Source organism: Priestia sp. YIM B13486, from assembly GCF_042787865.1.
Lineage (GTDB): Bacteria > Bacillota > Bacilli > Bacillales > Bacillaceae_H > Priestia > Priestia megaterium.
This window is the reverse complement of record NZ_JBHZOZ010000002.1, coordinates 677,853-735,523: the sequence shown is the minus strand read 5'-3', so window position 1 is coordinate 735,523 and position 57,671 is coordinate 677,853. Positions and strand designations below refer to the sequence as shown.

Genomic DNA, 57,671 nt, shown 5'->3' with positions numbered 1-57,671 from the left:
AAAAGAAAATCCTGTAACCCAATATAATTACAATGAATAACTTTTTCTATTCATTATAATCTGTTATGTAAATATTAAAATAATCTGTTATGTAAATATTAAAGTATTTCATATATTATTAAAGTTTTATTATTTACACTAACTGACGACAAATATGGGCCTTTTCTACAAATTTCCTTAACTTTATATTACTAAATATCACTGAATTTAACACTAATTCCGTTTATCTAGATGAAGTAAGAAGATACCTTTTCCTCAGAGTCCATTAGAAGAAATATTTTTTATCCACTCTTTTTTTAATAATGCATACTGAAGAGTATTTTCATACCTAGGTGTTCCATCTTCGTATTTAGTAAACGAAATAAACTCAACAAAACACCCTTCTTTACGCATCTCTAATTTTTCACAGAGTTTTTGCGATTTATAGTTATCCTCCTCAGTGTATGCATAGATTCTTCTTGCATCCCTTTGAGTAAATAGATAATTAAGGAATGCTTTCACACTTTCGCTTGCGTACCCTTTCCCTTCATATTCAGCATTAAAATGCCAACCAATGGAATAAGTATTTGGAGCTTCCTTTAAGTAGAATATTTCTCCTATTAGATAATTATTGCCTTTTAAGCAGACTGCAACAAAAGAGTCGTCTTTTTTTCTTTTTTGAACTTTTAAGACAGCTTCTTCTATTGTGTGAACTTTGTCTTCAAGAAAGCAGTTTACCCTTGGATTAGCCAAGTATTCCAAAAGACCTTGAGAGTCTGATTTAGAAAATCTTCTCAATATTAGTCGATCAGTTTCAATTTTCTTCATTAGAAATCCTCCTAATTTCTCTCAAAAGATAATAATAAGAATATATGGTATAACGTAACAATAATGGTTGACTACGTTTTTTGATTTCAGCTGTTAACGTCTTCAGCAACGCGTTCACCAATATCAAGTACACGCGAAATATTTTGCACAATTTCAGGAAGGCCTACTACTGCCTCTTGGAACATCCAAATATAAGCCAGGACTGCATAAATAGCACCAGCCGTAATACCCTCAACCCCTGTAAGTCTGAGGAGTGCAGTTAGGGTTAAGAGAATAACAACGACTTCCATCATCCCCCACGTTTTAGCCTCAGCATTAGAAATGGCAATACGCCATAAGCGTAATCGTGCAAAATGTTTTTGAACAATGGTAAGTGGCCGATGAACAACTATGTCTGCCTCTTCTTCAATCCGATTGTTAAGTGCATGATTAAGACGATAAGATCGTCGACCGAACCAATGGTTTATGATCAGTATTGGAATTATTGCCAATAAACTTAAGACCCCAATGAACCGGTCATAGAGAAATAACATGATAATAGCTCCTAAAAATCGAATAACCGTTGTTACAACTGCCGGTAGCTCCATTTGAAAGAAATCTACTACCTCCCGAGACAGTGAGACGCGTCCTACAATTCGAGTTCCTTTTACTCCATCATCACGCTGACGCTCCACCATATCTCCAGCAACATTAGAATAAATCCCAACAAATACTTTTGTATCGTAAACGTGTCTGAACAACCCAACTCCTAGATGAAGGACCCATAGTAAAGCAAGTGGTATAAGACTAGAAGGATTCCCTTTAAGCAAGCCATCGATTGCAAAACCAGTTGTTGCAGCGTAAAGGAGATCACAAACATTCTCAACAAGAGTGAGCATATACGTAAGGCTAATTCCTTTACGATTTTTTGACCATATACCTTGAAGGAGTTGACTCACAGGGGATTTTGTCTTTTTTATCATTTGCATCTTTTCAACTCTTCCTTTTCTTTAGTTAAACAAATTTTAATTCTATTTATCACTTTATCTTCACATTCATCATCAATTACTCTTTTTACCTACATAAAAAGAGTAAAGAACTTATCATTGCTGTTTATATCTCCTTTCCAGTACAATGAACATCATAAAGTATATGGTTACCGTATAGTCAAGGGGGATTTTATGAGTGAAGAGTTAGGAAAGTACTTTACTACTGGTGAATTCGCGAATCTCTGTCGTGTAAAAAAACAAACTCTGTTTCACTATGATGAGATAGGGTTACTTTCACCTAAAATAAAAAAAGAGAATGGATATAGGTACTATTCGTATGAACAATTTGAAGTCTTTCAAGTAATTGCCTTATTTAAAGAATTTGGTGTCCCATTAAAAGAGATAAAAACTCTCTTAACAGATAAAAAACCAAAAAATATGATTACACTTTTAAAGGAAAAGTCTTTTGAAATTGAAGAAAAAATTAGAAGTCTTGATCACTTACAAGCAATTATTCAAACGCGTTTACAGTTAGCAGAATATACCTTAAAAACTGACTTCTCCTCTATTTCATTGCAGTCTTTAGATGAGGAAACATTTATGATAAGTGAAAATATACTAGAAGAGGCAGAACAAAAATATACTACAATTATCCCGGAGCTCATTCATTACATTCAACTCCATAAATTAGATCGAGGATATCCAATTGGAGCGCTGCTTGCAAGAGAACAAATCCAAAAAAAAGAGTTTTATAATTACAGACACTTATATGTCAAAATTCCAGAAGGGATAGAAAACGTACATTATCACGTACGTCCCCAAGGACTATATGTTGTTGGATATCAAAAAGGTGATGAAACTGAACATGCTTACAATCGAATTATTCAATTTGTTGAAGAAAAAGGGCTAAAAATAGGCGAGTATGCATATGAAGAATATGTGATTGATGAGGTAATGGCGAATGGAATTGAGAATTCAATTACAAGAATTCAACTTCAAATTCAGAGCTACTAACAGGTTTTAGTTTATATAGGCAATGAACACCATGGTCACTAAAGGTTTAAAAAGCAAAAAACCTCCTATTTCCGTAGGGGGTTTTTCTATAGGTTAATGAGGTTCTAGACTGGAGATACTTCTCAGTATCTTGACTAGTTTTTCTACAATATATTTAATAGTTAAAACTATTTTTAATAAAGTATGTTAGCTATTACTTATAAAAATTATAGTTTTCGTCTTCCCAAATCATCGATTTTTAATAGTAATCCAAATTGTGAAAATTTGAGTGTTGAAAAATACGTTATAAAAAGTTAGTGTGAAATTTAACAATATTTAACATGGGAATTTATTAGGTGATGATGGGGATGGGAAATAAACATGTAACACAGGAAGTCCTATTAGAAGAAATAGAGCGTATTAGGGAAATTATGATATATACTGCTTTAAAGGAAGGACTTGTAAGTGATAACACGGTAAAGGTAAGTCAAGAATTGGATATGAAGTTAAATGAATTAGAAGAAATTCATTTAAAAAAAGTCCTTACTTCATAAATAAGGGCTTTTTTGCATGTGTTTTCCGATAATCTGAATTATGGTGCGACAAGAAGTCGCTTTTATATAGTGTGGCTTACGCCACTGGTTTAGACGCAAAAACTATCCCCGTCCAAAACTGCGGGCCTGGTAACGGGCTCGTGGGTTGCATGCGGAAATGTGGAAACAGAGGACAAATGCATGGTCCAGAACACTGCTAGGAGAAGATAGGTACGGTAAACGAACGTGAAGGTTTGTAAGCTTCGTAAGCGTTAGCTCAAGATAGTGCATAGTTTTGCTTGGGTATTGGCAAGAGGAAAAGCAGAATCATAATGCTGCTCTGATGCGTCCCGCATCTTGCCCGGAGTAAAGAACCTACCTACCCCTATCGCATCTGTAAAAAGTGGAACTTGGTAAGCCCTATGTCATCTGCCTAAGCAGTAGGATGACTGCAAAGTCAAACGATGTGGCAGAGGGTATGGGATATGAGAAAAAGCCAAAGCCGTTACCCTGAAAAGGGACAGGAAAGCAGAAACACTGTATAACTGGACGGATACTGTCGTCTTAACAGGCAGTGACAGGCTCGAAAGAGCGCCCACTTCTCATGGGTCTTCAACACGAAAATAAATTTGTGGCTATCTTCTAACGAAAAGGAGCGTGCTGTTATGAATACCTCTCTACGAGCGTCGGCGCACGTCTCGCATAAAGGTTGGTACTCTATTGATTGGAGTATTATACAAAAATATGTAACGAAGTTACGACAAAGAATTTATCGTGCCAAACAACAAAATCAACAAAGAAAAGTAAGGAAACACACCTTTAGTAAGGAGATTTAATGAGAAAATACATAATATTAGATATGCCTATAAATGACATTAAGAAAGTTATGATAGTGGACATCAAAGATGAAGTAAATATGTTTCTTTATAATACGTCAGATGATGTACCTTCAATTGGAGACTATAGTTTTGAAACATTACAAGAAGCTGAAGACTTTTTTAGCAAGGAATTTTCAAAAGAAAAAGATAGTATAGCTTCTTGGATTTATGTACCAAATCCAACTAAGGATTATCAGGAAGATATTATTAAACCAGTAAGAATTAAGGATATAAATACTTGTACTCCTCAATGGGGAACTTATGAGGAATTCGTAAACGGAAAGTGGATAGACATTAAGTTTTAGCCTACCTACTACCGATAACACGCTTAGGATAACTAAGGGAGTGGTTTTTTCATGAGTTCTTATGAATATCAATTAGTAATGAATAACACTAAATGGCAAGAAATTAGAAATGCAATGAACGATTGTTCTATAAATACAATTTGGAGAATACAGGATTTCAAAACTAAATATATAAGTAATTGGGATGGAGATTGGTTTTATCATTTCAAAGGTAATTATAAAAACATTGAGTGGTTAGAAATAAAGATTGAAAATTTAGAAGAGAAGGGTCAGGTAATAAATATACTTAGAACAATTAACATACCAGGAGAAACAAAAGATGATGTTATAAAAGTTTATGGCTACGTTAAAAACAATAATTCTATAGATTATTTATAATAGCTAATGGTTCTTATAATCCCAGTTATGATAACTAGAATCTCATCTCATACTAACTATTTTTTGACCTCCAAATAAGACAAAAAATATGAGGAAAGGTATTGTATGATGAAAAAACAAGACCGACAAAAAAGATTAGAGTTTCTATTGGCAAAGAGAAAGAGGTTAGAGAAAAAAGAGAATAAAGATCCTCTTTTTTCAGAATGTGTAAATGCTTTAGGTAAAGGCGTTATTATATATTCTCCTGAAAAAAGTGAAGAAAGGTATTGCTCGTTTCAAAAAGAGGTTCCATTCACATTTTACGGAAGGATAGAATGGGATAAATTTGATAAATACTGTGTAATTACTTATTTAGAAGATGTAAAAAGCTTAATAAATAACGATGATCTTGAGATATATTGGAGTACAGACAATTTCCCTGTGCTAAAGACGAAGTTTGAGAACATCTTAAGCGTATATGATGATGTTGTAGCTGTAAGTAGCGATACTTTTCTTTATGTAGAAAATAAATACGTAATAGAAATTTATCATGACGGAGAAATTAGAATAGGTTCCTTAGACAATTTCCGATAACGTATTTTATGTTAACAGTTATAAAATCAAAAAAGGGGTACCGTTGCCAAACGAATTGTCGAACTTCATCAAGGAGAAATATGGGCAGAAAGTGAGAAAGAAAAGATAACGATGTATGTTGCGTTGCCTTTTCCTCATGATAAAGAAGAGAAAGAGATTATTTATGAAGATTTATGAACTAATTAGATTAGCAGTAGAAATTATGTTTACACTAATTTCTGATGATGTTCTCATGCTAATTTTTTATGAAAAAACACCTTCAAGTGATTACCAGGTAATCACTTGAAGGTGTTTTCTATTATTTTATTAAAACCGTTGTATTAGCCGGAATTACAAGCTGATTTTTGCCTTTTTTAGCACCTTTTTCACTAGCAAAAATCAATTTACCTTTCGCTGCTACAGATACTTTTACAGGTTGATTTGAAATATTATGATACACGCTAATCGAGTTGCCTTTATACGTACGGCTATAGGCAACAACTTCTTTACTGTCTACTGAAATAGATTGAAGCGTTCCTTTTACTAACTCTTCATGCTGCTGACGCACGCGAATCATTTCACGGTAATGATTTAACAAAGAATCCTTTTGTTTGGTTTGTGCTTCTACAGACACGCCGTTGCCGCCTTTGTTATATACAGGTGTTTCCCAGCTGGTTTGTCCAAGTCCGTTTCCTTCGTACCAGCGGAACGGTTCACGGATTAACTCATCAGGCTTTTCACCGGTCATGCCAATTTCTTCACCGTAATAAATATACGGGTTGCCAGGAAGCGTAAGTAAGATAGAAGCAGCTGATTTTGCTTTGTTCACATCGCCGCTCAGTTCACTCATGACACGATTTTGGTCATGGTTGGTTAAGAAAATACCGTCAATTTTGTTTGGATTGTATGATTTGAACAGCTCATCCGTTGCCGCTGCTGCAGTGGCGATTCCTTGATCATTTCCCGCTTTTACAGAGTTGACAATTTTCCCTGCTAAATCAAAGTTAAATAGGGAATCAAGCGATTGATAGTAAGGAGCTACCACTTCAGGCTGATCCCATACTTCACCCGTTAGATATACGTTAGGGTTTTCTTTTTTCATCGCATCTCTAAACTCATTCCACCACAGGATATTTTTCTTAGCGCCTTCAGGCGTTTGACCTTTAAAAATATGAAGCGCAGCATCTAAGCGGAAGCCATCAACGCCTTGCTTTAGCCAAAACTTTCCGACGTTAATCATTTCTTTTCTTACTTCAGGGTTATCGTAATTTAAGTCAGGCATTCCTTCCCAAAACGTTCCGTAAAAATACTCTCCGTTTGGAGCTTTATGCCATACTTGCTGTCCCCAAGATCCTTTTTCATTCAAGTCGGTATTTTTATCAGCCCAAATATAGTAATCTCTGTACTTGCTGTTTTTATCTTTTAACGCAGCTTGAAACCAAGGGTGTTCGCTGCTCGTATGATTCACAACAAGGTCCATAATGACTTTTACGTCTCGTTTGTCTGCTTCTTTCATCAGCTTGCGAAAATCTTGCAGATTTCCGTACTGCGGATCAATGTTATAATAGTCCGTTACATCATATTTATGATAGCTAGGAGAAGGGTTGACTGGCATCATCCAAATCCCGTTTACTTGAAGATCATTCTTTGTATGAGAATTTCCGTCATTTAAATAGTCCAGCTTTTGTGTAAGACCTTTTAAATCACCATGTCCATCTTTATTTGCATCGTAAAAAGAGTTTACATACACCTCATAAAAGACACCGTTTTTATCTGCTGTTGGAGCTTTACCTTTATGTACAGTTTCGGCGTGAACACCTGTTGATAAGCTAGCAGCCAGCGGCAGTGTTAGAGCTAAAGCTGTCCATTTTTTCCCTTTCATCGTTTCATCCCCTTTTTTGCAATCGTTTGCATAAATTGACTACAATTGAAATATAGCACCTATTTGAAAACGATTACAACGAAAATTTCATTTTGATTATTTTGAACTAGTAATTATTCTGACAACCTAGTTATTTACTGTGTCTAATGACATTAAGCGGCTGCGTTATATTAAGGCTATAGATAGAAGATAGCAATAAAATAAGGGATTATTATCCAAGTGAAAATAATGACTATGTCAAATATTCTGACAATGTTGTTGTTCAATTCATCATCTCGTGCTAAAATCCAAATATAACTGAAAAACGGTACTATGGTTCCGAAAAACGGAACTTAAAGTATCGATGCAGATAATAAAGCTTGAATTTCATTTACTATCTGCAAATGATTACGCTTACATTAAAGGAGTTAAGGGGGAAGAATGCATTGAGTAAAGTAGATTTAAACTGTGATTTAGGGGAAAGCTTTGGTGCTTATCGTATTGGCAATGATGAAGCCATTTTAGAGCACGTGACGTCTGTGAACGTTGCCTGTGGATTTCACGCAGGGGATCCGAGCGTTATGAGAAAAACGGTAAAATTGGCGGCTGAAAAAAAAGTGCAAATTGGGGCTCATCCTGGTCTTCAGGACCTTATTGGTTTTGGACGCAGAAACATGAATATTTCACCTCAGGAAGCCTACGATATCGTGATCTATCAAATTGGGGCATTAAACGGTTTTTTGCAAGCAGAAGGGTTATCAATGCAGCATGTAAAACCTCACGGTGCACTGTATAACATGGCTGCTAAAAACGAAGCGTTGTCTGAAGCAATAGCAAAAGCTGTTTACAACGTAAATCCTGAGCTGATTTTATTTGGGTTATCTGGAAGTGAACTGATTCAAGCAGGTAACAGAATTGGTTTAAAGACGGCTAACGAAGTATTTGCAGACCGTACCTATCAGTTAGACGGTTCTCTCACTTCTCGTACAGAACCGAATGCTTTAATTGAAAATGACGACGAAGCTGTTTCTCAAGTTATTACAATGGTGAAAGAAGGGAAGGTAAAATCTCAGCAAGGTAAGGATGTAGAATTGCAGGCAGATACGATTTGCATCCATGGAGACGGAGCTCACGCACTTGAATTTGCCCGTCATGTCAACCGTTCTTTACGAGCATCAGAAGTGGTAGTTAAGGCTATTTCAAAATAAAAACTACATACAATCAGGAGGAAGATGATATTGGAGCCAATTAAAAAATCAACACCTCAGCAAAAGCTTTCGGCTGCGCCTAAAGTAAACTGGACGTTAATGCTTGGAGCCGCTTTTTTAATGGCCACATCGGCTATTGGACCAGGCTTTTTAACTCAAACTACCGTATTTACACAAAATTTAGCTGCAAGCTTCGGATTCGTTATTTTAATTTCAATTATTCTTGATATTTTTGCTCAAACCAACGTATGGAGAATTATTGCCGTTTCTGAAAAACGAGGACAAGAAATCGCCAATATGGTATTTCCTGGATTAGGATACGTGCTCGCTATTTTAATTGTTATTGGAGGACTTGCTTTCAATATTGGAAATATTGCCGGTGCGGGGCTTGGATTAAATGCGATTACGGGTATTTCTCCAACAGCTGGCGCTGCAATTAGTGCAGTTATTGCTGTATTAATCTTCGTTGTAAAAGAAGCTGGAAAAGCAATGGATCGCTTCACGCAAATTGCAGGTTTTGTCATGATTGGGCTGATGCTATATGTAGCCGCTACCACTTCACCTCCCGTTGGAGAAGCTGTAGTGAAATCTTTTACACCTGACAAAATCGACATCATTGCGATCGTTACGCTTGTTGGAGGAACAGTCGGTGGTTATATCACCTTTGCTGGTGGACATCGTCTTTTAGATGCCGGCGTAAAAGGCATCGATTCTTTACCTCAAGTAACAAAAAGTTCTGTAACAGGAATTCTTATCACTTCCGTTATGCGAATCGCTTTGTTTTTAGCTGTACTTGGCGTTGTGTCTAAAGGTTTACAAATTGACCCAGCCAATCCTCCAGCATCCGTGTTTCAGCTCGCAGCAGGAAACGTCGGGTATAAAATCTTTGGTATTGTTATGTGGTCTGCCGCTATTACGTCTGTGGTAGGAGCTGCTTATACCTCTGTTTCGTTTATTCAAACGTTTAGTGAAAAACTTAATAAAAACTCAAACTGGATTATTATTGGATTTATTATTATTTCAACTCTGTCATTTGTCTTAATTGGAAAACCTGTAAAAGTTCTTCTTTTAGTTGGAGCAATCAATGGATTAATTCTGCCGATCGCTCTTGGGACTTTACTGGTTGCTGCATACAAAAAAAGCATCGTTGGCGAGTATAAACATCCTTTATGGCTTACCATTTCTGGTGTACTTGTCGTTATTGTAATGGCTTTAATGGGCGGCTATACGTTGATGGATCAACTTCCTCAATTATTTAAATAAAACAATGTGCCCGCACGTAAGTTGAGTGTGGGCAATGATGGGAGAGAGAAATATGACAACCCTTTCACAACTAACTCCAGCTGAACTTCGTCAGCAAATCCGTAACAACCAGCTTATTCAACCAACAGCAGGCATGGCAAACGGCTATGCTCAAGCTAATTTAGCTATTTTACCAAAGCAACAAGCCTTTGACTTTCTATTGTTCTGTCAGCGTAACCCTAAATCGTGTCCTCTTTTAGATGTCACGGACGTTGGATCACCGGTGCCAAAGTTTGCTGCTCCGTCGGGAGATATTCGTACAGACATTCCCAAGTATCGAATCTATGAAAATGGGGAACTAGTAAAAGAAGTAACCGATATCACAGATTACTGGACAGAAGACATGGTAGCTTTCCTTATCGGCTGCAGCTTTACATTTGAACACGCGCTTTTAAACAATGACATACCTGTTCGTCACATTGAAGAAAATTGTAATGTTCCTATGTATAAAACAAATATTTCATGCGCTGAAGCGGGAATATTCCACGGCTCGACGGTAGTTAGTATGCGTCCAATTCCTCAACAAGATGTAGTACGGGCAGCCCAAGTAACTTCACGTTTTCCAGCTGTGCACGGAGGACCTGTTCACATTGGAGATCCCGCTGCGATAGGAATTGAAGACCTTCACTCTCCGGATTTTGGCGATGCTGTTCCGATTAAGGAAGGGGAAGTGCCCGTATTTTGGGCTTGTGGTGTAACCCCTCAAGCAGTAGCAATGGAAACAAAACCTTCTATTATGATTACACATGCTCCGGGGCATATGTTTATCACAGATATTCGAGATGAAAAACTAGGTGTTTTATAAAAGAAAGAGGTGTAGATATGAATCAAACCGTAACAAAAGCGTTAGCTGTTATTTCTCCGCTTGGCGACTCAGCGCTTGTTATAACGTTTGGAGATAGCATTCAATACGACATTCATAAACAAATTAAAACGTGTAAAGATTCGATAGAATTAAATCCTTTTCCTGGATTTATCGAATGCGTGCCGGCATTTACGAACCTGACAATCTTTTATAACCCCCTTGAAGTTGTAGCAGCTGTGAAAAAGAAGGAGAAAAAAGAATTTGTTTCTCCTTTTGAAGTAGTGTCTTCTATCATTCAAAGTAAACTAGAGAATGAACAGACAGAAAAAGAGTTAAACCATCGTACGGTTTCCATTCCAGTTTGCTACGGCGGAGAGTATGGACCTGACCTTGAATATGTCGCTCGTCACCATAACTTAACAACTGAAGAGGTAATTAGTATTCATTCTGAAGGCGAATACTTAGCATACATGATTGGATTTGCTCCTGGATTTCCATTTCTCGGAGGGTTATCTGAAAGAATTGCTACGCCTCGCCGGCCGTCTCCTCGCACCTCTATTCCTGCTGGATCGGTTGGTATTGCGGGAATGCAAACAGGGGTGTATCCTATTTCCACTCCCGGAGGATGGCAATTAATTGGGCAAACGCCTATTAAACTGTTTTTACCGGAACAAAACCCACCAAGTTTGCTGCAGGCTGGAGATATTGTAAAATTCGAGCCTATCTCTAAAGAAGAGTATCAAGAACTACAGGCAAAGGAGGGGGGAAAATGAGTATGCGAGTCAGTAAAGCCGGGTTATTAACGAGCATTCAAGATTTAGGAAGAAGGGGGTTTCAGCAGCACGGTGTAATTGTAAGCGGTGCAATGGATTCTTATTCCCTCCGAATTGCTAATTTACTAGTTGGTAACGATGAAAATGAAGCGGGACTTGAAGTTACGCTAATGGGGCCTACCCTTGAAATAGAAAGCGATTGTTTAGTAGCGATTACAGGGGGAGATTTAACTCCTTCGATCAACGCAAAGCCAGTACCTATGTGGAAACCTTTATTTATTCCAAAAGGAAGCACTTTATCATTTGGTCCTTGCAAAACAGGGTGTCGTTCCTATTTATCTGTAGCAGGAGGATTTGCTATTAGTGAAGTGTTAAATAGTAAAAGTACGTATTTAAGAGGTGAAATTGGCGGCTACAAAGGAAGAGCATTACAAACAGACGATGTTTTATCTCTATCAGTTCCTGCTACTTCAAAGCCTGCTTTTGTTTCAAATGAACTGATAAACGGGGTATATACTTCTTCATGGTCCGTAAATTATAAGGAACTTGTTCACTTTACAAAGAAACCAGGTGTCCGTGTTATTAATGGCAGTCAATACGACTTATTTACACCTGAAAGCAAAAGTTATTTTACGAAAGGGCCTTTTAAAGTATCGAATCAATCAGACCGAATGGGCTATCGAATGGATGGACCTTCTCTTCAGCTTCAAGAAAAAAAAGAGTTATTGTCTGAAGCCGTTTCACAAGGTTCTGTTCAAGTCCCGCCGGATGGAAATCCCATCATCCTGTTAGCAGACCGTCAAACCACGGGGGGATACCCTAAAATTGCTCAAGTCATCACAGCGGATTTACCGCTTTTAGCTCAAGTAAAGCCCGGAGAATCCATTTATTTTTCTCACATTTCGCTTCATGAAGCGGAAAAAATCTATTTAGAAAAAGAACAGATGCTTCAAGAGTTGAAGATTGCTATTAACCTTGCGTCAACTAAATAACACAAAACGGGAGTGACAAGAAATGATAAACGTACGTGAATTGCAAGAAGTTGTTTCATTAATGAATGAATCTGGTATTCAAAAGCTTCATATTGAACATGAAGGAACAAAAGTTGTCATTGATAAAGCGGGAATTCCTTTAGAAGACACAGCTGTTACAGAAGTGAAAACAGATGAAGTAAAAGCCGCTGCCACTGAGCAAGCGCCTCAAGATTCTATGTCTGTAAACCCAGCAGACAATAATGAAAAGCAAATCTTATCACCAATGGTTGGAACGTTTTACGCCAAGCCAGAAGCAGACGCCGATCCCTTCGTTCAAGTAGGACAAACAGTTGAACGTAAAGATGTTGTATGTGTGATTGAAGCGATGAAGCTGTTTAACGAAGTCGATGCGGGAATAGAAGGAAAAGTGCTTGAAATTCTTGTGAAAGACGGGGACGTTGTTGAGTTTGGACAGCCATTATTTACCGTAAAATCACACTAAAGTATACATACTGTCAGGAGGAGTCATTATGTTTAAAAAGATCTTAATCGCAAACCGAGGCGAGATTGCAGTTCGTATCATTCGGGCTTGTAAAGAGATGGGTATTGCAACCGTGGCGGTGTATTCAGAAGCAGACAAAGATGCACTTCACGTGAAGCTAGCAGATGAGTCATTTTGTATTGGCAAAACGTCTTCTAAAGAAAGTTACTTAAACATTCGTAATTTGCTTACCGTAGCGCAAGTAACCAAGGCAGACGCTATTCATCCCGGCTATGGATTTTTAGCTGAAAATGCTGATTTTGCTGAGATGTGTGAATCCTATGATATTACCTTTATTGGTCCAAAAGCGGAAGCCATCCGTAAAATGGGAGCAAAGGCTGTAGCGCGAGATACAATGAAACAAGCCGGTGTGCCTATTGTACCTGGAACAGAAGGGCTGATTAAAGATAGCAGCTCAGCTATTCCAGTAGCACGAGAAATAGGTTATCCCATCATCGTAAAAGCCACAGCGGGCGGTGGCGGAAAAGGAATGCGACTGGCTCATAGCGAAGAAGAGCTAGAAAAAGCAATTCGTCAAGCTCAGCATGAAGCAGAAACTGCCTTTGGAAACGGAGGCGTATATCTTGAAAAATATTTAGAAGAGCCGAAACACATCGAAATTCAAATCATTGCTGATGAAGAAGGGAATGTGGTTCATTTAGGGGAACGAGATTGTTCAATTCAACGCCGTCATCAAAAGTTGGTAGAAGAAGCTCCGTCTCCTGCGGTAGATGAAAACCTTCGTGCGAAAATGGGCAAGGCGGCAGTCTCGGCAGCTAAAGCAGTCGATTATACAGGTGTCGGAACAGTTGAGTTTCTATTAGATAAGCACAGGCATTTTTATTTTATGGAAATGAACACGCGGATTCAAGTTGAACATCCTGTTACAGAACTTGTAACAAACATTGACTTAATTAAAGAACAAATTTCAGTAGCAGCAGGCTACTCGCTATCATTTGCTCAGCAGGACATTCAGTTGAAGGGATGGGCAATTGAATGTCGGATCAATGCAGAAAATCCGGCTAAAAACTTTATGCCTTCTCCTGGGAAAGTCGAGATGTATTTACCTCCTGGCGGCTACGGAGTGCGTGTAGACAGCGCCGTTTACCCAGGCTATGAAATTTCCCCATTTTATGATTCCATGGTCGCGAAATTAATTGTAACGGGGAAAGATCGAAATGAAGCGATTCAACGAATGAAACGCGCGCTCGAAGAATTTATCATTATAGGTATTCATACAACCATTCCTTTTCATTTAGAATTACTGAACCATCCTTCTTTTAAGGAAGGGGATTTTACAACCAAATTTCTAGAAAGTAATCCTATTTCAATTAAAGAACTAGAAATGGTGTAAGAAAGGAAAGTGCTCTTATAAGGGAGTGCTTTCCTTTTTTTCTTCATGTATAATAAAAAGAACATATGATTAGCTAGTAAGCTATACGTCTATCAAATACATGTATTCGCACAAATAAGGGAGAAGGTTTTATGCAAGCTAACAATAAAACGGTTGTTAAATCCATGCAGATTCTCACGCTTTTTATCAAGCACCCTAAGCTGACCTTCACAGAAATGATGGAATATTCAGGCGTTCCGAAAACTTCTTTGCACCGGATGGTTGGTTCGCTTGAAGAGATGGGATTTTTAACAAAAGATGCGCAAGGATACTATTCGCTAGGACTTTTATTCTTGCAATTTGGTCAGCTGGTGGCTAATCGCTTAGATATTAGAAATATCGCAAAGCCTGTAATGGAAACGCTCCGAGACGAAGTAGAAGAAGCGGTTAATTTAATTGTACGAGATGGGAATGAAGCTATGTATATTGAAAAAGTAGATACGCTTCATCCAGTGCGTCTCTATACATCAATTGGAAGGCGTTCACCTCTTTATGCAGGAGCTTGTTCACGCATTATCTTGGCGCATTTACCCGAAAAAGAACAAGAGGAATATATTACTCAAACGGAGCTAGCTCCAATAGGTATTGGAACTATTACAGATCAAAAGAAGCTAAGAAATGTATTAAAAGAAGCAAAAGAAAAAGGGTATACCATTAGCACCTCTGAATTAGAAAACTTTACAACATCCGTGAGCGCGCCGATTGTAAATCATCAAAATGAAGTGGTTGCAGGAATTAGCGTAGCGGGAATTGAAGCGAGATTTCAAGGAGACAGACTGCCGTTCATTATTCAAAAAGTAACAGAAGCGGCGAGCTTAATTTCTGAAAAACTCGGTTATCAAGGATCATTAAAGTAGCATACATAGAAAAATGGAGGTAGACCATTGAAACGATTAGAAGGTAAAACAGTCGCACTCGTAGGTCAGCGTAAAGTAGAAGAAATCAGCAAAATTGTTGAAAACCTTGGCGGGACCCCGCTTGTACGACCTGCACAAGGAACCATCTTTTTAGATGACACACATTTAGAAGCAGATATTAAAGAACTGGTAAAAGGAAATTATGATTGGTTTATTTTTACGACAGGCGTCGGGACGGAAATTTTGTATAAAGCAGCAGAAAAGCTAGGGCTGGCGGACGAATTCCTGTCTTCTTTACAAGCAGCTCATATTGCTGCACGCGGGTATAAAACCGTAAATATGTTAAAAAAACTCGGTGTTACTCCAACCGTTCGAGATGATGATGGAAGTACCGCAGGCCTAGTCAGGGCGCTTCATTCGTTTTCTTTTGAAGGAAAGCATGTAGCACTTCAGCTTCACGGAGATCCTGCACCAAAATTGATTGACTTTCTTTCGAATCAAAAAGCCCAATTTAAAGAGATTTTACCGTATCAGCATATTCCGCCAAAAGCAGAAGTCATGGAACAGCTTATAAACGAATTAATAAGCGGAAAAATCGACGCTGTTAATTTCACAAGCGCTCCGCAGGCCCGCTTTTTATTTTCGTTTGCAAGAGAACACGGACAAGCTGATCACATTCGAGAACTCTTTAAAAGCTCTGTAGTAGCTGTATCCGTAGGAAAAGTAACCGCTGCTGCTTTAAAAGAAGAAGGAGTAGATCGTATTGTTATTCCTGATCAAGAAAGAATGGGAAGTGCAATTGTAGCTTTAGAACATTATTATCAGCAGCGTGATTAACAAAAGACCTTCTCGCCTCACCGTGAGAAGGTCTTTTGTATGACTTCATCCGAGCGTTGTCGAATATTGTTTGATAATTACCTATCACTCTCTTTTTAAACACGTACAAACAACAGATAAACATAGATTTGTTACTATTTCAGAAAATCATTTTCAAATATTGCAAAAATAGTAGAAAAAGGTAAAAAAACAGAGGTGGATGTTAAAAAAATGTTACGTTCGCTTTAGCAATAACTTATATCCAACCAGCTTAAAAAATCTTGATCACCTATTTTATCATGTTAAAAACAGGGCTGTATAAAGCCCGGTAGATTATTTATTTTAACACGGATATAAAGGTATATTTTTGCAGGTAAAAGATGAATGTATACACAAGCGTTAAATGTTACATTACTGAAATACAATTGTAATATTGTTATTCTTTTTTTCAACGTTTATCGTGGTATAATTTTCGTAGATTTCCATTAGCATATTTAGCTATTTATCGACAAATACAGTGAACTTTACATAAATTGTCAGACTTTTATACATATTGATACATAATTAGAAATTACTAGTTTAACAGAGCGAGAAAGCGGAGGAATTCATATTGAAAAAGAAAATGCTTTTACTTAACACAACGGTTTTATTAGGCCTGGGAGGAGTTTTATCAACTCCAGCGTATGCCTCTACCATTCAGGATATGGAATCACAAAAATCGCAAATTCAAAATCAGCGTCAAGATGTGCAATCTAACATCAAAGCAGCTTCTGATGAATTAACACGCCTTCAAGCAGAACAAGATCAAATGAAAGCACAGCTTGAGCGATTAACAATAGCAGAAGAAGAAAACAATAAAAAAGCCCAAAAAACAGAAGCCGATATTAAAGAAACGTCTAAACAAGTAGAGCAGCTTGAAAAAGAAATTAAGCTGCTTCAAGAAAAACTTGAAAAGCGAAACGATATTTTAAAAGATCGTGCACGTTCCCTCCAGGAAAGCGGTGGTAACGTAGAGTATTTACAAGTTTTACTTGGTTCTTCAAGTTTTGGTGATTTTGTAGACCGCGCGCTAGCTGTTTCAACTATTGTAGATGCAGACCGTGGTATTTTAAAAGAAACTAAAAATATGCAAGACGAATTAAAAACAAAACAAGCGGATGTTAAGTCTAAGCTTGCTAGCTTAGAAGACATGAAGGCAGAACTGGATGAAATGACTGTCCAGCTAGCAGCTCAAAAGAAACAAAAAGATACATTGGCAAAAGAACTAAAAGATAAAGAAGCAAAAAATGAAGAACTAAAAGCTTCTCTACAATCAAAAGACAGCTCTCTTGCAAATGAACAGTCTACGCTTGAACAAAATATTAAAGATCAAAAAGCTGCAGAAGAAGCAGCAAGAAAAGCAGCTGAACAAGCGGCTAAAGAGGCAGCCAAGAAAGCAGCTGAGCAAGCTCAAAAAGCAGCGGCTGCACCAGCTGAAAAAGCCGATTCATCTTCTGTTAAGGCAGAAGCACCAAAAGCAAGCAGCAATGATGTGGCACCTACAAGCGCTCCAAAAGCTAGCAATGTTGTAACAGTAGGAAACCGCTGGATTGGAAACTCTGCTTACGTATTTGGCGGTGGACGCAGCCAGTCTGATATTAGCCACGGCTTATTTGACTGCTCGTCATTCGTACACTGGGCATATTCTCAAGTTGGCGTTAACCTTGGACCTCTTGGATCTGTAAGTACAGAAACGTTAAAGCATGCTGGAACACAAGTGTCTTCTAGTCAAATGCAGCCTGGCGATCTTGTTTTCTTCGATACATATAAAAAAGACGGCCACGTTGGCATTTATGTAGGAGGCGGCAAGTTCATCGGTGCTCAAAGCTCAACAGGTGTTGCAATTGCAAACATGAGCAGCGGCTACTGGAAACAAAAATTCAACGGACGCGTAGTTCGTATTTAATAGGGTATAGTAAAAAGAAAACATCCAGATGGGATGTTTTCTTTTTATATTGTAAGGAGCGTATGACTATGAATTCTATTTTTGATCATATACAACCCAACTTAGATATTTTATTTGTCGGTTTTAATCCAAGCATCCGTTCAGGTGAAACGGGTCATCATTTTGCGAATCCAACCAATCGCTTCTGGACGATTCTTCACAAAGCGGGTTTGACAGATCGTAAATATCATCCGGAGGAAGATCACTCGCTGCTCCAGCTAGGGTACGGTTTAACAAATATTGTAGAGCGTCCTACAAAGGCAGCTGATGAGATTACAAAAGAAGAATATGCAGAAGGCAGAGAAATCTTAAAGGAAAAAATAGCTACATATACGCCTAAAATCGTTTGTTTTGTTGGAAAAGGTGTCTATCAGCAGTACAGCGGACGCAAGCAAGTAAAGTGGGGTAAACAAGAGAAATCGATGGTATCAGGAATAATGGACTTTGTTGCCCCGTCTTCAAGCGGGCTCGTTCGAATGAAAGTAGATGAAGTAGTCGCCATTTATGCAGAGCTTCCGACGTTGCTGCGTACATTAAAATAGAGAAAGCCCTAGGGCTTTCTCTATTTTGTAAACGAAATATCAATTTGAATAATTTCTGATCGGCTCCCGATTCGAAGCGGAGGACCCCAAAAGCCAAATCCTGAAGAGACAATGGTATGCAGTTGGTTATTTTGCTTGTAGCCCCAATCAATTTCAAATAACCGCTTTGTGATCAAATGATTAGGTGCCATTTGTCCTCTGTGAGTGTGGCCGCATAGCAGCAAATCCACGCCTGCTTGTTCCGCTTCTTTTAAGGAAAGCGGCTGATGATCCATTGCAATGACAGGAAGAGAACGATCCGTTTCACTCGCTAAATCGAAAAAGCTGTCTCGGTTTTTGTCCGTCTTGTCTTTTCTGCCTATTAAATACAAGCTATCACCTATGTTTAACACTTCATCCATTAAAATAGGGATGTTCATTTCTTTCATTCTTTCCACAAACTGAGGGATCTTCCCGCCGTAATACTCATGGTTTCCCAAAATTCCATACGTGCCTAAAGGCGCTTTGAGCTGCTTCATCATAGAATCCATTTCTTTCTTAAAGAATACGTGGGGATCATCGTCAATAATATCTCCAGGAAGTAAAATAAGATCCGGCTGTATCTTTTGTACATGAGTGATTAACCGCTGCAAATGTTTTTTGCCGGACAATGTGCCAAAGTGCATATCAGATGCTACAGCAATGCGAAGGTTTTTCCGATTCGTCTTTTTAGCAAGCGAAATCGTGTATTTTATTACCACAGGACTGTAAGCATTATACGTACCGTAAGCAAAAATGAATAAAAAAGTGGCAATTATGAAAAATCCAATTGAATCGATAGCTGTAGAAAGCGAAGCGCCTAGAAGAGTAAGAATATAGACGGCTAAATTACTTATAGGAAGCAAAAGAACCGAATATTGAATAAATCCTAACCAGTACGATCCCACAATTTTAAATATGCTCACTTGTTGAAACGCAGGACTGATGATAAAGGAATAAGCAAAAAAGACAACGATTACTGTAAGAATCCATTTGTTTTCCACTTCAAACATTGTGTGAAACCACATCCAAGCGTTCCATCCGATGTACAGAACGAATAAATTATATAAAATAACAACTAAAATAGACCTTACTAACACACTTACTTTCATACGCTAACCTCTTTTCTTTCATCCGTAATTCCACTATAGCTCATTTTTATTGCTTCAACAAAATTTTATCTCTTCTTCTTATCAATAAAATTTTTGCTTGTCACACAAACGAAAAAACACACCTATAAAACAAGGTGTGTTTTTTGTATTAATGATGGTGATGCGCGTGGTGAAGGCTGCTAATCACAAATTCAGGCTCTGGAACGTGGAAATATTGAATCCATACGCCTTCTAAAAATTTCTCGCGTTTATCTAAAACGATATCGATATCTTTATCTGTTTTTACGATTTCATCATGTTCAGTCGGCGTATCGAATTTCCAATCATAATGCGCGTGATCACCGTGGTCGATAGTTACATATACACGAATCATTTTTCCTTGACCTTCTGGGCTAGCCAATGCATTTTTTAACACTTTTGCTGCGTTTCGATTAATTTTTACTTCCATTTCGAAAACTCCATTCTGTAACTTAGTATGTAACGTATTTTCGCAAACTTAAACGAAAAAGAGAAATTTTTTGCCTGACGCTCCGTATAGAGTTGCTTCATTCCAACGCAATACGCTACACTACACCATATTGAATGAAAAAGGAGCGTATCATAAATGAAGATTGTTATTTTAGGTGACACTCATATTCCAAAAAGAGCGAAACATTTTCCGAAAAGACTCTTAGCCGAACTGAAAACAGCTGATGCTATTATTCATACGGGAGATTTTCAAACGATAGATGTCTACAATGACCTGCGTGTGTTTGCTCCTGTACATGGGGTGGTTGGAAATGTAGACAGTGAAGAGCTTCAGCAAGTACTACCATCTTCATTACTTCTTCCGTTTAACGACGTTACGATTGGCGTAACCCACGGTCATGGCAAAGGAAAAACGACTGAAAAACGTGCACTTTTGGCATTTGAACATGAACAAGTCGACGCAGTAATTTTTGGCCATTCTCACATTCCTACTCATAAACAAATTGGTGATATTACGTTGTTTAATCCAGGTTCCGCTACTGACAAGCGGCGTGAAAAGCAATTTTCGTTTGGACTTCTGTACATACAAAAAAACACGCTGCGTTTTGAACATATTTTTTATGATTCTAAAGACTAAAACAAGAGAGGACTCTTGTTTTAGCATTTTTACGTTGTATGGTCTAAATGAGCAATATATTCGTGAAGCTTATTTTCTTCGTAATCATTTAAGTCATGCATGGGAATAACCTGCTGAGTTTGAGGATCCGTTCCTCTTACTTCCGCAATTTTTACTCCTTCTTTATAGATATTAAAAATATCTTTTTCTTCCCCGCGCTGAACCTTTTCTGTTTCAAACATTGAAAAAGACTTGCTGTTTTTACTTTCTTCCATTAAAATCACCTACTTTTTTTATCGTACTCTTATCTTTTCACACCCATTGTTAATTATGTATACACTCGATGACTAAAGGAATATGAAGTCTTGCCGATAGAAAGAAAGTGCACGATCACTTTTAACTACGGAGAGAGAGGCTACATAGCATGGAGAGAGTAAGAAAAAAAAGGTCCCTTAATAACTTTAAGACAAAGCTGGTGCTAGCATTTGCAGCGATCTTATTGGTGCCATCTGTTACGATAGGTGTATCAGCTTACATAACGGCGAAACATGAAATTGAAAACCAAATTATTACCACAGCACAGCAAAATGTACAGTCCATTAATTCAGTGATTGACGATACCGTTGGACCAAAAATTCATGATGTAGAGTTTTTTGCATCAGTGGTAAACAACGAGCGCTACAATGAAAAAGATATGGCTACTTTAAGGAAAAATTTTAACTTATATGCTTCGCTTCATCCAGAAGCCGTCAGCATTTTTACAGGAAATCAGCAGGGAAAGTTTATTCAATCGCCTAAAAAAGTGCTACAAGCAGGCTATGATCCCAGAAAACGAGATTGGTACAAGCTAGCCATGCAAAACAAAGGAAAAACAGTTGTCACTGAACCTTATCCATCAGCTTCTACAGGTCAGACCGTTATTACTGTAGCGAAAACAACGGCGGATGGCACAGGGGTTATTGCTTTGAATCTAGATATTAGCCGCATTAATAAAGCTGTCAGCAAAGTAAAAATCGGAGAAAAAGGATATCCATTTCTTTTAGATGGAGAAAGAAAATATATTGTTCACCCTACGGAAAAAGCGGGTACAAAAGCGACAGATTCTCTTTTTGACAAGCTTTATGCAAAGAGCTCTGGGTCTTTTGAATATACCTTTAACGGGAATGAAAAAAAGATGGTCTTTACGACAAATAAAACAACAAGCTGGAAAGTTGCAGGCACTATGTATTCATCAGAAGTTAGTGAAGCTGCACAGCCTATCTTTTACAAAACACTATTTATCATTGTAGCTTGTCTGATAATTGGGAGTCTTACCATTTTTGTGGTGTTGCAATCGATTATTAAACCGCTCAAACAGCTTAAGAATCAGGCTCTGAGCGTTAGTGAAGGAGATCTGACAACAGCGATTACCGTCAATTCAAAGGATGAAATTGGCGAGTTAGGGTATGCTTTTAGTCAGATGCAAAACAATCTTCGCACATTAATTCAAAATGTTGAAATGAGTGCAGAGCAAGTGGCTGCTTCTTCAGAAGAGCTAACGGCCAGCTCACAGCAAACGAGCGCTGCGACTGAACAAGTATCAGTTGCGATACAAGAAGTGGCTTCTAGTGCGGAAAAACAAACGGCTGTTATTGACCAAAATGCAGCTTCTTTAGATGAGATTGTACAAGGAGTTTCTACTATTGCTCAGCGTACAGAAGCTGTTTCTCAGCTATCAAATCACACAACGTCTGAAGCTGTAGAAGGCGAAAAAGCCGTGAGAGAAACGGTCGAACAAATGGAATCCATTTCTCAATCCGTTGAGCTATCTAATACAACGATTCGTACTTTGTTTCAACGTTCAAAAGAAGTTGGAACCATTTTAGAAGTAATCAGCGGTATTGCTGCTCAAACAAATTTACTAGCCTTAAATGCTGCAATCGAAGCGGCACGAGCTGGAGAACATGGAAAAGGATTTTCCGTTGTAGCAGCGGAAGTGAGAAAGCTGGCAGAACAATCACAAGTGTCCGCGTCTCAAATTTCTGAGCTTATTCAAGCTATTCAACAAGATACTCAGGAATCTGTAAATACAATGGAGCAAGTTACAAACAAAGTTGAAGAAGGACGAACAATTTCACAAACGGCTATTCAAAAATTCGAACGAATTCTAAGCAGCATGAATGAAACGACTCCGCAAGTAGAAGAAGTGGCTGCGACTGCTCAGCAAATTTCAGCAGCGGTTGAAGAAGTGGCTCGTACAGCAGGTGAAATGGCGATCCTTGCTAAAGGAAATGCAGCTACATCTGAAGAAGTGGCCGCATCAACTGAAGAACAGCTGGCTTCAATGGAGGAAATTGCTGTTTCCGCACAATCTCTGTCTCAAATGGCAGAACAATTAACAGCGCTCATTAGCAAATTTAATTTGTAAACTTTCGTCAAATCGTCATAGACCTCTTTTATATTGGAAAAAGTAGAACATACACACATGAAAGAGGTGACAGTATGATGGAGCAAACAAAAATGACCTTTGAGCCAGCTTCAATTAACGATGATATGCATGCGAAGCTGAAACAGCTAGAAGAGCAGTTTCAACAAACGTTAGGAAAAAGAGTAGCTTTAGTTGCATACGAAGCTGAAAAATAAAGAAACAAAAAAGAAAAGACACTAGGTCTTTTCTTTTTTTGTTTCAATAAGGTTAACATACGTTAAATTACAAGTTTTTTTCATATACTTTCTCAAAACGAATTATAATATAGTGTAAAATTACACTTTTGTAGTGTTATTTCACTTTTGATATGGTATAATTTCACAGAAATAAAGAAAGGAGCTTACAGTTTGTGATGAAGAAAAACGTGTTGTTAGGAACTTTTTTATCTTTTTATCTAGTAGGTTCATATGCCTCCTATCATATTTATAAACAGCAGCAAAGCCGTCCTGTAACGAAAGATGTTGCTCGGCTTCTTCCTACAAAAGTCAAAGAAATAAAGCACGAAACAACTGAAAAACAGCTGAAAAATTGGGTGAAAACCGCTTCACAGCATCATGAAAAAATAGCGATTTCAGGCATGCAGCACAGTCAAGGAGGGCAGACGTATTATCCGAATGCTATTTTACTTGATATGAAGCAGTACAATAAAATTGTAGATTACAAGCCACGTCAAAAAGAAATTACGGTTCAAAGCGGGACAACGTGGAATGATATTCAGCAATATATACATAAAGACGGCCTTGCTCTTCAGGTTATGCAATCACAAAATATTTTTACCGTTGGAGGCTCTATTAGCGTGAACGTACACGGCAGAGATATTCGATACGGTTCTTTAATGGATACGGTAAAATCTATGCGTCTCCTGCAGGCCGACGGGTCTATTATCGAAATTAGCCGGACAAAACACCCTGAGCTGTTTTCTTTAGTAAACGGAGGCTACGGGTTATTTGGAGTCATTTTAGATGTGACGCTTCATTTGACGGACGATGAATGGTACGAAGATGAAATTATCCGCTTAGATTATAGACAGTATACAGCGTATTTTAAAAACTACGTACAGCATAACCCTGACGTTCGTATGCATATGGCGCGTATTTCTGTTTCTCCTAATCAATTACTAACAGATATGTACGTCACAAACTATCGCTTATCTTCTCAAAATACTTCTACTGTAAAAGAACCGCTCAAAACAGAAAAAATAGTGGCACTTCCTAAATTTATGCTTGGACTGTCTCGGTACAGTGACTGGGGAAAAGATATGCTGTGGGAAACACAAAAGGCTTATTTTTTAAGACAAAATGGACGGCTTGAAACAAGAAATAATGTTATGCGTTCTGAAAGTGATTTTATGGAATACGAAAGTGCTAGCCGGACGGAAGTTTTACAAGAATACTTCGTTCCGGTTGATGAATTTGCTTCTTACATCGATGATTTACGGGAAGTGTTAGCAACAGAGAAATTAAATTTACTGAACATTACTGTTCGCTATGTAGAAAAAGACAATAAAGCCGTCATGTCTTATGCAAAAGACGACATGTTTGCTCTCGTTTTCCTTATTAACCAGAAAAAAGACCATCAAGGCATGGCTGATACACAAAGAGTTGTCAGAAAAATGGTGGATGTAACGCTGCAGCACCAGGGGAGCTATTACTTGCCTTACTACGGCTACCCAAGCAAGAAGCAATTAGAAGAGGCTTACCCTCATACAACCGCCTTTTTTAATTTAAAAAGAAAATATGATCCAAAGGAAACGTTCGTTAATTTATTTTATAAGGAGTATGGAAAATGACGTACAAACAACTCTTACACTCACAAAGCCTGATGATTACTGCAAGCAGTATTGTTTTTCCTTTTTACCTTTTACTGCTTCGAAATCTTGGCGATAGTTATTCACAATTTGGCTTAGCTTATGGAATTTTTGCTTTAACCGCAGCTTTGAGTCACCCTTTAATCGGTTCATGGAGTGACAGAGTAGGAGAAAAGCGCTTGCTCATTTTATATACGTTTGGGATGGCGGTTGTTATGCTGGTGATTCCCGTTCTATCAACTATTACGCAGGTGTATATCATTCAAGTTATAATGGGGCTACTTGGAGCTCTTCAAAAAACAGCAGAAAAAATAGCGTTATCTAGGCAGACAGATCGTGCTCATACAGGAAAACAAGTAGGACACTATCATTTATGGACCTCTATATGGGCAGCTTTAGCCGTGATTGCAACAGGGTATATCATTGATTTCCTTACAATCGGCAGCCTTTTTTACATCACTTCGTTTATGTATGTAGCGGCAGGGGTATTAATATGGCAAAAACCAAAAACAGTCGAGCTTGAACGCCACCATTCGCTGTAAAAGCATATATGGACAGGTCACTTGAATTTTTTAGTTCGTATTATAAGATACTATAAAAAATTTATGTTCTCCCGATATAAGTACTGAAAGGAGAAACGTTTATGCAAGGTATAAGTATATCAGGGCAAGATGCATGGTCTTCTATTATAGTATCGTTCGCTATTTTCATCATTATATGGGGTCTGATTCCAGGCTTAACTATAAAGTATGTATGTAAAAGTCAAACACTAGGTATAGCAAGTTTTTTTGTTGGTATTGCCTATGGGGTTAAAGCAGGTCATTTCCTTATTTAAATACGATTTGGTGTAAGTAAGGAAGCTTGGACCGCTATTAGCTAAGTGGGAATCCCTTTTGTTTCCTGTTATTTTTTTAGAGAAATTCTCCATAATAACAGTTAAAGAGGTGAATCCGATGACAGATAACAATGTTGGGTTTGGAGTTAGCGGAGGCGAAGAGACGAGAAAAAAATCTACTGTTTCTAGTGAAGCTCCTATATCTAGTGATGTACAACAAAATCAGAAACAAGATAACTACGAAAAGCTTAGCCACCAACTAAATTCATTATCTGATGATGAATTTAGAGCAGATCGTGATGAAGATTAAGGGTTTCCTATCAAAAAAGAATATTTAAATTAAATAAAGTATTATGAAAGTAAACTAATTGGATTCCATGGCTTTAACGTGATAGCATTAACTACTGGTACAAACATACCACTTGACTATTTTGACATGCTATTTTGTCAAAGTTCTTAGTTATTTCTTTGATAACTGAGAATCCATTTGTAACCTTTAAGTAGAGATATAAAGGTAATCCTTCACTTTAATAAGTGAAGGATTTTTTTTTATCATTTCGTAATGGTTTTGCGATGATTTGGATTAACGGGGATAAAACAGATACATTGTATACAATGTAAACGTCGTCATGTATAATGTAACTTATTCTTAGTTGAAAACTTGAATGAGCAAGGGAGACATACTCGAGATAAGCGGAGGCATACACCAGTGTCTAAGAAAATACATGCTTTTAATGATATTATCCGAAAGCTGCGCAAAAAACTTTTTGGAAAAGGTCCAGAACGAATTCATACTGTATTTGTTCAAAATATGGCTATTTCAACTTTGTACGGCAACTTAACGCCAGCTGAACAATTTATCGCGAGAACAACCGAAGGTAAAGAGACGGTACATATGGCAAGAACAAAGCTTATTCAAAACCTTTACGCTTCATCTCCTCCAGAGGGGCTTGAAGACTTGTTAGGAGCTAAGCTGGAGTACTTATTTTCTGATATCAAAGTAGAAGAAGATATCGCTGTTTCTGTGTTTGTGTTTGAAACCAGTATTCAGTAGAACAACGTAAAATACATAATTTAATTAAATGAAAGAGAAGTAGGATCTGCTTGTTTTTTATTTGATTTTATTATAGATAATGATGACTGATATACTGTAAAGAAAGTGCAGGATTATTAGGCAGCATTCAAAAACCTTGTGTAAAAGGTGTTTTTGAGTGCTGCCTTTTTTAGTTAAGGAGGAGTTTTATGGCATTTTACAAGCCGGATAAAATGTTAAACATCGCTTTAGAAGCGGGGTTTCAAAAACGAAGCTATCCCTTTCTTCCATTCTCATGCTTGGGTTTTTAGGAGGCGCATTTATTGCGCTTGGTTTTTTACTAGATGTACGCGTCATTGGTAATTTACCGGCTGAATGGGGAAGTTTATCGAATCTTTTAGGAGGGGCCGTCTTTCCTGTAGGTCTTATGCTGGTCGTACTTGGGGGAGCGGAGCTTATTACGGGGAATATGATGTCTGTTTCCATTGCTTTGTATGCAAGAAAAATTTCACTTCGTCACTTGTTTCATAACTGGTTTTGGGTCACGCTTGCTAACTTTTTAGGTGCCGTGTTTATTGCATATTTCTTTGGACATATTGTAGGTTTAACAGAAACAGGGCCTTTTTTAGATAAAACGATAGCAATTGCTCAAGCTAAAATTGATGATTCGTTTTTTAAAACGCTTATTTCTGCTGTGGGCTGCAACTGGCTTGTATGTTTAGCTATTTGGCTTTCATACGGCGCTGACGATGTTACGGGGAAAATTCTTGGTATTTGGTTTCCGATTATGGCATTTGTTGCGATTGGCTTTCAGCACGTTGTAGCCAATATGTTTATTATTCCCGCTGCTATTTTTGCAGGTCACTTTACATGGATTGATTTTATTGCAAATATTATCCCTACCTTTATTGGAAATATGATAGGAGGAGCTGTATTTGTAGGCCTTATTTATTTTTCTTCTTATCAACGGAAACAAAAAGAACAATTAAAAAAAGCTTCTTAAGCGGTTTTATCAGTTGTCATAAAAAAAGCAGTCTCCTAGTAAAGAGGCTGCTTTTTTGATAATGAAAGGTGAAAAAATGTACTTTTAACAATTTATGTATGATAACATATAAAACAATTAAGGTTCGGTAAAGGGTCAAGTTCGTTTTTTTTATTTCCATAATAATATTATGGTTAACTAGATGGTGGAGAATACATTCGCAAGGGAGAGAAAGAAAGAGTGAATATTGGTATAGGATTGATTCTGCTATCTGTCGCACTACTATTTCTTATATCAGGAATGTTTTTACGCAAAAAGAGAAAAAAGGTATGTAGCAACAGTTTGTTAATCGCAGGAACATTGATTTTATCAGCAGGTCTATTATTAATCACTGGTTTATATGATCCGTATGCAAATCATATTTAATAGCGTATTAAAGGAGAGTGAAAAAATTGAAGTTCATGTTTGCTGTTTTATTGATTATATTCGGCAGCATTTTAGTTGGGTTGACCAGTAACAGTCTAGGCGCGACAGGTAATAACATCATGCATTTAGCTGGAATTGGGTGCTTTATAGCAGCTATTTTTATAGTAAAAGGCAAAAAAGATACTAAACGCCGTACAAAAAGGGAATGCGGTGTTTAATCACGCATTCTTTTTTGATGTGAGCAGTTCTAGGCCTTTGTCGTCCACTTTTTCTTAAGATTATTATAAAATAGAAAATAACAGCTATACATACAGCAGTAAGGTGGGATTTAATATAATGAAACAATCTAGCAAAACGATCGGTATCGTAGCGCATGTCGATGCAGGAAAGACAACGTTTTCCGAACAGCTTCTTTATCATACCAAAAGTATTAAACAACGAGGAAGAGTCGACCACAAAGATTCCTTTCTTGATACCCATACGATTGAAAAAGAACGAGGAATTACGGTATTTGCCGATCAAGGAACTTTTTCATATAATGGTTCTACTTACTATTTAATTGATACGCCGGGCCACGTCGATTTTTCACCTGAAATGGAACGTTCTATTCAAGTGATGGACTATGCAATTGTTATCTTAAGTGCAGTAGAAGGAGTCGAAGGCCATACAGAAACCGTTTGGCAGCTGCTTCAAAAACATCGTGTGCCCGTATTCTTTTTCATCAATAAAATCGATCGTGTAGGAGCAAATCCTGAACGTGTTATAAACGATATTAAACATAACTTAACCCCCGATGTTTTTGACATAACGTCAGAGCTTATAGATGGCTCGTTAAGTGAGGAACTTATTGAATTTATAGCTGAAAAAGATGAAGAGCTTTTAGATGTATTTATGGAAGGCAAGAATGATCAAGCTTATTGGAAAGCAGCTAGGCAAAAGCTTATTCAAACCAATCAGCTTTTCCCGTGTGCTAGTGGTTCAGCTTTACAAGATATCGGCATTGAAAGTTTTTTAGAGAAGCTCGATTTGCTAACAGAAACTCGCTACTCGAAGGAAGAAGCATTTTCAGGTCGTGTATATAAAATTCGGCACGATGAAAATGGCATGCGCATCACGTTTATCAAAGCTCTAAGCGGGACAATGCAGGTGCGTGATGAAGTGGCTTATGAAAAAAACGGAGAGCTATACGAAGAAAAAATCACTCGAATTCGTGCTTATAACGGAAGTACATTTAAAAACGTAAATGAAGGTTCAGCTGGCGAACTTTTTGCGGTTACAGGGTTGTCTTCAGCATCGATTGGAGACGGTCTTGGAACATTAAAAGAAAGCCGCTCCTACGAACTTTTGCCTACGTTAAAATCAAAAGTTGTTTTTGAGCCTTCTGTTCATCCAAAAGAAGGAATTAAACTTTTTCAATTATTAGATGCTGAAGACCCTTCTTTACATGTGACGTGGGAAGAAAGGGCTCAAGAGCTTCATATTCATGTGATGGGAGCAATTCAGCTAGAAGTCCTCGAAAAACTGATAAAAGAACGTTTTAATATAAACGTACAGTTTGAAGAACCAGAAATTTTGTACAAAGAATCCATTCAAAATACGGTGATGGGCTACGGGCATTTTGAACCGTTGAAACACTATGCAGAAGTTCATTTGAAAATAGAAGCAGCGGAACGAAACAGCGGAATTACTTTTGAAAATGCTTGTCACGCCGACGATTTATCCGTGGGGTATCAAAATCTAGTCCGTCAGCATATATTTGAAAAGCCGCATCATGGTTTGTTAACGGGTTCACCTATTACTGATATAAAAGTGACATTATGTACTGGACGAGCTCACAACAAGCATACAAGCGGAGGAGATTTTAGAGAAGCAACGTACCGTGCACTGCGACAAGGGTTAGAAAAAGCAGAAAATATTGTTCTAGAACCGTATTATGATTTCAAAATTAAAGTGGATATTGATCAAATGGGTAGGGTATTAGCGGATGTTCAAAGTGCAAACGGTCGCTTTGATTCCCCTGAAACAACCGAAAACAAAGCGATTATTACAGGCAAAGTTCCTGTTGCTACTTTTATGACCTACGGTTCGACGCTAGCATCTTTTACGCATGGAAAAGGAGCGATGTCTCTATTATTCGGAGGGTATGAACGCTGTCATAATGAAGCAGAAGTGATTGAACAAATCCGCTACAATAAAGAGGCGGATCCCGAATACAGCTCATCGTCCGTCTTTTGCGCAAAAGGACAGGGCTATACGGTTCCTTGGAAAGAAGCAGAAGAAAAAATGCACTGTTTATAAAAAGCACTGTAGCGATTGCTACAGTGCTTTTTTCGTAGCAATCTTTGCAATCTTTCAACAGCTGTTTTCTCCATACCTTTACAATAAAAACCACATTATAGTATAGTTTACTTATATTTCTAAAAAAGAGGTGACAGAAACGTGGACGCTACTGTTAATACAACTAAAAGCGGTATAATAGGTGGGATTCTTGGAGGAATTTCACTTTTATATGTCATTATTAATACTTTATTGATCCTTAACTTTTTTACAGGACTTATTGCGGCTGAAAAGCTTCAAGGACTGCCTATTATTGCACCTATCTTTTTAGTTCCGCTCATGATTGTTCCTGCAATTATTGGTTTTTTTATAAAAAAAGACAAGCTCTGTCTATGGGCGATTATTTTAAATATCATCTTGTTTCTTGTACCAATTGGCTACCATGTCATCGGTACGTTAGTATTTGGCCCTTAATTAAAAAACGAACAAACTTCAATATAAAGTTTGTTCGTTTTTTTATATCATATGACCTTCTATAACCACTATTGAGCGGGAGCAGTAGCTGTACTGCTTTTTTCATCTTTCACCATCATCCTTACGCCTTGTACAACCGCAATTCCTTCCCACTTATCAAGATCAGGTTCGAGAAATTCTAAAGCAAACGTGTGGGGACGTAATGACAGAAAAGAAGAGAGTGTGCGGACTTGAATAATAGGAACGCCGGAACGCAAAACGTCGAATTTGCGATCTGTTATATTCCCCGTAATTTCATATGTATCGCCATCGTTTCTGATATAAAGATACTTCTTTTTAAAAAAAGTAAATTTTCGCTGAATCATGCCAACTTCATTTCCGTGGGGATCAGAAATAATCAGCTTCGGCATAAGGGCAAACATTTTAGATTTACCTGTAAATATAATTTCTTCGTCCTTTAAAATCTCAAATTTATTAGCAATAGATAACTTATATGCGACATTTCCAATAACGTCTTGTGATTCATTATAGATAGGAGATTCACCTAACTCGAAAAACTTATCTTGCAAGATAATCCCTTGTTTCTCCATTTAAAAACCTCCTTTTACAATATATTACCATATTTTACACCTTTTGAGTTTGGTAAGACCATTTTCATGGGTATTATTAAATAAAGTTCATCCTTACGTGCTACGGATAATGAGAAGAATGAAAATAGGTTTCAAAGCTCATAATGTGTAAAGGAGACCTGCTTGTTACAACACCAGGTGGAACGTAAAGTAATTTGTTAGATATACATAAGGAGATGATACTTTATGCCTCAATGGCACCCGCATCGTGAACAAAAAAATTTACCTGATGAATTTCCTGTTAATCCGCTTTTTTCTCGACAAGGAGAAGTGACGATTCCAAGGCTGCGTATCAGTGATCAAGGTATGCTTCCAGAAACAGCTTATCAAATCATTCATGACGAAATTGCTTTAGACGGAAATGCCCGTTTAAATTTAGCTACGTTTGTTACTACGTGGATGGAGCCTGATGCAAAGCGTTTGTACGGAGAATCTTTTGATAAAAATATGATCGATAAAGACGAGTATCCGCAGACAGCGGCTATCGAAGAGAGATGCGTACGTATTTTAGCGGATTTGTGGAATTCACCTAATCCTGATACAACGATGGGCGTTTCTACTACAGGCTCATCTGAAGCATGTATGCTTGGCGGACTGGCTTTAAAAAGACGCTGGCAGAAACTGCGTAAAAGTAAAGGGCTATCAACGGACCGCCCGAACATTGTATTTAGTTCATCCGTTCAAGTAGTATGGGAGAAGTTCGCAAACTATTGGGACGTAGAACCTCGTTATGTGAACATTAATCCAGATCATCCTTATTTGGATGCAGAAGGCGTCATTAATGCGGTTGACGAAAATACAATTGGTGTCGTACCGATTCTTGGAGTGACGTATACAGGAGTTTACGAACCAATTGCTGCTATCGCAAAAGCTTTAGACGAGTTACAGGAAAAAAAAGGGTTGGATATTCCTATTCATGTAGATGCTGCTTCTGGAGGTTTTATCGCTCCATTTCTTCAACCAGACCTTGTCTGGGATTTCCGCTTGCCGCGAGTAAAGTCCATTAACGTGTCAGGACACAAGTATGGTTTAGTTTACCCTGGTTTAGGGTGGGTGATTTGGAGAGAAAAAGAAGACTTGCCTGAAGATCTTATTTTCCGCGTTTCTTATTTAGGAGGCAACATGCCAACTTTTGCGCTCAACTTCTCTAGACCAGGAGCACAAGTTCTTTTACAGTACTACAATTTCTTGCGTTTAGGTAAAGACGGCTATTATGCCGTGCAAAAAACCTCCCAAGAAAACGCGCTGTTTCTCAGCAAAGAAATTGGAGAAATGGAAGCGTTCGAAATTCTTGCTGATGGTTCAGATATCCCGGTTCTTGCTTGGAAACTGAAAGAAGGATATACACCAAACTGGACGCTTTATGATTTGTCTAGACAACTGCGTACGTATGGATGGCAAGTTCCTGCTTATCCACTACCTGCAGACATGGAAGAAATAACAATCATGCGCATTGTCGTTAGAAATGGATTTTCAAGGGACCTGGCTCATTTATTTATGGTTAATTTCAAACAAGCCGTTGAATTTCTTAACTCATTGGATAGACCTGTTCTTAAAGACACGAAATACGACAATGGATTTCATCATTAACATTTGTTACGAAAACACAAAGCCGTATTATGAAAAATTGCATGGCTTTGTGTTTTTTTATGCATAAAAAGATAATTTTTTCAAAAAATTCCATAAACAACACAAGAAAATATTCTTATATTTTCTTAATTTTGGTATAATAACCCCTAAGGTTTATATAGTTCTTTAGAATTATATAAAACCTAAAAAAAGATAAAAAAAGGGGATAATAGTCTATGAAAATGTTGAAAGTTGCTTTTGGTATTCCACTGTTAGCTATATTGCTAGCAGCCTGTAGCGAGGAGTCCAGTGAAACTGTATCGCAAAAAGAAGAGCCTACAGAGAAATCAACAGCGGTTCATACGAAAGAAAATGGCAATAAAACGGCTGTAAAAGAATCATCGCCGAATACATTACAAACAAAAGCATCAACCATTAAAAAAGCAGTTAATTCTAAAGAGGCTGATCGCGATTACTTATTAAACGTAATGAATGGTTATCAGTATATCCAAGTAGGTGACAATCAGTATATTTACTATGGTATTAATCAAGAGCAAAATGTTTTTTGTATGATGGAAGTTAATTTTGACGCCAGTGGTGATTATGTAGAAAACATCAATTTTGTTGATAATGCTTCAGAAGAACAAATTGCTTTGCTTCAAAACCAAATACAAGAACAACAAAAGCAATTATCAGACCTTGAACAGCAACAAATGGAAAAGGAATTAGATGATTACTATGCGCAGATAGAAGAAGACCGACAAAAAGAAGAAGAGGCGCAGGCCAAAGCTGATGCAGAAGCTGAAGCTCAGGCAAAAGCGGATGAGGAAGAAGTTCAGGCTGATTCAGAAGATGAGGTCCAAACGGAATCGGAATCAGAACCAGAGCAAGAAGAAGATACAGAAGCAATTGAGGAAGAGGAACCAGCCGAACAAACAGTTTCCCAAGAGCAAGCTATCCAGCTAGTTCGTGATCAGCAAGGCATATCTGAAGATTCACCTCTCCTTGTAACATATGATCACGTTGACGACTCAGGAAACTATATTATCCATGTTTATGAAAATGTTGTGGATAATGAAGAAACAGGAGAGGAACATACAGCTACACAAGGTTGGTATCAAGTAAGTCCTAGTGATGGGTCCATTACTGATGTTACGGTAGATGGTTACTAATAGAAAGTAAAAGAAGCGTTCCTAAAAAGGAATGGCTTCTTTTTTTAAGGTATAATTTTTATTTTATAGGAATCTCCTGAAAAATGGAGCGATGATATATGATATAGATGAAATTGAAAGTTGTTACTGCTTTGCTATTAGTAAATATTTTATTAGACTTGGAGGACCACTTTTGCACAAATTAAAATACATTTCGTTATTTATGTTTACTTTTTTATTTTTACAAGGATGCGAAGAAAAATCGAATTCTATGATTCGAAGTGAATCAGCTAGACCTGAAGTAATAAAAGAAGCAAAAAAAGAGAAGGAAAATATGACAGTGGTTTATGATAAAGCAAAATGGCATTATGAGGGAGACTTTCCAGAAGGGTTAGATGATAAACAAGGTTTTGTACATACGGGAATGTATCTGGGGTGGATTATTGAGAACCATTTATATAGCAAAGAATTTAAAGAAGCGGCTGCTAATGAAATCATCAAATTTAAACAAAAGAAAATGACAGGAACTGAAATATACATGAACTGGGATGGTGTATTTGTAAGTGATATGTTAAATGAGGAGGGTAATGCTTTTACAAAAGCCTATTTTGACTTTAAAGACGGTGTTTATTTGGATGATTATGAAGAAGTATTTCCTCATGTGAAATCTCTTTACGAAGTGAAAGACACATGGGGAAATTATGAAACGTTAAAACCGAAACTTAATGAGCGTTTTAATAGCTGGAAACATAAAAAAACAACGACCAAGGGGAATACGATGTTTACAATTGACGATTATATTAGTTCCTTAAAAGAAAGTCTTCAAAAAAATGAACATGTATTGATTGCAAACATAAAAGAGATACAGACTTTTCATTATTATGAAGGAATTGATTTGCTGGACTTTGAGATTTTTATGCAACCGTTTGATTTGTCTATTATGATGTTTTCTATGGATGATGAAGCGAATGAAGTTTTTTATGAAGGAAATGACAGAAAGATTTTTTCAGGTAGTCATCCTTTATTTGACGAGACTCAATACTATGATCTTCCTGCTGAAAACTCGGATGCTTTTTGGGAGTTTTATGAGCAAAATGAAGAATCCATCTCTGCTGCTGAAGAAGAAACTATTGTAAGGTGGTTTGTTTCCTGCTGGAATAAAGCGGGTGGTAAAAGCTTTGAATTGCCTGTCTATTTAGACTTCCATGATGATATAAAATCTTTTGATTTACACAAGAACAAGTGGATAGATAGTGAAGAAAAATGGGCTAAGTAGCTGAGTGAAAGTAGATTTACATACCCACTAAACCTAGTGAAAATAAATAAGATCAAAGCAAGCGGGAAGTTTTTATTCATTTCTAATTTTAAATTAAGTTTATTTTCCACTTTCTTATAATATAAAGGGTGACTAGCTTTGAGGATTGTAGAGACGACTATTTTTACCATCGAACCTGATGATAATTGTTTAAATATCATTGATGCAGATTACAAAGATGAATATGGACTGGTCTTAGTTCAAAAACGCCATAATAGATTCGAATTGTCTGTAAACGGTACTACTCTTTATCCACGTTTAAAAATAAACTATCCTTTTGTCAGATGGATTGATTATAAGCATTTTTTGATAATGAATCCTAGAACTAAGGGAGAAAAGCACAATTTGTTTATTATGAATATCGATAGAGAAGTCATACGGTCATTCTATTGTGGAGATGCTGTGCAAGACGTAGCGGTTAGTAAAGAAGGAATATGGTGCAGCTATTTCGACGAAGGCGTTTTTGGTGAAGGGATATCAACAGAAGGGTTAGTATTATTTGATAATACAGGTTCACCAACTTTTCAATATCACACTCATTTACCAGATGCTCCATCCATTGCAGATTGTTATGCAATTTGCAGAGGTAAAAATACGACACTTTGGTTATATCCATATACAGATTTTGAGTTAATTGAAGTAAATCCCGAGAAGAATTCTTTTATTGCACATCAAACTCCTGAAACGTTACATGGATCACAAGCAATAAGTATTAGAGGAGAATATAGCTATTTTTACAGCCCATACAACAAGGAAGGAACTTTATACAGTTGGAAAGCAGAAGACAGTGGTGCTAAAAAAATAGGTAAGTTAAGCGGAACCCTTAGAGGACTAGATACAAGGCAAAAAGCTCATTTTATAGGGATTGAGGAAAAGAGCATAAAAGTTTACACCATCATCAACCCGAAAGAGTATTAAAACATAAAATTCGACTTACACAGATGCGTTTATTCAAGGGTTAGAATCTATTTTAACTCAGTATCCAATTAAAGAAATTTAAATTATATAAATCAAAGAGGTAATGTATTTTATGAAAAGTTGGTTCAAAAAACATTCTACTAATAAAAAACATGAGGATAGCAATACATATTGGCAATTAGATAATGTTTATGAAAGAAACAAAGAATCTCCTTATACATTTTACAAGCCAAGCAAAGCGGTGACGGATAAATTAAAAGCGGGAGACCTGGTGAAGTTAGTTTTCTTTAGTGATTCAGATACAGCTGGTTACAAAGGAGAAAGAATGTGGGTGGAAATTATGGATAAAAACAAAGAGAACTTTGTTGGAAAGCTTGATAATGAACCTTATCATTTAAAGGGCTTAAAACTTGGTCAAATCCTGCATTTTGGCACTGAACATATTTGTGATACTGAATATGAAGACGATGACGCTGTAAAGATGGACTATTACTTTAATACCCTCGTAACAGTTAGCAATGATGTTTTAGAAAGAAACGAGTTTAATTTTCTGTTAAAGGATAAACCAAATGAACCGAATGATTCAGGATGGGTTATCTTTAGCGGATACGAAGAAGATGAATTTACTAGTAATCCAGATAATTTTCAAATTGTAGCTCTAGGAGTTGTTTTAAATGTTGATGACTCAATTTTAGCTTTTATAAATAAATCACCGCTATGTGCTTACGAAAGAAATGAGTTTGGGAAATTTGATAAAATTCATGACTACGATTGGGAAACATACCTTAGTGAGTGAAAGCTTGCAACTAGTAACTTGAAAAGTTTGTATGACAAGCGGCTGGAGGGGAAGAAGTTGTTCTTTTTCCTTTTTTGCGCTTCTCCATCAAATCAACTAATATCACACTGATTCATAGCTACTTTAAACTTAGGATACAAAATTGTAAAGTTCTAGGATAAACCATAAGGAGTTACTTGATTACATATAAAATGATACGTACTGGCGTATTCAGGCGATTGTGATTAAGTGAGCGGTCATTTTAACCATTTGTAAGATATAATCTATAGCTTGTACTATTTCACATTTGACTTTAAAAGCATCATTCAGTCGATTTTTAAGAGTTCTGTTTACAGCCCCAAATTAAAATCATGAGAGTAAAACCAGCTCACTTGAAAACAAATCTATATACTTTAAAGAAAAAGCAAAAGGTGATAGACATTCCAAGGTTCTAAGAGCAAGGGAGACCCTAAAGATTTTATTTCTTTTTCTAGTTTACATAATATATATTCTAGGAACCAATAGACGAAACATAAATTTTGTCTCATTATAAAAGTATACTTATGATAGTGAGACAGAATTAAAAAAATGGGATAGGGTTTATATTTATATCAATCGACTGGCTAAACTAATTATCCATAAGATTTGTTCTAATTGAACAATTGTAGATATAATTTTATGGAAATACATATGAATTTCACCAGTTTAGTTTTAGGATTTGTCAGTTCGGTTTATGTTTAGATTATATTTAGAGATGAGAAAAAATGAATGAGTTTACTTATAGGAATTAAATTTTACACTCATTCATTTTTTCTCATCGTATTCTCAATGAATCCTTTGCAAAACGATGAAATCTGTTTGTGTTTGATATCTTAAGGATTTATTTGCTACTGAACGTATATTTTTCATTTAGTACATATGTTTGCATTAAATGGATTTTTATTCATTGATAAAAGTCAAAACCTCGTATTTCCTGCAATAAGATACATCAGTTAGTATTTTTATACTATAAAATTCTGTGTTAAAATTACAACAAACCCCTTTCCTATCAGCTTTTTAGTGATTTTAGTTGTAGTTTCCTTTTTCATCGGGTATAATATTAAACAAATAGATGACGGTATAAATTGGATGTCATTATCCAGTTTTAAAGGAGCGATACTCATGAACATTACAATTTATTATGGAAATCATGAAGATAAAACAATTCATACAATGGATTGTCACGTAGATATCGATTTAGATGATGAAGATATGGTAGCTTTAACAGAAGCTCGTTAATGAATATATAAAAGGCTGTGGATGCTTTTCATCTGCAGCCTTTTATTTTTTTGCTCCCCCTCTTCTTTTCCATCTTTTAATGACCGCTACGTTTTAAGATCATTAGCTACTTTTATTATAAAATTTCAAATTCTCCGTTAACTTATCTTTACTTTTCGACACGTTTTTTGTATCATTAGATAAGAACGTATGTTCGTTTTATTTTTATCGTATTGATGATCACAAGGAGTGTTTTTGAATGACGGTACGAAAAAGAAAAAGAAAGAAGCTCCCTCCTACCCTATCCAATACAGGCTTTATTGGAGCAACGTTTGCTGATACAGATGAATTAGCACGCAATGAATATCACTTTCCTCGTAAGCAAATGAAAATTACCCATCATGTCTTAGATGCCTTGCTTCAAGGGGCAACGCACTTATTTCAACAGCATAAAGTTGAAGCCGCTATCTCATGCGTGTATCTTCCTAAGTACAAGAAGATTGGTTTAGTCCTTTCTAAACAGCCTTTTGGCAGCAATGAAGGCATTGGGTATTTTATTAATTACTTAAAGGAAATCGGACATATTGAGTGGGATGAAAAAACGAAAGACTACGAAATACATAATACGAGCTTTATCGGCGTGGTATTTGCAGATCTAGAAAAAATTGCTAAGTTCACCTTCGACTTTGAGCTGGAATTGCTGTCGAAGTTCGTTAAAGACTTAATTATTCCTGCTAAAGAGCTTTTCTTGCAGCATAATGTAAAAGCGTATCTCTCAGGCGTTGAAAATGAAGATCAGCATAAAGTAGGGTTTGTTTTATCGATCAAGCCTTATGATGAACGTAAGGAAGCAGACTTATATTTTGTGGAGTATTTAAAAGAACGTGGTTTATACGAAGAGGACGAGTCTGAAGAAGAGCTAGTACCTATTCATACAAAATGGAGCTTATTTAAATAACATACGTTATACCCGCTGTCTTAATAAGGTAAGCGGGTCTTTTTTTGCTTTTTACTAAAACCCAAAACAAATTAGTAGCAAGTACTAATAGTTAGTAATATAATAATAGTAATGATAAAAAATCATTGATATCTATAATATAAGGAGTCGTTTTTATGATTCAACTAAAAGATTTAGTTCCAAGTGAACATTACAACTTAACAGAGGAAATTGAAAAACATGCATCCGATCAGCTTGCGTTAAAGTGGCAGCACGCCGACGGTGCGCGTGAGGAAATTACATATAACCAGCTGTTAGCAAAAGCTAATAAAGTGGCAAACGGGTTAACAGAGCTAGGTTTAATAAAAGGCGATCATGTCTTGGTTATTGCACCTCGCCTTATTGAATCGTACGCTATTTACTTAGCATGCTTAAAAGCAGGTATTATTGTAATTCCTTCTTCAGAACTATTACGCGCAAAAGATATCCAATATCGTTTACATCACGCTGAAGCAAAAGCGATTATTTCTTACCATCCTTTCTGCAATGAGATCGATAAGATTGAAAACTTCCCTACTTCTCTACAACATAAAATTACGTTTGGTGCTGATGTTACGTCATGGACGCGCTTAGAGTCACTTACGGTTGATGCATCAGAACAGTTCCAAGCAGCTAAAACAACTAAGGATGATACGGCATTCCTTCCTTATACATCTGGTACAACAGGACAGCCAAAAGGCGTTGTTCATACTCATGGATGGGCTTATGCTCACCTTCGTATCGCAGCTGCTGAATGGTTAGATATTAAAAAAGGCGATACGGTCTGGGCAACAGCAGGTCCTGGTTGGCAAAAATGGATTTGGACTCCGTTTTTATCTGTACTTGGACAAGGTGCAACAGGCATTATCTATAACGGGCGTTTTGAACCTAAAAAGTTTTTAGAAATTTTACAGGATGAAAAAGTAAACGTACTGTGCTGTACGCCAACAGAGTACCGCTTTATGGCTAAAATTGATGAGCTTGAACGTTTTGACCTGTCTCACCTTCATAGCGCTGTATCTGCCGGAGAACCGCTAAATGAAGAAGTGATTAATGTGTTTAAAAAATATTTTAATATCCAAGTACGCGATGGATACGGTCAAACGGAGAATACTCTTTTAATCGGTACATTAAAAGGTGTAAAAACAAAGATTGGTTCAATGGGTAAACCGATGCTTGAAGGATTTGTAGAAATCATTAATGAAGACGGCGAACCTTGTAAGCCTGGAGAAGTTGGAGATATTGCCGTTCGTAGAGACCTCCCATCTCTTTTCAAGCACTACTATAAAGACATGGAGCGCACTGAGAAAACGTATAAAGGAAACTACTATTTAACAGGTGACCGCGCTTCTAAAGATGAAGATAACTATTACTGGTTCCAAGGACGCGGAGATGATATCATTATTAGTTCCGGCTATACAATTGGGCCATTTGAAGTTGAAGATGCATTAATTAAGCATCCAGCGGTGAAAGAATGTGCCGTTATAGCTAGCCCTGATGCTGATCGCGGCCATGTTGTAAAAGCGTATGTTGTTCTTGTCGATCATGTAAAAACAACAGATGCAGGTTTTATTAAAGAGCTGCAAAATCACGTAAAGGCTCTAACTGCACCTTACAAGTATCCTCGCGTAATTGAATTTATTGATGAATTGCCAAAAACTAATTCAGGTAAAATTCGACGTGTGGAACTTCGTGAACGCGAGCAACAAAAAGCATAATAAATGAAAAAAAGACGTATCTGTTAGGATACGTCTTTTTTTATTAGATAGCACGCTGTGAAGTACGAACATCCACCGTTAAAACACCGGTATTTACGTTTGCGTACGCTTTAATGATGACAGGGTAATCTTTGTTGTTTGTAAACTTAAAATCAGGTCCTCCCCACGATACAGTTGCATCTCTTCCTGCTGGTACATAACCTACATGTTTTGAATGGTGAGATCTAGCTGTCACTTGAAGACCAGCGCCGTCAATCGCATTAAATAGCGTAGAAGATGTTTGGCAGATCCCTCCGCCAATTCCCATCACCAGCTGTTTGTTGATAATTTCAGGAGCAGGCTGATAGCCTCTTTCTGCTGTGCGCTCCCCAACTGTTTGATTATAAGAAAATGAATCTCCAGGACCTAATACAACGTTGTTAATCGCTTCTGCGGATAGCTGAACATTTCTGTTTCGACTTGTATCACTTGGACGAAAACGTGTAGAATAGGAAGCTAACGATACATCAGCGATCCCTTGAGCAGATGCTGCCGTTACATTTGGAGCGGTTTCGTAAATCGGAACCTTCACATCCAATTGTTTCGCATTTAAGTTCTGCAGATTTTTAACAAGCTCTGCTTCTTTTAAAATGATTTGTTTGGAACCGCCGGTTAACGATCCATTTGCATCCATTTTTATGTTTTGCATAGGCGTGTCGATCCCTTTTGCCAGTTCAGACGCTAATTGCTTAATTTCTTGGTCGTATATGTCTTTATCCTTGTAATGAACCGGCTTGAATTCTTTCATTACTTGTCCTGTGCGGGAATCTTTCAGCTGATACGTCAGGTCTTCGACTTTAAGGACTGGTTTTTTCTTTTTCTCAGTCTTTTTTTCTGCTTTTTTCGCTGCTTGTTTTTGTTCTATCGCGGCTGTTTGCTTTGCAGAATGATTAGTATACATGCTGTACGCAATAAACGCACTAACAATTGTCGCGCTAAGCAAAAGCGCCCCTAAGACTTTCTTCATGTAATTGAATCCCCCCATATCTCGGCTTTACCTCAATATGTTTTTTCTATAAAAATATGTATACATTCATTTTATACAAACATAGTCTAAAAGACGATACGTCAAAGTGAATAATCACCATTTTTTATATTTTTTTCTTTGTTCAACACATGAGATAAAGCGGATTGATGTTCATAGACCCCATTTTCCAGAAAACATATGTTGTATACGTTTCCTAATATTACTATTCTTATATATAATAGCACGAAAACAAGGATTTTTTAACGAAATATGGTAATTATTTTTAAATTTTTCTGACAATTTTCGCAGTGTTGTTCATTTTTCTATGGGCATTATACATGGTATAATGGTAAAAATGGAATTTGTTTTATGAGGAGGATTTACGCTTGACTGAACGTTATAGCAAAGAAGAGATTAGTCATCAGCTAGAAAGTATAGATCATGTAAAAGAAGCTCTTTTAAAATATAAAAACACCGTAATCGGTGAGAAATATGATTTGCTTCCCTACCATTTAACTTCAACAAAAGAGGCAATCTTAAAGACTATTCACGATAAAAAAAGCTGTATTGTTAGCGATATCACAAAAGTACTTGGGCTCTCACCCGGTGCTATCACCATTGTATTAAATCAATTAGAAGATGATGAGCTTGTGAATCGTATTTATAAAAAGCAAAACCGCCGGAGCGTGTGGGTAGAGTTGACAGAAAAAGGCGAAAAAGTTGTCGAAATATTGCAAGCTACTCGTGTCGATTTTTGGTCAGATTTACTTTCACACTTATCAGAAGAAGAAAGAGATCAATACTTTCACATTATGAAAAAAATATCTCAAAAATTACAGCAATAAATATAAAAAAAGCGGCTATAAAGGCCGCTTTTTTTATTATGCGTGTGCTAAGGCTTGTTTTTTCACTTCGTTTTTCAACACTTTTCCTACGCTGTTTTTAGGAAGTGATGAAACAAATACAACAGTTGGTACTTTATATGGTGCTAATCGTTCTTTACAGAAGTTCACTACATCTTCTTCAGTTAAAGCAGATGCTTCTTGTTTAACAACAAATGCATATGGAACTTCGCCGTACACATCATCAGGCATGCCGACAACTGTCGCTTCTAACACCCCATCTGCTGCTAAGGCAACTTCTTCTACTTGATCTGGGTAGATGTTGTCTCCTCCATATACAATTACATCTTTATAGCGTCCTTCAATGTAAAGAAATCCGTCTTCATCTAATCGACCTGCATCACCCATCGCTAACCAGCCATCTTGTAAGACAGCGTTTGTTGCTTCTTCGTTTTGCCAGTAGCCTTTAAACAGATAAGGGCTTCGCACGAGTACTTCACCTTTTTCTCCAGTTGGTACTTCTTGACGTGTATCTGGGTCTACAATTTTAACTTCCACATGTGGAGCAGGTTTTCCAGCAGAGCTTACTTTCTTCCATCCCATTTGAGGATGCCATGAACTGATAATCCAAGCTTCTGTGCTTCCGTACCCTTGAGCTAAAATCATTCCGTTACGATCATATTGTTCGATTAAAGACTCTGATACTTTTGTTCCGCCTGACACAGCAAGTTTTAGAGGGAAATCATAGTGATCTCCTTTTTCAAGCTCTTCTACGATGTATTTTAATGCCGGTGGTAGTGCAAACAGCATTTTAATGTTTTCTTTTTCAATTACCTCAATTACTTTAGCTGGATCTGTTTCTTCAGAACATACCATTGTGTTTCCTGTGTTAATGCACATAAATAAAATGCTCATCGAACTCATGTGGAAGAATGGATGAACAAACAAATAACGCATGCTTTTATCAATATTTGCACGTTCTTCCTGTCCGCCAGAATTTAAAAAGGCACTTACCGATCCGTGTGCAATCATACATCCTTTTGACTTACCTGTTGTACCAGATGTGAACATCATCAATGCTAGATCTTCAGGAAGTACTTCAGGAAGTGCTTCTGGTGTGTTTGTGTCATACGCTGAGAATTGAGTTGTAAATTCTTGTGCATCCTCAATTTTTAACGTAAAGCTAAGTCCATCCGTTTGTTCCGCTTTTTCTAATACAGACATAAATTCGTTGTGGTGGATAATCGCTTTTAACTGTCCGCTCGTAATAATGCTATCAAGTTCATAAGGTGTCATGCTCTTACTTAATGGAACAACGACTGCTCCCACTTGTAAAATTCCCATTGTAACGACTGGGTAAGCAATGCTTGTATGAGCTAAAATACCAATACGATCTCCTTTTTGAATGCCTTTCTCTAAGAAGTAATGAGACAATTGATTTACTTTTTCATAAAATTCATTAAATGTATAACGTTCATTATGTTCAACTAGTGCTTCATGTTGAGGAGAAATCTCTGCACGTTCTGCGACTAAGTATTGTAATGTGTTCATTTTATCCTCTCCTTTGTCCGCTAGGACTAAATATTTCGTTCGTGAATATTTTAATGACTAAAACATAATAACAAAAAATTTTTCCGAAGTAAAAGTTTAAAATTATCAAAATGTGTTTATATAGGTTGTATCGGGAAATGTTAAAAGAGATGCTGTTTTTAAAAAGTGTTGTATTATCAAGGGTTTGATAAAATTTTACAAAATTTAAACAGTTCAGACACTGGGTTTAACGAACTATTTTTTTCCTTTTTTTGTTTGTAAATTAGTTTTTATTTCTTGTTTTTCATTTTTTTAATATATTTTCTTACTTTCCCCTTATTCACCGGATTTTGAGCTTATTTATTGAATGAAAACGGTGAATATGAAACAATAATATATAAGCATTTGGATTTGAAAGGAGCAAATTTAGACATGAAAGTTCTTGTAATTGGTGCGAATGGTCAAGTAGGCCAACATATTGTAAACGTTTTGAATGAAAGTGATGTGCACACTGTACGTGCGATGGTTCGTAAAGAAGAACAAGCAAAAGAACTTGAGGCAAGAGGTATCGAAACGGCTTTTGCAAGCTTAGAAGGCACTGTACACGAAATTAAGGAAGTGATGAAAGGCTGTGACGCCGTTATCTTTAGCGCAGGATCAGGCGGAAACACAGGCCATGATAAGACACTTTTAATTGATTTAGACGGTGCGGTAAAAGCGATGGAAGCTGCAGAAGATTTAGGTATTAAACGATTTGTCATGGTAAGCGCACTTCAAGCACATCACCGTGAAAACTGGAATACTTCACTAATTCCTTACTATGTAGCCAAACATTATGCAGATAAAATCTTAGAAGCAAGCGGATTAACATATACAATTGTTCGACCAGGCGGATTGTTAAACGAACCAGGAACAGGACGTGTAGATGCTGGGGAGAACAAAGAGCGCGGATCCATTCCTCGCGAAGATGTAGCGCGTGTGGTAGTTGAAACGCTAAGTGAAGATCATACATTCGGACGTTCTTTTGATTTAGTTTCAGGCGATACGCCTATCGCAGAGGCTATTCAATCTATTTAATATAAAAAAAGCAGCGAATCCGTATTCGCTGCTTTTTATTTATCATTTAGTACATGTATTAAATGATAAATCACTTTTGCTGTCAGTCCCCATATGACTCGGTCTTCATAGTAATAAAAATGTTCTTCCATCTCTCTTGTTTGCCAATTATAATTTTCACCACCAATAATCGCGTCATAAGGAAAATTATGTTCGGGTTCTACTCTGAAATGGATATTGTGTATATCAGGTTCGGTACGCTGAAAAAAAGAAAGAGGCACGGTAAATACTTCTGCTACTTCCGAAGGATTCGGTCGAAGTTCAAGCGACTCATCAATAAAACCTACATAAGGATAAATGATTGTTCCAAATTGAGAAACAATATAATCTAAAGCTTGTACTTGCTGAATAGATTCAGGCGTAATCCCTAACTCCTCGGATGTTTCACGGATAGCCGTTTCTTTTTCGTCTGCATCCGTCTTCTCGACACGCCCTCCTGGAAAACAAATTTCTCCGGGCTGTCTTCGTAAATCGAGCGCTCTTACCTCAAATAAAACATGCAGTTCCCCTTGTTTTTCAATAAGCGGAACAAGAATACCGAAGCGAGAAAACTGCTCCATTCCAAGAATTGTCGGTATCCGATTTTCTAACTTAGCTATAATACGGGATGTATCCATACGTCCACTTCCTTTCACAAAATGAATTATCAAAAGAATAGCGAGTTATAAGCTACGATGTCAACTAACCTGCAAAAGAAAGCTGTTATCTTTAGTATATGAAGAGATCCATTCAATTGACACTACAATTGATAAAAATATATAACATGGATATAAATAAAAACAGATAGCATCGGCTACCGGTCTTTTTGTTTTGTTTTTAACAACCCATAAATAAGTAAAAAGAATGCAACCACACTGATAAGCAATCCTCCTACTTGCTTATCAGTGAGTCCAAAACAAAGCTGAAGCCAAAAGATAACCAAGCAAATCAAAATGACGCTGGTAGCTAAATAAAAGTAAATGCTGTAGAAAAACGGATTCGTTCTTTTCCGTTTGTAGACAAGTAGTGAGATGCCTATATACGTACCCAATAGTGTGAGTAATACAACAACTTCCGTTAATGTTCTCACCGCATTCTCCCCTCTCCCTTTTTTCTTCTATACCCCGTTTCTTCTTTCATCAAAAGGAAGTTTAACTAAGGTATTTACAAAAAACGCCCTTATGCCATAAGGCGTTTTCCTTCAATACGCTTTATCCTGGTTTGTATTATATATCAAGAGCAAAGGTAATGACCGCTTCACAAGCCAACTCGCTGTCTACAAATGCTTTTCCTTTTCCTCTTACAATCTTTCCGCGCTGCTTGAGAACCTCAAATTCTAAACGCAGTGTATCTCCTGGCCTTACTTGACGCTTAAAACGACATTCGTCTATCCCCGCTAAAAAAGCAAGTCTTCCTTTTTGTTGGTCATCCGCAGCCATGGCAAATCCACCGAGCTGAGCAAGAGCTTCGACAATAAGTACCCCTGGCATTACCATATAGTCGGGAAAGTGGCCTTTGAAAAAAGGTTCATTTGCTGTTACTTGTTTAATCCCTATCGCAAGCTTTCCTTCTTCTTGCTCTAAGATGCGATCAACAAGTAAAAAAGGATAGCGGTGTTGAATGGTATGTTTTATTTGTTTTATATCTTTCATAGGTATCGCTCCTTTTTCTTATAATAAGGGGTCCTTGCCGTCAAATACAGGAAACGTATCTGGATGAAGGAGCGGCGCGAGTTTTTTTAACCCTAACAGCAACCTAGGTGAAGGACGACAATACAGCCATTCTTCTAGTACATGTACGCGATGTTCTTTAATGGCACACATATCGGACCAATCGGGTCTTTTATGTAAAATAGTCGGATTTACTTTGTTTGTCTGCACGCCTACCCAAGCCAGACAAATATGTTGTGGATTTCGTTTGAACACTTTTTCCCAATTACTCTGTACATTTGCTTCTTTATGATCAGCAAATATATTTTCTCCTCCCGCTAACTTACTAATTTCAGTCAGCCAGTTTGCTTTGCCAGGAGTAAAGACAGGTTTTGGCCACCATTCCCAGTATACAGTGGCTTTTTCATCAATTTGATTTGCAATCCCTTTATATGTAGAAAGAAACTGATCATAACGCTTTAACAGTTCAGCTGCTTTTGTTTCAATGTTTAATCGCTGACCTAAATCCTGTAGATTTTGACGGATATCTTCTAGCGAATTAGGATTATATACGACATAAGGAAGCTTTCGTTTTTTAAGTTCTTCAATATTTCGCTCCATTCCAGGAACGCTTAGTGATGCTAGGACTAAATCGGGTTTAGCTTCTTCCACCGCATCCATATTAATAGATAAATCGGGACCTAAACGCGGCAGACCTTGAATAGACTGCGGCCAATCGGAATAATCATCAATTGCTACGAGCAAATGCTCACATTTTAAATACGCTATTAGTTCTGTATTGCTTGGACAAAGCGAAACAATTCGCATAGTTCCCCTCCTGCATTCATTTCTTTTTTTCTATTATACAATAGATCCAAATATAAAAAGCAGAGACTTTCACTGAAGTCCCTGCTTTTGGTGCTCTTTATCCACCCATCGCGTGATAAAAGAAGTAAAAGAAAACTAAACAGCCAAGTGAACTAATGCTTGTAGTTAAAATGCCGATTGAAAGCAACACCTGTCCGTCTTTTTTTTGTTTATATCGCAGCATATAATAAAAAGCTAAACAGGTGCCAAGGAGTAAATAAATAGCCCATATGTAAGGTAGATTCTTTAGCTGAAAGATGTATCCTTGATTAAATAATAAACAGTAAATAAAAAAAAGATTTACGATAAAAAATATAGAAAGTACACTTTTCTTCATCTATTAAACCCTCTTCTATTCTTTATTTTCTGCTATAGTTGCTCTGTTTTGATTTCTCAGTTCATCCCGTATTTCACGTAAATATTGATTTCTCTCCTGCATTCGCTTTAACACTATAACAATAACAGCTATAATACCAGCAATGATTCCTATATAAAGAACTCCAAACACTAAGATAGGTACTACACCCCAAAGCTCCATCTCATCCCTCCTATTTTTTGGTTATTACCTTATTTTACCGTATTTTGTAAAGTTGTCACGTCTTTTATCCATGAAAAAGGGAGTTTGAATATACATTCAAACTCCCTAAAGAGATTATAAAAAATAATATTTATTATAGCGCCTTGCTTTTGACACTCGCTCCCGTTCCGAAGAACTTATCAAAAATTTGATAAAGAGCAGACAGGCCAACTAACCAATAAATCGTTGTTACTAACCAATCCCAAGAGCCAAATAGCTCTTCTACTACATTCACGCCTAATGCTACAGCTAACCAATTTAAACCGCCTAAAATCACAAGAAGAGTCGTTAAACCTGAAAGAAATTTCACGTTGTCACCTCCTTGCGAACTGCATTAGGAAAAGCAGCTCATGTTACATCTTATGCGCTGTATAGATCAGTATATGCATAGGCGCTATGTAAAATAGTTATAAAGAATATGTGATTTATTCTTTTTTATTTTCTTATTGTGCAGCTGCAGCTTTCCCGATTTGCTTAATCGTTTCTACATGCATTGCTTCGTGATAGAAGCTGAATAAAAACGTTTCGCCAACTGTTGTAAAGTTGATGCCGGCTTTGTTTGTAAAAGGTGTAATTAACTGCTTATCAAACTGCTGGGGCATGAACTCTTTAATACGATGTGCTTGATCTTTCAACACATTCGCAATTTCTTCAAGAGAAGGAACAGCCTCCGTCCAATCGGCAGGTTTCGTTCCTGCGCCGAAAAAGCTTTCATAACTCTCTGGCGTTTGCATCGGTTCACCAGCTAAGCCAAACACAAGCTTTTCTTGAATAAAGGCAATGTGTCCAAGATTCCAGCGGATATTGTTATTGAATCCTTTTGGTGTGATTTCCGCTGCCTCTTCTGTTGTTTTTTCGAGGATACTGATCGTAATTCCTCTTACAACGTCCATATGTTTTAAAATCATGTTTTCCATCGTCTAATCTCTCCTTACGTTGTCGTATTAGATAAACTATTCAATGTCTATTGTGCACAAATTAACCCTTAAATGCCACTCATAACATTTAAACCTTAAAATAAAAGAAAATTCAAAAGAACATCCCCCTATATAAAAACTAGGGGGATGTTTTAAGCAGAAGACTTTAAATTTGAGACAGGTCCTTTGTTTGGCTTCGGTTTTAGCTGACCAAGCTTATTTTTCAGATAATCTTTTAATGCGCCGCGTTTTCTCTTGCGTCTTTTATCACGATTTTTAATAGTAATCTCCTCCTTTCTTTTTAGTTTTAAGACCTGTGTATTAAATGGATTCTTCTTTTATACATAAAATCCTTTTGAATTCTTAAATTTACCTTCATGTAATCCTTTCCTTTTTACAAAAAAAGACCAAAGTATCAAAACTTTGATCAATTAAGCTACGTAAGTAATCGACCCAATAGTGGAAATAATAGCGCTGTTTCTGTCGTACCAAACAACGGGTTCGTATCTAACTGCAAAATAACTGAGGTGAGCGGTGTGAAGCCTGACAATTTCATCTGACAGGTAAGCTGATTGCTTTGCGTCGTCTTTTCTCTTTAAATTTAACACTTCAATAATTCTTTCCCGCGTCGTAATTCCAATTCCATGACCAAAGTATAGAGTTTCATCTAATACAATTGTGTTTTCACCTTTCCACTGGGGAGTATCAGGATTATAATCAGGATTTTTAAAATACGCACAGTCTCCGGGCAAGTAGTCAGATCCTTTATAACCATGAAGCTCAAGATCTTCATCATATTGCCAATCGTGTAAGTAAAGATCAGCAAAAAGCCTGTTAAAGTTTGCTTTTCCAATATTATTTAATACAGCTTTGTAAAAGATGATGATAACAGCCGTCGCGCACTCAAACGCATATTCGTGTCCGTTGTAAAAAATATCATCGATGGCCTGATGAGGAGAAACGGTAGGCAGTAGCTGAAACCCTCCGTTATCGGTTCGTTTCCAATACTTTTCGTTACACCTAGAACGTGCAAATGTAGCAAACTTGGCTCCGCTTTTGCGCAGCAACACAGACGATTCAATAATTTGTAGTTTAACAGATACATCAAAATCAAGCTGGTCAAATGTAGCATACTCATACACTTCCCTATAGGTATCCATCTGTTTTAAAATGTCTGCTTTTTCTTTCGTTAACGAACTATTATTTAGATCACTTATTTTCACAATTTGTTGGTTAACTTTAATCATAGACGTTCTCTCCTTTACAGAAAATGATATCAATCACTTTCTCTAACAGGATATTGATAAAAAAAGATTTTGTGTATCTTCATTTATTTAAAATCGTGAAGATTAGAAAAAACGATGAAAGAAAGTAATTTAACCAATAATCTTTTCTTTTGTTCCTTTTTGTCCTTTTGTAACCTTTTTAAATATAAAGCGAGCAACTAACACGTACAGTGGTAACACAATAATGACGGCAATAACATTTAAAATCCAAGGTATTGTCCCCATAAAAACGTTTGAAGATGCTTTATCATACCAGCTCACAATAAGTATTAAAAAGAAAACACTGGATATAAAAGTACTTATGTATCCCTTCTTATAGTTTGTACTTCTCACAGCAACAACAAAGCCAATTACCAAGGAAATGCCTGCTGCAATTAAGACAAAAATCAAAAATAAGTTTGCTACCTTTTGAACGTCCATTTCTTCCCTCTTTCCTATAAAAAAGTAAATTTAAGTACTTTAAACTCCCTAAAACAATTAACACCTTTTTCTAGATACAATTCCTACAGTTAAAATTAAAGTCATACCTACACCATATAGCGCTATAAAAGTATAAAGTGATTTTATGTAGCCAGCTGGATAAAGCGTAGCGCTCATTATTAATAAAAGTCCTAATATGTTTAATAACTTTGTTTTTTTAATTTTTATTTCACTCTCTTCCTTTCAATCTCGATAGCCCTTTTACTTATATAGAATCTAGAAGCTAAAATTTCTTGGCAATCTACTAGGTAAATGTTTATACTTCTTTTAGAAATGTCCCTCTTCATTAAATTTTGCTTAAAATAAGCTTGTTCTCCACGAGACTTTTAGTTAGTTCTGTTCTTTATTTAACCGCTTCATTTTGTTTTTGATCAAAAGTTACTATTAAATTGTATATAAAAATTAACAAACCACACCCGACCATAATCCAACGCATACTTCCTTGGAATGCAGAATTAAAAATGTTTGCTAAAGCTATTATAAGTCCTGTTGACATGTTAAGATAATTCCAAAACAAGCAAATCGCCCTCCTTAACCATTTTTGGTCAGACGAAAGAAGATATAAATATTAGTTTACACTAAAAAAGTTGAGCTCCTATTTACACTAGGTCTCAGCTTTTTTATTTCTTGAATAGGCTCAATTACAACATCGAAAGACTTAAAAAACATTAAAATGCAATTAACATTTTTTTATGCTTTTTCATAGTTGGTCTCCATTTCAGCCGTTTTTAGTACTCAGGCTTAGCAACACCTAAATTCGATTCAAAATCAGTAAGGTACGTGCGGGCTCCGTTATATTTCTCTTCTTCTTCATAGTCATAATTATTACTTGTGTACGGATTGTTAACAATGTTTTTATATGATCTGATGGTTTTTAATTGAATTTCTTTGTTGTTTAACTTTTACATACTGAACAACTATATCACACAAATGGATTATTTTAACTATTTATATTAAAATTAAAGAAATTAATAAATGGGGGTTTGTATGAAAAAGTTATATTCTGCATTACTCGCATCTCTACTGTCAGCCAGTATACTAACGGCTTGTTCAGCAACGAACGTAAACAGTAAAAAAGACGTGGAATTCTATTCTAGTGAAGATGAAGCCTTTGAAAATGCAAAAAAAGAGTCTACAGGAATACAAGATATTATCGGTGAAAGCAAATATGTAGATAACGAAAAGATTGTTATCTATACAATTAAAGAAAAATCGAATGTAGGTGTAGGAACAGCTACATTAACTCAAAAGGATCAAAAAATCCGTTGGTATTTTATTGGGAATCCAGCTATTATCAAACAATCAAAGGGAAATACAGATATCACTAGTGAAATAACGACTCCAAAAGGTGTAAAGTACGATTTTTATGCCGGTACCCCAACAAAATCAAATATGACAATTGAAACCCGTACCGATACTGAAGTAGTCCCTCATATTGATAAAGAATATGATATTTATTACTACCTCTCCCCTGTCCCAAGAAATTAAGCAGCAATTTTTTATTTTTTACTAGTCGCAACTAAGGGGGACATTATATATGAAAGTGTTTATAAAATTATCTCTGTTTACGTTTATTATCGTTGGATTATCAGGGTGTATAGGCGAGGAATATGACTTCTCTCCCCCTCCGGTTACATTATCGGCCAGTGATGTTGTGGATGTTGAACTGAAAGAAACTAATGTAGATTGGCGCGGAGAAGAAGGAAAACAGTACAGAAAGGAAACAAATACAAGGAATGGTATAAATGGAGCTAAAAAGCAGCAACAGCTAGCTGTAGCCCCTGAAACACAAGGAAATTTAAGGTTTGATAGCGAAGATTTTCTTGTTAATGACATTAGTTCTTATATAATAAGCTCTAGTAATGCGAAGCAAGATATTAGAATAAATGAACAAGATAGAACTTTTACGTTCCCAAAGAAAAAAGGGAATTATGTTTATGTGCTAGAACTTCAAACTGATAGAGGCTACGCACAATATGTAGGGAACGTTGTTGTTAAATAAATAACATAGAAACTACTAAAATCCAATCTCTACAAAGAGATTGGGTTTTAGTAATATTATAATATATCTACATGAGAAGTCACCTATTATCATTAGTAAGCTCTATAGAAAGATCTTGTCCAGATACTTTTCGACTTACGTATGAGAATAAAAAAGTGCTAACTACAAGCATTGATACTACTACAGAAAGAATTGTTTTATAACCTATAACAAACTTCCCTGGATCCATTAATAGCAGAATTAATGTCACTAAAAGTCCCATTACAATTCCACATATTACTCCAATCGTAATATATAAATTTACCTGTGAAAGAATGACTTTACGAATGGATTTTGGCGTCATGCCCATCGCGCGTAAAACAGCAAATTCTTTTCGTTTTGAATAAATATTATTTGCCAATGAATTAAATACTCCTGCCATGGTAGAAACAACCAACGTGGCAATAACAACTATAAAAATTCCCCAGCGCTGATAAAACATTTCATTTGCTTCGTTAACAGATTGATCATAGCTGCTTACCTTTAATTCGGGATACTGACTTTTTAAACCTTCAATTTCTTTTACAGCGGCCTTTACATCCGTAGCATCTATGTATAGGCGGTAAAAATCCACATCTTTAAACTTGTTGCTTTTCCAATCTAAAAATGCTTCATTATTGTCAAGAAGGTGATTAGGTATAGCTGTTACCACATAATCTCCCTTAGGTATTATATTTCCCTCTATCATTGATTCATCTTGATTTTCAACATACATACCTAAATGGAGTACCTGACCGACTTTTAAATCATGACTTTCAGCAAATTTTTCAGACACTATTATACTATTCTCTTTATTACTTCCTTTTACATACGAGAAATGCTCTAGAAGTCCTTGCTTCTGCAATCTTTTCAAGTCAACCACATTGTAACGAATATCCGCAACCTTTTTTGAATTTAAAATCTCTCCTAAGCCCTGATTACTCATGTTGCTAACGCTTTTTACGTTAGGTAATTGTTCAGCCTTTCTAGTTAGTTCTTCTACATCTATTTTTGAATCATCAAGGCGAGTTTCCACAATAATAGGCATTGCATATTCTTTTTTTAAGTAGGTTAGTCCATTAATTTGTATGGTTCTAAATGTAATTGACCCAAATACAGTAATGATCATTAATCCGCATATTATTAAGATAATCATTGTGTTTTTTTTAACTTGGGGAATTAAGTTTTTTACCGCAATATAAAATTCTTTGCCAAATATTTTTTGTCCATATGGCAAAAACCATTTTAATCCTTTAGTCACTATGATAGGAAAGATTAGTATAAAGGCAAGCAAAACTAAAATAACTGTAATTAGCAACATCCCAGGTCCGTATGTGCCTCTTGTAGGAAATACCTGGCTTCCTATAACTAAAAATAAGGAGAGTGCTAATAGTACCTTAAAAACTACTATTCTTGTCTTGGAAAAACCATAGTTAATTTTCTCGTTCTTCTGCATTGTTTTTAGGGGCAATACTTTTGTACTTCGATAAGCTGGAACGAGTAAAAAGAATTGAATAATAACAAACATTACAACTGTAAGGATAATGGCAGTACCTACGTTAAAGTCAGATGGAAAGGAAGATATTTCTGACACTTTTCCTAACCAGCTATATAAGTACCTTTGACTGCAAAAGGTTAGCAAAAATCCTACACCTGTACCTACGGTGTTTATAACGGTGCTTTGAAGTATGATAATCTTGCTAATCTGTTTAGCACTGGCTCCTATTGAACGCATAATGGCGAATTGATTCCTCATCTTGTAGAGCAAAAGCTCAAAGTTTGAAATGAGAATAAGAGACGTGATAATTAACACCAATGCCGATAAAACAATAATAAATGTATGTAGGGATTGTAAATTATTTTGCACGCCTGCATCTTGTTCAGCTATATCAATACGTAAGTTCTTGTTATAAGATTTTATACGATCGGCCAACTTTAAGGCGCTCTTATTCTTGTGTGCCTTTATTAATAAATAAGTTGCTTCTGCGCTGCTTTTTTCTTTTGCTTGAATATAGTCTTTTACGTTTTTTTGATTAAGTATTAGCATATCTGGAGCTACTCCAGTAGCGGATAAATCTTTTACCGTTTCTGCTAATGTATATGTTTTGTTTTCTATAAGAACTTTATCTCCTACTTTTGCGTGTAAATCTTTAGCTAGTCCTTTGTTCATTACGACAGAATTCTTATTCAGCGGTTTGGAAAAGTGATACCGACTTTTAGCTAAATAATCGTTTTCAACACCTACTGTATAGATAGAGGTATTTAGTTTATTTAGATTCAAATGCGCAATAGATACTTTTGATACCTTATCTACCATTTTATCCTGGTGAATTTCTTCCACTAAAGTTGATGTCAAAATTTTGCCTTGATCCATCTCAAACCCTACAGATAAATCCATCTCACCGTAAGTTTGTTTTAATTGACTTTTTAATGTGTCCTGCGCATTAAAAGAGAATAAAACCATACTAAGTACAAGCATCGTAGAAATAGCTATACTTACAATAGATGAAAACACTATAAATTTATTGGACTTAAATAAACGAAAAGCTAAACCTCGTAGTGTTTTCATATCTTAGGACTCTCGACTTTTGTAATAAGCTTAAACTTCTCTAGTATATGATCCAAATCACTATTTCCGCTACAGATATATGTATCGACAATAGAGCCATCATGAAAGAATAGAACGCGATCTGCATAAGTAGCTACATTAGGGTCGTGAGTAACAAGAAGTATGCTTTGGCTGAGTTCGTTTTTTGTAGTTACTAGTGTGTGTAGTATGACTTCGGAAGTATTAAAATCAAGGTTACCTGTAGGCTCGTCTGCCAGAATAATAGGTGGTTCAGTTATAATTGCTCTTCCTATAGCTACGCGCTGCTGTTGTCCACCTGACAGTTGTACAGGGCGGTGTTTCTTCCAAGCTGTTAAGCCCAAGAGCTCAACAGCGTTATTTACTTTTAAATCAATTACATCCGATGTAAGCCCTTTTAAAACGAGCGGCAGAGCTATGTTTTCTTCTACAGATAAATCCTTTAATAAGTGGAATGATTGAAAGATAAAGCCAATATTATCTCGTCTGTATGCTGAGGCTTGAGGTTCTTGAAACATATCTTTTGAAAGCATTCCTTTTAATTTAATCGTTCCAGTAGTTGGTTCATCGAGTGCTCCTAAAATGTTCAGCAGTGTACTTTTTCCTGAACCGCTTGTTCCCATAACAGCAGCCATTTCACCTACCCTTAACTGAAAGGATATATCATTTAGTGCAGTAACTTCATAGCCCTCTCCTTTATAAACTTTAGTTAAATTTTTCACCTCTAAAATATGTTGATTCTTCACGTCTTCACCTCGAAGTAAGTTTTTTTGTAGTGACAAAGATAGTTAACGCTTTTATCGCCTCTCTTTTTGTGAATTTCTACTATATCTAGTACGTTTCAAAACAGGAATAGTTTTACATTTTGAAGAAAATAGGTAAAAAAGTTTTAATTATTTACAAGAAACACAAAAAGTAGAAGCTTATTAGATGATGCACTACATTCAAATTTAAAAGAAAACAGAGTCATATTTGACTCTGTTTTCTTCTTTCGATTAACTTGAATTTAGGTAAAATATACCCATATTTAACCTTATGCCTTGTGGTCCGATACGTAAACTATTATACTTATTTTAGTAAATATTCATAAAAAAGGAAAATGAGAGAAGTCATGCCCCCAAGCTCATCACAACATCCTATTATTCTATTTGATGGTGTTTGCAATCTCTGTAATCAATGGGTTCAATTTGTCATCAAGCGGGATTCACGTGATCTGTTTCGTTTTGCATCGCTTCAATCCGATACTGCGGGAACCTTGCTGAGTCAGCATAACTATGAGCATCCACCACTTCAATCGGCCATTCTTCTTATGAACGGGAATCTTTACACAGAGTCTACGGCCATCCTACATATTGTCCGCCGGCTTCGGGGGCCCATTCAACTGATGACGTGTTTCCGAGTTATTCCCACATTCATTCGAAACCCACTCTATCGTTTCATTGCACGTAATCGGTATAAGTGGTTTGGAAAACAAACGTCATGCATGTTGCCAACCCCTGAAACTAAAATGCGATTTTTGGAC

General features: G+C 36.6%; 61 protein-coding genes and 3 pseudogenes (1 of these 64 only partly in view). 42 read left to right on the top strand and 22 right to left on the bottom strand.

Translation table 11 applies throughout. The features are described from left to right. Window positions 1-255 precede the first annotated feature (255 nt). Both ACFX4G_RS07910 and ACFX4G_RS07905 read right to left on the bottom strand, forming a co-directional pair. Window positions 256-807, bottom strand: coding sequence for a GNAT family N-acetyltransferase (locus ACFX4G_RS07910; protein WP_377573784.1), 552 nt, complete (start codon window positions 805-807; stop codon window positions 256-258). An 86-nt stretch (window positions 808-893) separates the two neighbouring features. Continuing rightward, entirely contained in the window at window positions 894-1,775 is an 882-nt protein-coding gene (locus tag ACFX4G_RS07905; protein ID WP_377573781.1) for an ABC transporter six-transmembrane domain-containing protein, read from the bottom strand. A 192-nt stretch (window positions 1,776-1,967) separates the two neighbouring features. Between ACFX4G_RS07905 and ACFX4G_RS07900 the strand changes: the two genes are divergently transcribed. The 6 genes and pseudogenes from ACFX4G_RS07900 (at window position 1,968) to ACFX4G_RS07875 (ending at window position 5,435) form a co-directional block, all read left to right on the top strand. Continuing rightward, entirely contained in the window at window positions 1,968-2,789 is an 822-nt protein-coding gene (locus ACFX4G_RS07900; RefSeq protein ID WP_377573778.1) for a MerR family transcriptional regulator, read from the top strand. 347 nt (window positions 2,790-3,136) lie between these two features. After that, window positions 3,137-3,322 carry an aspartyl-phosphate phosphatase Spo0E family protein gene (locus ACFX4G_RS07895; RefSeq protein WP_255255702.1) on the top strand — a complete coding sequence of 62 codons (186 nt, stop codon included), beginning with the start codon at window positions 3,137-3,139 and terminating at the stop codon, window positions 3,320-3,322. 644 nt (window positions 3,323-3,966) lie between these two features. Then, window positions 3,967-4,113: pseudogene (locus tag ACFX4G_RS07890) on the top strand (reverse transcriptase N-terminal domain-containing protein); the annotation flags it as partial. 23 nt (window positions 4,114-4,136) lie between these two features. Then, entirely contained in the window at window positions 4,137-4,484 is a 348-nt protein-coding gene (locus tag ACFX4G_RS07885; RefSeq protein ID WP_097823327.1) for a hypothetical protein, read from the top strand. A gap of 51 nt (window positions 4,485-4,535) precedes the next feature. After that, window positions 4,536-4,862, top strand: coding sequence for a DUF6678 family protein (locus ACFX4G_RS07880; protein WP_097823328.1), 327 nt, complete (start codon window positions 4,536-4,538; stop codon window positions 4,860-4,862). A 105-nt stretch (window positions 4,863-4,967) separates the two neighbouring features. Further along, complete coding sequence (locus ACFX4G_RS07875) at window positions 4,968-5,435, top strand: CDI toxin immunity protein (RefSeq protein ID WP_097823329.1); 468 nt, start codon at window positions 4,968-4,970, stop codon at window positions 5,433-5,435. Window positions 5,436-5,733: 298 nt separating this feature from the next. Here ACFX4G_RS07875 and ACFX4G_RS07870 read toward each other — a convergent pair whose 3' ends face one another. Continuing rightward, window positions 5,734-7,296 carry an alpha-amylase family glycosyl hydrolase gene (locus ACFX4G_RS07870; RefSeq protein ID WP_097823330.1) on the bottom strand — a complete coding sequence of 521 codons (1,563 nt, stop codon included), beginning with the start codon at window positions 7,294-7,296 and terminating at the stop codon, window positions 5,734-5,736. A gap of 425 nt (window positions 7,297-7,721) precedes the next feature. Between ACFX4G_RS07870 and pxpA the strand changes: the two genes are divergently transcribed. From pxpA to mug, 11 genes are all read left to right on the top strand, one after another. After that, complete coding sequence (gene pxpA / locus ACFX4G_RS07865; RefSeq protein ID WP_043982608.1) at window positions 7,722-8,483, top strand: 5-oxoprolinase subunit PxpA; 762 nt, start codon at window positions 7,722-7,724, stop codon at window positions 8,481-8,483. A 99-nt stretch (window positions 8,484-8,582) separates the two neighbouring features. Further along, window positions 8,583-9,746: an NRAMP family divalent metal transporter gene (locus ACFX4G_RS07860; RefSeq protein ID WP_225049783.1), complete on the top strand. Its 1,164-nt coding sequence runs from the start codon at window positions 8,583-8,585 to the stop codon at window positions 9,744-9,746. A 52-nt stretch (window positions 9,747-9,798) separates the two neighbouring features. Further along, complete coding sequence (locus ACFX4G_RS07855) at window positions 9,799-10,590, top strand: putative hydro-lyase (protein ID WP_097823331.1); 792 nt, start codon at window positions 9,799-9,801, stop codon at window positions 10,588-10,590. 17 nt (window positions 10,591-10,607) lie between these two features. Beyond that, window positions 10,608-11,363: a 5-oxoprolinase subunit PxpB gene (gene pxpB, locus ACFX4G_RS07850; RefSeq protein ID WP_377573771.1), complete on the top strand. Its 756-nt coding sequence runs from the start codon at window positions 10,608-10,610 to the stop codon at window positions 11,361-11,363. Beyond that, a complete protein-coding gene (locus ACFX4G_RS07845) occupies window positions 11,360-12,355 on the top strand; it encodes a 5-oxoprolinase subunit C family protein (RefSeq protein ID WP_097823333.1) in 996 nt (331 codons plus the stop codon). The genes pxpB and ACFX4G_RS07845 overlap by 4 nt, the downstream gene beginning before the upstream one ends. Before the next feature lie 22 nt (window positions 12,356-12,377). Next, window positions 12,378-12,839, top strand: a complete 462-nt coding sequence (gene accB, locus ACFX4G_RS07840; protein WP_097823334.1) for an acetyl-CoA carboxylase biotin carboxyl carrier protein — start codon at window positions 12,378-12,380, stop codon at window positions 12,837-12,839. 28 nt (window positions 12,840-12,867) lie between these two features. Further along, window positions 12,868-14,232 (top strand): acetyl-CoA carboxylase biotin carboxylase subunit, encoded by a 1,365-nt coding sequence (gene accC / locus ACFX4G_RS07835; RefSeq protein ID WP_377573766.1) that lies wholly within the window; start codon window positions 12,868-12,870, stop codon window positions 14,230-14,232. Window positions 14,233-14,363: 131 nt separating this feature from the next. Beyond that, a complete protein-coding gene (locus ACFX4G_RS07830) occupies window positions 14,364-15,128 on the top strand; it encodes an IclR family transcriptional regulator (RefSeq protein WP_043982600.1) in 765 nt (254 codons plus the stop codon). A gap of 27 nt (window positions 15,129-15,155) precedes the next feature. Further along, window positions 15,156-15,965 (top strand): uroporphyrinogen-III synthase, encoded by an 810-nt coding sequence (locus tag ACFX4G_RS07825; RefSeq protein ID WP_230184111.1) that lies wholly within the window; start codon window positions 15,156-15,158, stop codon window positions 15,963-15,965. A gap of 589 nt (window positions 15,966-16,554) precedes the next feature. Further along, window positions 16,555-17,889, top strand: a complete 1,335-nt coding sequence (locus ACFX4G_RS07820) for a coiled-coil domain-containing protein (RefSeq protein ID WP_377573763.1) — start codon at window positions 16,555-16,557, stop codon at window positions 17,887-17,889. Window positions 17,890-17,957: 68 nt separating this feature from the next. Continuing rightward, window positions 17,958-18,470 (top strand): G/U mismatch-specific DNA glycosylase, encoded by a 513-nt coding sequence (mug, locus tag ACFX4G_RS07815; RefSeq protein ID WP_230184109.1) that lies wholly within the window; start codon window positions 17,958-17,960, stop codon window positions 18,468-18,470. 20 nt (window positions 18,471-18,490) lie between these two features. Here mug and ACFX4G_RS07810 read toward each other — a convergent pair whose 3' ends face one another. Together ACFX4G_RS07810 and ACFX4G_RS07805 are read right to left on the bottom strand one after the other, a co-directional pair. Next, window positions 18,491-19,600, bottom strand: coding sequence for a metallophosphoesterase (locus ACFX4G_RS07810; RefSeq protein ID WP_377573759.1), 1,110 nt, complete (start codon window positions 19,598-19,600; stop codon window positions 18,491-18,493). A 148-nt stretch (window positions 19,601-19,748) separates the two neighbouring features. Then, complete coding sequence (locus tag ACFX4G_RS07805) at window positions 19,749-20,048, bottom strand: hypothetical protein (protein WP_013083290.1); 300 nt, start codon at window positions 20,046-20,048, stop codon at window positions 19,749-19,751. A 156-nt stretch (window positions 20,049-20,204) separates the two neighbouring features. Here ACFX4G_RS07805 and ACFX4G_RS07800 point away from each other — a divergent pair, with 156 nt between their 5' ends. Then, window positions 20,205-20,705, top strand: coding sequence for a metallophosphoesterase family protein (locus ACFX4G_RS07800; protein WP_271996790.1), 501 nt, complete (start codon window positions 20,205-20,207; stop codon window positions 20,703-20,705). Window positions 20,706-20,734: 29 nt separating this feature from the next. Here the strand turns inward: ACFX4G_RS07800 and ACFX4G_RS07795 are convergent, their stop codons facing one another. Further along, a complete protein-coding gene (locus tag ACFX4G_RS07795; protein WP_014459961.1) occupies window positions 20,735-20,959 on the bottom strand; it encodes a hypothetical protein in 225 nt (74 codons plus the stop codon). A 149-nt stretch (window positions 20,960-21,108) separates the two neighbouring features. Between ACFX4G_RS07795 and ACFX4G_RS07790 the strand changes: the two genes are divergently transcribed. The 12 genes and pseudogenes from ACFX4G_RS07790 to ACFX4G_RS07735 all read left to right on the top strand — a co-directional run bounded on the left by ACFX4G_RS07790 (window position 21,109) and on the right by ACFX4G_RS07735 (window position 30,985). Further along, window positions 21,109-23,091, top strand: coding sequence for a methyl-accepting chemotaxis protein (locus tag ACFX4G_RS07790; protein ID WP_377573755.1), 1,983 nt, complete (start codon window positions 21,109-21,111; stop codon window positions 23,089-23,091). Window positions 23,092-23,168: 77 nt separating this feature from the next. Next, the gene (locus ACFX4G_RS07785; protein ID WP_014459963.1) at window positions 23,169-23,306 is read left to right on the top strand and encodes a hypothetical protein; all 138 of its coding nucleotides are present in this window, start codon (window positions 23,169-23,171) and stop codon (window positions 23,304-23,306) included. 197 nt (window positions 23,307-23,503) lie between these two features. Further along, complete coding sequence (locus tag ACFX4G_RS07780; protein WP_377573819.1) at window positions 23,504-24,940, top strand: FAD-binding protein; 1,437 nt, start codon at window positions 23,504-23,506, stop codon at window positions 24,938-24,940. After that, window positions 24,937-25,500: an MFS transporter gene (locus tag ACFX4G_RS07775; protein WP_013083286.1), complete on the top strand. Its 564-nt coding sequence runs from the start codon at window positions 24,937-24,939 to the stop codon at window positions 25,498-25,500. Before ACFX4G_RS07780 ends, ACFX4G_RS07775 begins: the two co-directional genes overlap by 4 nt. 101 nt (window positions 25,501-25,601) lie before the next feature. After that, complete coding sequence (locus ACFX4G_RS07770; RefSeq protein ID WP_025751820.1) at window positions 25,602-25,793, top strand: hypothetical protein; 192 nt, start codon at window positions 25,602-25,604, stop codon at window positions 25,791-25,793. A gap of 118 nt (window positions 25,794-25,911) precedes the next feature. Beyond that, entirely contained in the window at window positions 25,912-26,103 is a 192-nt protein-coding gene (locus ACFX4G_RS07765; protein WP_014459966.1) for a hypothetical protein, read from the top strand. 399 nt (window positions 26,104-26,502) lie between these two features. Further along, entirely contained in the window at window positions 26,503-26,847 is a 345-nt protein-coding gene (locus tag ACFX4G_RS07760; protein WP_377573752.1) for a Na-translocating system protein MpsC family protein, read from the top strand. Between the two features lie 188 nt (window positions 26,848-27,035). Beyond that, window positions 27,036-27,829, top strand: a pseudogene (locus ACFX4G_RS07755) (formate/nitrite transporter family protein). 219 nt (window positions 27,830-28,048) lie between these two features. Continuing rightward, the gene (locus ACFX4G_RS07750) at window positions 28,049-28,234 is read left to right on the top strand and encodes a hypothetical protein (protein ID WP_082178495.1); all 186 of its coding nucleotides are present in this window, start codon (window positions 28,049-28,051) and stop codon (window positions 28,232-28,234) included. 35 nt (window positions 28,235-28,269) lie between these two features. Further along, window positions 28,270-28,452 carry a hypothetical protein gene (locus ACFX4G_RS07745; RefSeq protein ID WP_377573816.1) on the top strand — a complete coding sequence of 61 codons (183 nt, stop codon included), beginning with the start codon at window positions 28,270-28,272 and terminating at the stop codon, window positions 28,450-28,452. Between the two features lie 118 nt (window positions 28,453-28,570). Continuing rightward, on the top strand, window positions 28,571-30,532 hold the full coding sequence (locus tag ACFX4G_RS07740) for a GTP-binding protein (protein WP_377573748.1): 1,962 nt from the start codon (window positions 28,571-28,573) through the stop codon (window positions 30,530-30,532). A gap of 141 nt (window positions 30,533-30,673) precedes the next feature. Next, window positions 30,674-30,985, top strand: coding sequence for a hypothetical protein (locus tag ACFX4G_RS07735; protein WP_097823349.1), 312 nt, complete (start codon window positions 30,674-30,676; stop codon window positions 30,983-30,985). A 68-nt stretch (window positions 30,986-31,053) separates the two neighbouring features. On the opposite strand, the gene ACFX4G_RS07730 is transcribed toward ACFX4G_RS07735, so the two are convergent. After that, on the bottom strand, window positions 31,054-31,575 hold the full coding sequence (locus ACFX4G_RS07730; protein ID WP_377573744.1) for an LURP-one-related family protein: 522 nt from the start codon (window positions 31,573-31,575) through the stop codon (window positions 31,054-31,056). Between the two features lie 225 nt (window positions 31,576-31,800). Between ACFX4G_RS07730 and gad the strand changes: the two genes are divergently transcribed. The 7 genes and pseudogenes from gad (at window position 31,801) to mbcS (ending at window position 41,293) form a co-directional block, all read left to right on the top strand. Beyond that, entirely contained in the window at window positions 31,801-33,204 is a 1,404-nt protein-coding gene (gad, locus tag ACFX4G_RS07725) for a glutamate decarboxylase (RefSeq protein WP_377573741.1), read from the top strand. Between the two features lie 215 nt (window positions 33,205-33,419). Then, window positions 33,420-34,355: a hypothetical protein gene (locus ACFX4G_RS07720; RefSeq protein ID WP_377573738.1), complete on the top strand. Its 936-nt coding sequence runs from the start codon at window positions 33,420-33,422 to the stop codon at window positions 34,353-34,355. Between the two features lie 313 nt (window positions 34,356-34,668). Beyond that, window positions 34,669-35,091: pseudogene (locus ACFX4G_RS07715) on the top strand (DUF7832 domain-containing protein); the annotation flags it as partial. Between the two features lie 657 nt (window positions 35,092-35,748). Beyond that, on the top strand, window positions 35,749-36,567 hold the full coding sequence (locus ACFX4G_RS07710) for a TetR family transcriptional regulator (protein ID WP_377573735.1): 819 nt from the start codon (window positions 35,749-35,751) through the stop codon (window positions 36,565-36,567). Window positions 36,568-36,679: 112 nt separating this feature from the next. Next, a complete protein-coding gene (locus ACFX4G_RS07705; RefSeq protein WP_377573732.1) occupies window positions 36,680-37,363 on the top strand; it encodes an immunity protein Imm33 domain-containing protein in 684 nt (227 codons plus the stop codon). 1,495 nt (window positions 37,364-38,858) lie between these two features. Next, window positions 38,859-39,557, top strand: a complete 699-nt coding sequence (locus ACFX4G_RS07700; protein ID WP_097823354.1) for a hypothetical protein — start codon at window positions 38,859-38,861, stop codon at window positions 39,555-39,557. 155 nt (window positions 39,558-39,712) lie between these two features. After that, window positions 39,713-41,293 carry an acyl-CoA synthetase MbcS gene (mbcS, locus tag ACFX4G_RS07695; protein WP_097823355.1) on the top strand — a complete coding sequence of 527 codons (1,581 nt, stop codon included), beginning with the start codon at window positions 39,713-39,715 and terminating at the stop codon, window positions 41,291-41,293. Between the two features lie 43 nt (window positions 41,294-41,336). On the opposite strand, the gene ACFX4G_RS07690 is transcribed toward mbcS, so the two are convergent. Continuing rightward, window positions 41,337-42,299 (bottom strand): VanW family protein, encoded by a 963-nt coding sequence (locus tag ACFX4G_RS07690; protein ID WP_377573728.1) that lies wholly within the window; start codon window positions 42,297-42,299, stop codon window positions 41,337-41,339. A 386-nt stretch (window positions 42,300-42,685) separates the two neighbouring features. Between ACFX4G_RS07690 and ACFX4G_RS07685 the strand changes: the two genes are divergently transcribed. Next, window positions 42,686-43,144 carry a MarR family winged helix-turn-helix transcriptional regulator gene (locus ACFX4G_RS07685; protein WP_013057155.1) on the top strand — a complete coding sequence of 153 codons (459 nt, stop codon included), beginning with the start codon at window positions 42,686-42,688 and terminating at the stop codon, window positions 43,142-43,144. Between the two features lie 36 nt (window positions 43,145-43,180). Here ACFX4G_RS07685 and ACFX4G_RS07680 read toward each other — a convergent pair whose 3' ends face one another. Then, window positions 43,181-44,692: a class I adenylate-forming enzyme family protein gene (locus ACFX4G_RS07680; protein WP_377573725.1), complete on the bottom strand. Its 1,512-nt coding sequence runs from the start codon at window positions 44,690-44,692 to the stop codon at window positions 43,181-43,183. 411 nt (window positions 44,693-45,103) lie between these two features. Here ACFX4G_RS07680 and ACFX4G_RS07675 point away from each other — a divergent pair, with 411 nt between their 5' ends. Then, a complete protein-coding gene (locus ACFX4G_RS07675) occupies window positions 45,104-45,748 on the top strand; it encodes an SDR family oxidoreductase (RefSeq protein ID WP_377573722.1) in 645 nt (214 codons plus the stop codon). A gap of 35 nt (window positions 45,749-45,783) precedes the next feature. On the opposite strand, the gene ACFX4G_RS07670 is transcribed toward ACFX4G_RS07675, so the two are convergent. From ACFX4G_RS07670 to ACFX4G_RS07620, 11 genes are all read right to left on the bottom strand, one after another. Then, window positions 45,784-46,404, bottom strand: coding sequence for an NUDIX hydrolase (locus ACFX4G_RS07670; RefSeq protein ID WP_043982570.1), 621 nt, complete (start codon window positions 46,402-46,404; stop codon window positions 45,784-45,786). A gap of 176 nt (window positions 46,405-46,580) precedes the next feature. Continuing rightward, on the bottom strand, window positions 46,581-46,856 hold the full coding sequence (locus tag ACFX4G_RS07665) for a hypothetical protein (protein WP_097823360.1): 276 nt from the start codon (window positions 46,854-46,856) through the stop codon (window positions 46,581-46,583). Window positions 46,857-46,992: 136 nt separating this feature from the next. Beyond that, window positions 46,993-47,418, bottom strand: a complete 426-nt coding sequence (gene fabZ, locus ACFX4G_RS07660; RefSeq protein ID WP_034651912.1) for a 3-hydroxyacyl-ACP dehydratase FabZ — start codon at window positions 47,416-47,418, stop codon at window positions 46,993-46,995. An 18-nt stretch (window positions 47,419-47,436) separates the two neighbouring features. Continuing rightward, a complete protein-coding gene (locus ACFX4G_RS07655; protein WP_377573718.1) occupies window positions 47,437-48,243 on the bottom strand; it encodes an ABC transporter substrate-binding protein in 807 nt (268 codons plus the stop codon). Between the two features lie 97 nt (window positions 48,244-48,340). Beyond that, window positions 48,341-48,619, bottom strand: a complete 279-nt coding sequence (locus ACFX4G_RS07650) for a hypothetical protein (protein ID WP_043982568.1) — start codon at window positions 48,617-48,619, stop codon at window positions 48,341-48,343. A 15-nt stretch (window positions 48,620-48,634) separates the two neighbouring features. After that, the gene (locus tag ACFX4G_RS07645) at window positions 48,635-48,820 is read right to left on the bottom strand and encodes a hypothetical protein (RefSeq protein ID WP_043982567.1); all 186 of its coding nucleotides are present in this window, start codon (window positions 48,818-48,820) and stop codon (window positions 48,635-48,637) included. Window positions 48,821-48,953: 133 nt separating this feature from the next. After that, window positions 48,954-49,169 (bottom strand): DUF378 domain-containing protein, encoded by a 216-nt coding sequence (locus tag ACFX4G_RS07640; protein WP_013057146.1) that lies wholly within the window; start codon window positions 49,167-49,169, stop codon window positions 48,954-48,956. A gap of 133 nt (window positions 49,170-49,302) precedes the next feature. Beyond that, complete coding sequence (locus ACFX4G_RS07635) at window positions 49,303-49,776, bottom strand: DinB family protein (protein ID WP_377573714.1); 474 nt, start codon at window positions 49,774-49,776, stop codon at window positions 49,303-49,305. Between the two features lie 431 nt (window positions 49,777-50,207). Continuing rightward, window positions 50,208-51,023, bottom strand: coding sequence for a protein-glutamine gamma-glutamyltransferase (locus ACFX4G_RS07630; protein WP_097823363.1), 816 nt, complete (start codon window positions 51,021-51,023; stop codon window positions 50,208-50,210). A gap of 129 nt (window positions 51,024-51,152) precedes the next feature. Beyond that, window positions 51,153-51,482 (bottom strand): hypothetical protein, encoded by a 330-nt coding sequence (locus tag ACFX4G_RS07625; protein ID WP_097823364.1) that lies wholly within the window; start codon window positions 51,480-51,482, stop codon window positions 51,153-51,155. A 403-nt stretch (window positions 51,483-51,885) separates the two neighbouring features. Next, the gene (locus tag ACFX4G_RS07620) at window positions 51,886-52,059 is read right to left on the bottom strand and encodes a hypothetical protein (RefSeq protein ID WP_176521217.1); all 174 of its coding nucleotides are present in this window, start codon (window positions 52,057-52,059) and stop codon (window positions 51,886-51,888) included. Window positions 52,060-52,529: 470 nt separating this feature from the next. Between ACFX4G_RS07620 and ACFX4G_RS07615 the strand changes: the two genes are divergently transcribed. Together ACFX4G_RS07615 and ACFX4G_RS07610 are read left to right on the top strand one after the other, a co-directional pair. Then, window positions 52,530-53,030, top strand: coding sequence for a hypothetical protein (locus tag ACFX4G_RS07615; protein ID WP_377573709.1), 501 nt, complete (start codon window positions 52,530-52,532; stop codon window positions 53,028-53,030). A 49-nt stretch (window positions 53,031-53,079) separates the two neighbouring features. Continuing rightward, window positions 53,080-53,544 (top strand): hypothetical protein, encoded by a 465-nt coding sequence (locus ACFX4G_RS07610; protein ID WP_377573705.1) that lies wholly within the window; start codon window positions 53,080-53,082, stop codon window positions 53,542-53,544. 79 nt (window positions 53,545-53,623) lie between these two features. Here ACFX4G_RS07610 and ACFX4G_RS07605 read toward each other — a convergent pair whose 3' ends face one another. Together ACFX4G_RS07605 and ACFX4G_RS07600 are read right to left on the bottom strand one after the other, a co-directional pair. After that, the gene (locus tag ACFX4G_RS07605; protein WP_377573702.1) at window positions 53,624-56,131 is read right to left on the bottom strand and encodes an ABC transporter permease; all 2,508 of its coding nucleotides are present in this window, start codon (window positions 56,129-56,131) and stop codon (window positions 53,624-53,626) included. Then, entirely contained in the window at window positions 56,128-56,895 is a 768-nt protein-coding gene (locus ACFX4G_RS07600) for an ABC transporter ATP-binding protein (RefSeq protein WP_377573699.1), read from the bottom strand. The genes ACFX4G_RS07605 and ACFX4G_RS07600 overlap by 4 nt, the downstream gene beginning before the upstream one ends. Window positions 56,896-57,248: 353 nt before the next feature. Between ACFX4G_RS07600 and ACFX4G_RS07595 the strand changes: the two genes are divergently transcribed. Next, window positions 57,249-57,671: the 5' portion of a thiol-disulfide oxidoreductase DCC family protein gene (locus ACFX4G_RS07595; protein WP_377573696.1), read on the top strand. It continues 3 nt past the right edge of the window; the window shows 423 of its 426 coding nt (coding positions 1-423); the start codon lies at window positions 57,249-57,251; its stop codon lies beyond the right edge, outside the window.

Coding starts and splice junctions, on each gene's coding strand:
- ACFX4G_RS07910 (WP_377573784.1), bottom strand. CDS start 807: ATGAAGAAAATTGAAACTGATCGACTAATATTGAGAAGATTTTCTAAA.
- ACFX4G_RS07905 (WP_377573781.1), bottom strand. CDS start 1,775: ATGCAAATGATAAAAAAGACAAAATCCCCTGTGAGTCAACTCCTTCAA.
- ACFX4G_RS07900 (WP_377573778.1), top strand. CDS start 1,968: ATGAGTGAAGAGTTAGGAAAGTACTTTACTACTGGTGAATTCGCGAAT.
- ACFX4G_RS07895 (WP_255255702.1), top strand. CDS start 3,137: ATGGGAAATAAACATGTAACACAGGAAGTCCTATTAGAAGAAATAGAG.
- ACFX4G_RS07885 (WP_097823327.1), top strand. CDS start 4,137: ATGAGAAAATACATAATATTAGATATGCCTATAAATGACATTAAGAAA.
- ACFX4G_RS07880 (WP_097823328.1), top strand. CDS start 4,536: ATGAGTTCTTATGAATATCAATTAGTAATGAATAACACTAAATGGCAA.
- ACFX4G_RS07875 (WP_097823329.1), top strand. CDS start 4,968: ATGATGAAAAAACAAGACCGACAAAAAAGATTAGAGTTTCTATTGGCA.
- ACFX4G_RS07870 (WP_097823330.1), bottom strand. CDS start 7,296: ATGAAAGGGAAAAAATGGACAGCTTTAGCTCTAACACTGCCGCTGGCT.
- ACFX4G_RS07860 (WP_225049783.1), top strand. CDS start 8,583: ATGCTTGGAGCCGCTTTTTTAATGGCCACATCGGCTATTGGACCAGGC.
- ACFX4G_RS07855 (WP_097823331.1), top strand. CDS start 9,799: ATGACAACCCTTTCACAACTAACTCCAGCTGAACTTCGTCAGCAAATC.
- pxpB (WP_377573771.1), top strand. CDS start 10,608: ATGAATCAAACCGTAACAAAAGCGTTAGCTGTTATTTCTCCGCTTGGC.
- ACFX4G_RS07845 (WP_097823333.1), top strand. CDS start 11,360: ATGAGTATGCGAGTCAGTAAAGCCGGGTTATTAACGAGCATTCAAGAT.
- accB (WP_097823334.1), top strand. CDS start 12,378: ATGATAAACGTACGTGAATTGCAAGAAGTTGTTTCATTAATGAATGAA.
- accC (WP_377573766.1), top strand. CDS start 12,868: ATGTTTAAAAAGATCTTAATCGCAAACCGAGGCGAGATTGCAGTTCGT.
- ACFX4G_RS07830 (WP_043982600.1), top strand. CDS start 14,364: ATGCAAGCTAACAATAAAACGGTTGTTAAATCCATGCAGATTCTCACG.
- mug (WP_230184109.1), top strand. CDS start 17,958: ATGAATTCTATTTTTGATCATATACAACCCAACTTAGATATTTTATTT.
- ACFX4G_RS07810 (WP_377573759.1), bottom strand. CDS start 19,600: ATGAAAGTAAGTGTGTTAGTAAGGTCTATTTTAGTTGTTATTTTATAT.
- ACFX4G_RS07805 (WP_013083290.1), bottom strand. CDS start 20,048: ATGGAAGTAAAAATTAATCGAAACGCAGCAAAAGTGTTAAAAAATGCA.
- ACFX4G_RS07800 (WP_271996790.1), top strand. CDS start 20,205: ATGAAGATTGTTATTTTAGGTGACACTCATATTCCAAAAAGAGCGAAA.
- ACFX4G_RS07795 (WP_014459961.1), bottom strand. CDS start 20,959: ATGGAAGAAAGTAAAAACAGCAAGTCTTTTTCAATGTTTGAAACAGAA.
- ACFX4G_RS07790 (WP_377573755.1), top strand. CDS start 21,109: ATGGAGAGAGTAAGAAAAAAAAGGTCCCTTAATAACTTTAAGACAAAG.
- ACFX4G_RS07785 (WP_014459963.1), top strand. CDS start 23,169: ATGGAGCAAACAAAAATGACCTTTGAGCCAGCTTCAATTAACGATGAT.
- ACFX4G_RS07780 (WP_377573819.1), top strand. CDS start 23,504: ATGAAGAAAAACGTGTTGTTAGGAACTTTTTTATCTTTTTATCTAGTA.
- ACFX4G_RS07775 (WP_013083286.1), top strand. CDS start 24,937: ATGACGTACAAACAACTCTTACACTCACAAAGCCTGATGATTACTGCA.
- ACFX4G_RS07770 (WP_025751820.1), top strand. CDS start 25,602: ATGCAAGGTATAAGTATATCAGGGCAAGATGCATGGTCTTCTATTATA.
- ACFX4G_RS07765 (WP_014459966.1), top strand. CDS start 25,912: ATGACAGATAACAATGTTGGGTTTGGAGTTAGCGGAGGCGAAGAGACG.
- ACFX4G_RS07745 (WP_377573816.1), top strand. CDS start 28,270: ATGTTTGCTGTTTTATTGATTATATTCGGCAGCATTTTAGTTGGGTTG.
- ACFX4G_RS07740 (WP_377573748.1), top strand. CDS start 28,571: ATGAAACAATCTAGCAAAACGATCGGTATCGTAGCGCATGTCGATGCA.
- ACFX4G_RS07730 (WP_377573744.1), bottom strand. CDS start 31,575: ATGGAGAAACAAGGGATTATCTTGCAAGATAAGTTTTTCGAGTTAGGT.
- gad (WP_377573741.1), top strand. CDS start 31,801: ATGCCTCAATGGCACCCGCATCGTGAACAAAAAAATTTACCTGATGAA.
- ACFX4G_RS07720 (WP_377573738.1), top strand. CDS start 33,420: ATGAAAATGTTGAAAGTTGCTTTTGGTATTCCACTGTTAGCTATATTG.
- ACFX4G_RS07705 (WP_377573732.1), top strand. CDS start 36,680: ATGAAAAGTTGGTTCAAAAAACATTCTACTAATAAAAAACATGAGGAT.
- ACFX4G_RS07700 (WP_097823354.1), top strand. CDS start 38,859: ATGACGGTACGAAAAAGAAAAAGAAAGAAGCTCCCTCCTACCCTATCC.
- mbcS (WP_097823355.1), top strand. CDS start 39,713: ATGATTCAACTAAAAGATTTAGTTCCAAGTGAACATTACAACTTAACA.
- ACFX4G_RS07690 (WP_377573728.1), bottom strand. CDS start 42,299: ATGAAGAAAGTCTTAGGGGCGCTTTTGCTTAGCGCGACAATTGTTAGT.
- ACFX4G_RS07680 (WP_377573725.1), bottom strand. CDS start 44,692: ATGAACACATTACAATACTTAGTCGCAGAACGTGCAGAGATTTCTCCT.
- ACFX4G_RS07675 (WP_377573722.1), top strand. CDS start 45,104: ATGAAAGTTCTTGTAATTGGTGCGAATGGTCAAGTAGGCCAACATATT.
- ACFX4G_RS07670 (WP_043982570.1), bottom strand. CDS start 46,404: ATGGATACATCCCGTATTATAGCTAAGTTAGAAAATCGGATACCGACA.
- fabZ (WP_034651912.1), bottom strand. CDS start 47,418: ATGAAAGATATAAAACAAATAAAACATACCATTCAACACCGCTATCCT.
- ACFX4G_RS07655 (WP_377573718.1), bottom strand. CDS start 48,243: ATGCGAATTGTTTCGCTTTGTCCAAGCAATACAGAACTAATAGCGTAT.
- ACFX4G_RS07650 (WP_043982568.1), bottom strand. CDS start 48,619: ATGAAGAAAAGTGTACTTTCTATATTTTTTATCGTAAATCTTTTTTTT.
- ACFX4G_RS07645 (WP_043982567.1), bottom strand. CDS start 48,820: ATGGAGCTTTGGGGTGTAGTACCTATCTTAGTGTTTGGAGTTCTTTAT.
- ACFX4G_RS07635 (WP_377573714.1), bottom strand. CDS start 49,776: ATGGAAAACATGATTTTAAAACATATGGACGTTGTAAGAGGAATTACG.
- ACFX4G_RS07630 (WP_097823363.1), bottom strand. CDS start 51,023: ATGATTAAAGTTAACCAACAAATTGTGAAAATAAGTGATCTAAATAAT.
- ACFX4G_RS07625 (WP_097823364.1), bottom strand. CDS start 51,482: ATGGACGTTCAAAAGGTAGCAAACTTATTTTTGATTTTTGTCTTAATT.
- ACFX4G_RS07615 (WP_377573709.1), top strand. CDS start 52,530: ATGAAAAAGTTATATTCTGCATTACTCGCATCTCTACTGTCAGCCAGT.
- ACFX4G_RS07610 (WP_377573705.1), top strand. CDS start 53,080: ATGAAAGTGTTTATAAAATTATCTCTGTTTACGTTTATTATCGTTGGA.
- ACFX4G_RS07605 (WP_377573702.1), bottom strand. CDS start 56,131: ATGAAAACACTACGAGGTTTAGCTTTTCGTTTATTTAAGTCCAATAAA.